Consider the following 54,527-nt stretch of genomic DNA (forward strand, 5'->3'; position numbering starts at 1 on the left):
TTTTCTGACTGGTCAGCAAGGTTGCAGCATAAGGATTCTGCTTGGTGTACTGACTCACCACCTGTTGGGCCTGGCCCACCGGTAGCTGAACGACTTCGGCTTCGCCGGTCGATAGCGTTTCTTTCACCTTGGTCAGGGCCTGCTTGCGCCACTCGGCAGCCGGAGCATCATAATCGACATCACAGTCGAGGCGCTCCAGCATAGGCTGACCACCGAGGCGACTGAGATAGCTGTCGAAATCCTTGGCGGTCTGACAGAAAAACTCGTAGCTGGAATCCCCGAGGCCAATCACGGCATACTTGAGGTTCGCCAGCTTCGGCGCTTTCTTCGATTGCAGGAATTCATGCAGCTCAATGGCATCGTCCGGCGCTTCCCCTTCACCATGCGTCGAGGCGACGATGATGACATGGGTTTCCTTGGCCAGGTTTTTGCCTTTGTAGTCACCGGCCGAAAACAGTGCGACGGCAACCCCTGCGGCTTCCGCTTCACTTTTCAGCGCTTCGGCAACCCCTTTGGCATTCCCGGTTTGCGAAGCATAAATAATGGTAAGTTTGCCTGCCGGTTGGACGGCCGCCACAGGCTGCGCAGCAGGCGCATGCTGGCCTGCAGGTTGAGTCTGGCTTAGCCCCCAGAAGTAACCGCTGATCCACGCCAGCTGTTGTGGCGAGAGTTCGGAAGCTGCCTGTTGCAGTTGACCTATTTGCTGATCATTGAGCGGGCTGGCTAAGGCCGAAAGTTCCTTAAGTAACATGACACGACGATCCCTTTACATTGCGTAGTGTTAGATTAGCTACTCAAGGAAATAACAAGAAAGAATAGATAAGAATGTTTTATAACTTTTTGTAAGGGAGGAGCGCGTGGTTATCCGGCGAGCCGGATCACCACATTTCCGCTTAAAACGTGTCGGCAATTCGCACCTGGTGGAAACCTACTTCAAACGCCCGCTCGGTGGCGGTATCAATATCGTGGTAACACTTTTCGCTGCCGGCACCGTCAGTCAGGGGGACAAAACCACCGCGGCGATGGCGAAACTCAACAATCCAGCCATTGGCCTGGATGGAGGGCTCGATCACCGCTTCCACAATATCCTTATTGGCATACAGTTGCTGTAATTCAGTAAGAGTCATTGCCTGATTCCTAGTCGCTGTATCCTTTTAAAAATGGTACAGAAACCTGAAAACAGGCAACAAAAAAGCCACGATACCTCGTGGCTTTTTGCTTCAAATGGTCAGAACAACAACTTAGAAGTCCAGTTCCAGCCCGGCAAACCAGCCGTCAATTTTCACATCGCCGGCAGAGTTCTTGATGAAATCCAGCTCGTAATCCATCACACGGTAGCCCGCACGCAGGTTCAGATCGGCTGCAACCAGAGGCAGTGCCCAGTTCACCCCAGCGGTGCCATCAACCGTATTGGTCCCGTCGAAGTTCCCCATGTTCAGGTCAACAAACACAGAGACCGGGGTCATCGGCAGGCCGACTTCGGCATTGCCGTACAGGCTCGGATGCCACTCGCTGAAGCTCTCGCCCGCGAATTTACCGTCATTGAACTTGGTCAGTGTGATACCGGCATCAAACGCAACCAGTTCATTGTCCAGGAACTCATAGTAGGCTGTGTAGTCGGTCTGGCCAAACGACACCGCACCGGCATCAACATCGCTATAGCGCAGGCGCGCATTCGGGACCAGCGGAATAAAATGCTCAAAAGCCAGGTGATAGGAGAAATGCGTGTCATCATCATCGCTCTTCACGTCGTTCACTTTTGCATTTGCAAACCAAGCGTCCGCCCCTGCCTTCACACCCAAAAGCACAGCGGCCTGCGCCGGTACAGCTGCAGCCAGCGCCACTGCTGCCGCGACAGCCGAAGTTGTCAGTTTATTCATTCTTCGAGTCTCCGCTCTTTATTAGAATATTCAAGTTCGGCCAGACTATACCAGATGCTGTACAAGAAAACCGCATTTCCTGCCATCATGAATAAGCATGGTTTTACTTGGCCCGATGGCTGGTGATACTGCTCCCAAAACCCACTTAGTAGCGACGACGGTACTGGGTCCGTCGGTCATGAGTCTGACGACACTGCGCCGGCTGATGACGACGATATAGCCATATCCCCACTGCAATCAGAATTAACCAGGGCAGCAACTTCAGCACGATGCCCAGCATGCCAACCAACGCCATCACCACAAAGCCAGCAAATACCGCCACCGCCATCCCCACCAGGCTGACCCCGGTAAACAGCAACACAAACGCAAATGCCACTAAAAACAGAAACTCAATCATGATCGGTCCTCTTTCCTGATCCACTGCCAACAACACAGCACAAACCAGGCCAACTTGGCAAGAAAAATACAAGCAACTGATTATAAAAAGAAAATAAAAAGCGCAGATCTTTTCAGATCCGCGCTTCAGGAAATGTTTAGCGACTTTCGCCACCTATTTAGTGAAACCCGCCAGCTCTTCAGACAACCGACTTTGAGGCTACCGGATATCAGGCAACCAGTTTACACATCCAGGTGCGCCGGGATTTTTGCCAGCGCCTGCTCCAGCACTTCAATGCCAGAACCCGGCTTATGGGCATTTTCACTGATGTGGCGACGCCACTGTCGCGCCCCCGGCATATTCTGGAACAGACCCAGCATATGACGAGAGATATGATTGAGGTAACTGCCTTTTGACAGCTCGCGCTCGATATACGGGAACATGGCTTGCACCACTTCACGACGTTTCTTCACCGGCTTGTCACGGCCGAACAGGCGCTGATCCACTTCGGCCAGCAGATACGGATTCTGGTACGCTTCACGCCCCACCATCACCCCATCAAGATGCATCAAGTGCTCAGCCATCTCCTCAAAGGTTTTCACGCCACCGTTCACGGCCATCGTCAGATGCGGAAAATCCTGCTTCAGCTGATACACCCGCGGGTAATCCAGCGGCGGAATTTCACGGTTCTCTTTCGGGCTCAAACCACTGAGCCAGGCTTTACGGGCATGAATGGTAAAATCGCGGCAACCGCCTTTGTCGCTCACCGTGCCGATAAAATCGGTCAAAAATGGATAGGAGTCCTGTTCATCAATCCCTATCCGCGTCTTCACCGAGATCGGAATATCCACCACCTCGCGCATGGCTGCGACGCACTGAGCCACCAGCTCCGCTTCGCCCATCAGGCAGGCTCCGAAACGCCCGTTCTGAACCCGATCGGACGGACAGCCGACATTGAGGTTCACTTCGTCGTAGCCACGCTCCTGAGCCAGCTTGGCACAATGAGCCAGCTCCGCCGGGTTCGAGCCCCCCAGCTGCAGCACCAGCGGGTGCTCTTCTTCGTTGTACGCCAGGTAATCCGCTTTACCATGAATGATCGCCCCGGTCGTCACCATCTCGGTATACAGCTGGACATGCTCACTCAACTGACGATGAAAATAGCGGCAATGCCGATCCGTCCAATCGAGCATCGGTGCCACGGAAAAGCGGCAGGAGGGGATATCACCCGCGACACCGCGGTTTTCCTGTGTTTTATCAGTGTTTAGCGTCATTCTGAATTTCCTGTAACTTCATTGAAATTGCTTGAATTCCGTTCTACAGTACCCCTCACAGTACCCCTTTAAAAGTAGGACGACTATGGCCTCATTCACTATCGAAAAGCGACAGCTCAAAAACGGCGAACTGCGGTACAAAGCAACTATCTTCGTTAAAAAGCAGGGGCGCATTATACATCGTGAATCCAAAACTTTCAGGAAAAAGGATCTGGCCCGAACCTATGGCCGTAACCGTGTGAGTGAACTGGAAAATGAAGGGGTACTGAAGGATAAACCGGTCCCCCTGGGGGTACTGCTGGATAAATACATGGCTGACCGGGACTTATGGGACAAGACCGGGCGCACCAAACGCTATGTTATCCAAATGCTCCGTGACTGCGATATTGCCACCATCAACAGCGACCAGCTCAGAACCAGTGATCTGATTGAGCACTGCCGCAACCGACGCGCTGCCGGCGCAAAGCCGGCAACGATTTACCATGACATTGCCTACCTTCGCTCTGTGATGAAGAAAGCTAAGCCCGTTTTCAATATCAACGCCAATTACACCATCTTTGATGAAGCGGTGCCCGTCCTCGTCGATATGGACTTAATTGGAAAGAGCCAGAAGCGCACCCGGCGCCCAACTGAGAATGAAATTGATCGCCTGAAAGAAGGGCTAAAGAAGCGGCAGGAATCCAGACCAAACGGGCACACGCGGATCCCTTATCTCGATATACTCGATTTCAGCATTCTGACCTGCATGCGTATCGGCGAAGTCTGCAAGCTGCGCTGGGAAGATCTCAACGAAGAACAAAAAACAATTGTCGTCCGGGATCGGAAAGACCCGAGAAAGAAAGAAGGCAATCACATGATTGTCCCCCTGCTGGGCGAATCATACGACATTGTGGCGCGACAACCGAAACGCAACGCGCTGATATTCCCCTACAATGCCAAAAGCGTCACAGCGGGCTTTCAGCGCGTCAGAAACAGCTTAGGGATTGAAGACTTGCGCTACCACGATTTACGACGGGAAGGCGCGAGCCGTCTGTTTGAGATGGGATACAGCATTGAAGAAGTAGCGCAGGTTACGGGGCACAGGAACCTGAATATTTTATGGCAGGTCTACACTCAGCTTTTCCCGCACAAGCTACATGCAAAGTTTAATGAAGAAACGGCCCACTCATAGCGTGGGCCACTATATTTAGCTCTTTGGAGCATGACCCCACATTAACGAGGTTTCATTCCCAAGCAACCCGGCAATATAGTCGGTGCCGTTATATTTCACAGTCAGAAACGCACCAGTGTATGCCCCATTGAATGATGATGACGCACACGCTGTTGCGGTAGCGTTGACATTAAAGTAATCGCCGTTCCGCTGCAGCGTTCCCGAAATAGTACAAATGCCATTTACGGTGAATGAGCCATCCGCATTAATCGTCCAGGTACTGCCATCGTCTGGATTTGTATGGGTGCCGACTATCTGGGCCAACGGTAAAGATGCTGCCGTTTTGTCCATTGAATAGATCAGGTTTGCATCGTCGATAACTGCTGTCAGCGTAACCTGAGAATCAGTAAATGTCGCTGTCATTTCCTGTTCACTGAGGCTTACCGTTACCGTCGAATCAGAAACAGTGATCCCCTTAGTCACCATTGTGTTACCTGTCGTGGTCGCACTATCGACGAAATACACGCTGTCATTGGCAAAGTCGCCTACGGCCAGCGGATTCTCAGTCCGCGTTGAGTCAACAATCATCACAGCAAAATCTGAGCTGTTAAGATAAATCCCGTCGCCGACAAAGGATCCGCTTTTTGAAGACCCACTGTCACTACTGCCACCACAGCCAACCAAAGACGCAGAAGCCAACAAACCTAATACAATATGTTTATTTTTCACTGTTCTATCCCTTGCGTTCATATGCACCGGGATGCTACCAAGCCAAAACAATAAAGCCCACCGGACGGGTGGGATTTATCGAGATAAGTCATTATTTTCGCTTACTTGTTTTCCAGACGTGTTACTCTTTCATCCATTTTTTCTAACATAACCCGTAACCAACGTACGTCAGTTTTTAATGTGATCCCAACGCCAACGCCACTTGATAGGGCACTCACCACAGCAACAATCAGAGTTTGATACTCAGCCATCACTTAAACTCATTCCGTAGGGTTTCCCATAGACCTAAAGCTACCGGCACAACCGTACCGATTAGGCCACCATATTGAACACCCGCATCAGTGACAGTCGCGGTTAATAGCTCAGGGTGCCCCGAAGCCAAAGCGATGCCAGCTCCTAGAAGTGCAATCCCCTTTTTCGTTGATGGTTGCTCAAGGTCGATCTTCAACTTTTCTTTCAGAAATTTTTTCATAGTAACTTCCTTTTTTTCAGTTGTTTCACCGTGTAGGCCGCAATCACCGCCCCTACAACACTAATTACGATTGAGGTAGCCGCACTTTTCATGGTCATGCGAGTTTGACCCCCTTCATCACGTCGCTGAGCGGATACCGATGACCGACTTCCATCCGGGCCATGGCCTGAATAATCACCGCAGCGGTGTCGTCGTTTTCGACGTCGACCACTTGGTGCTTGCCGTAACCCGTCCAGCGGCTGACCAGATTGGCGTAGTTGTCGCTGTCGTTTTCGTGGCTGGGCGCGAAGGTATGCACAATGTCGTGAATGGTTTTCACGCCCCGGCGTTTGTAGCTACGCAGGATGCGGGCGGCGGCCCGGAATCCCCATTTCGGCTCTTCAAAAATGGCGAACCGTCCATCGGTGCCGACTTGGCCGCGCCAGTTGTTACGCTCGCTGTATTCGATGTTCAGCGGATTGTGGTTGCGGATGCCCCGAGCTTGTCCCATCGTCTTATCGTCCTGTGGTTTGTTGCGTGAAATCCCGAAAATCAGCGCCATGGCGGCCATGAGGTACAGCGGCCAGGCTATTTTCATGCGTAAATGCCCCGCGTCATCGGTGTTTGGTTGTAGCGCAGGTAGACATACATGCCACCGCAATTACGCACCAAGTCCGCATTGACTTGAGATAACTCGATGGTCAAGGCATCACCGTTGATTCCTGTTATTGTGATACCGTCATCGAGCTGCCCTGAGCTGTAACTACCACCGGACAAGGCATTCACGCCGCCCCAGAAAGAAAGGTTTGCGCAAGTTACATGCTGATGGACGCCATGCGGGCAATACAGTGACAAGCCGGGGTTTTCTGCCTTGAATGTGAACTCATTGCCGGTCACTGAGGTTTCGCTACAGGCAAATTCAATCGAGTCGTGGAAACGCAAATGGCCGTAACCGTCTGAATCCATGCTGATGATGCCGTTTTCAACTGGCTGGCCGTCTTTATCCACCTCAATCACCTGCATACCGAGCAACATCAGATGCGCCATCTCGCCGGATGGGCTTTGGACTTCCAAACACACCATTTCAGGGTCGTTGCGAGCACGGGACAGCTTGAGCGCCTGCGATTCCATGACCACCACGTTGTAACTGGTGCTTGGGGGTGCTTCATACCGCTCCTCGCTCGTCACTAGCGAGGTTTCAGAGCGGATAGCCCCGACACTGCTTGAATCCACATAACGAAAGCCCAACGTAACCGTCATTCCGGGCTCAGCTGCAAAGAAACAACGCGCCTTGTAATAGGTCTCTTTGCGCGGCAGGTTCAGCCCTTGGTAAACCGTCCCTTTGCAGTTTTTCACCGACACCCAAATATCACTGGCTTTAAACGGCACGCCGGTAAAGAACAGCGGAAAATCAAGGTTTCGGTGGGCTGAGAAGCTGCTCTCGATATTCGGGTCAAGCCGGTTACCGTCCTGCTCGAAGTGCCAGCCGTCCGCAAAGGTGCCGGTGTTTTGGTGAGGACTCCCCAGCAGCGAACCCGGCACATACGGGCCGGTAAAATTGGTCTGCTGGGCTTTGTTGCTGGCACTGTCGAGGAAAGCCGGGTTTTTCACGTAGTTGGTAATTTGGGCTTTTTCGAGCTGGCCGAGCAGTTCAAGGCCGTATTGCAGCTCATCAGCCAGAAACTCAATTTTGTTGCGGGCGCTGCCTGCTGGCAGCAAGTCGCGCAGTGTTTGTCCTGTCATCGTGTGACCTCAATCATCTGGATGGTGTCGCCGTCGGTTCCGGTGAATGACAGCGCGGCACTGGTTTCAAGTTTCAATTGCTCCCCGGCGGCCAGCTCCCAGCCGGTGCCGAGGACAATTGCAGCGGTGTTAGCCGGGCTGGCCTTGAGCAAGATGTGGCAGCGTGACGCATTGGCGGCGATGTCGATTTTCCCTGTCGCCACGGTCAGCACACGACTGGCCGCCTGCTGGGCAATCACCGGCTTGGTCATCAGCGGGTTATTGGCGTACACCTTCACCGCCTGCCCGGTTTCGAGCTGTACTTTAGGCAGCGAAGCAACAGCGACTTGTTGGTTGGCATCGAGCGTCACCGGCGGCAGTGAAGACACCGCGACTTGCTGATTGGCTGCGATTTGAACCGGCGGCTGCGCTGATACCTTCACCGCCTGCCCGTCGACCAAGGCCACTTTCGGCATGGTGCCGATATTGATCTCCTGCTCGGGTGAAAGCGTCACCGATGGCAGCGCCGTGACCTCAACTTTCTGGCCGTCGCTGGGCGGGATATAGCGTCCGTAACCACAGATAATGGTCACGGTGCCCGCCTCGCCCATGTTCTCGACCGTGACCATGCCGGTCAGCTTGGGGTCGATAATCTGTGCGCCCTGCTTGAGCTGGTAGCCGCCGCGCTCGGTGGTGATGCTCACCATGTCCGGGCTGGCTTCAATGTAGAGAAACTCCCCCACGGCCTGAAACTGAAGCCGCTGCCGGGATTGCATGTATTGATGAAAACTCACGGTTTACCCCTTCAACGCTAATAGACCCAGAAACACCAACACCAACCCGACGGTGATAGTCATTTGCTTAGTGGTGGCAATCTGCCCGCCGTCGGCGTTCACCTCGGCCAGCTCTTTAATGGCTTGCAGGTTCTCGCTGTTCTGCTGAGCCTGATTGCCTGCCAGCCCGGCGAGCATTTGCAGGTTTTCACCGTGCGCCTGGCTCACTTCGTCAATGGCCTTGCTGGAAATATCATTGGTGAGCTGCAAGGCATCACTGCCGAACGCAAAGGCTGAATCGAGCGCCTTGTTGTTGCTGTCGAGCGCGTCCCGGCCAAAGTCGAGCGAGGCGTCAATCGCATGCTCGCCCATATCGAGCGCAGCTTTCGAGACTTCGGTGTTGCTGTCGAGCGCCGCCTTCGACACAGCGGTGTTGCTGGTCAGGGCTAGCTCGCCCAGCTCAGCTGCCGCTTCCATTGCGCCGTGGTCGGTCATGGTCACATTGACGTTAGAGTTGTTGACGCCGGATACCGCGACCCCGAGGTTGTCACCGTTAATCGCATTACTGCCCGACGTATTGGTGCTGTTTTGGGTTGATTTAGAGCGTGACTTACCCATGACCCACCTCCACGCGGTGCCAAGTGGTCACCGCACCGTTGTCGTGTACCGTTTCGCCTGTCATCGCCGCTCCGAACGCCTGCCGATGAAAGCGGGCAATGACCGGCGAGCCGGTGCCGCAGGAAATGGTTTTCAGCCCGATATCGCGTACCCGTTTCATCAGCTCGGCCACCCCGGCGCGCATTCCCTTGCCGCAAATGGCCCAGGCGAAATAGTCATCGCCGTTGATTTCCCCGACGAAGGACAAGTCAACCTGATGGCCGGTGATGTGATACAGACTCAGGGCACCGGTTTTGAGACCGTCGACCATTTCCTGATAATCGTTATCCCCTTCATACACCCCGTTGAACGCCCGTTTCAGGCGTTCAAGGTGAAAGGCAAGTGCCGGATTGTCGGCATGAATTACTGCAAACTTCACTGTCATTTCTTCAACGCGAATACCACCACGCCCCCAATGATTAACGCGACCACCCACCACGGCATTCCGGCCCCGAAGGTAATATTTCCGGTGCGGAATGTGCCGTCCTGCTGCCCCTTGGCGGAGCTGGGTCCGCCGTTGGCACTGATGGGCATTGAGCCGGAGTTGGTCACCCCCGGAATTCCGCCCGGCATCATGCGCCACCCCCTGTCAGTTTGTTGTAGAGCCACAGGGCAATCAGCACGGCAATCAGCAGTTTCACGGTGCGGCTGACCGCCTCACCGGTGAACAGGCCGCCGACATAACCGATGCTTCCCGCCAGCAGCGGCCAGAACAATAACGGCATGGCTATTTCCCCCGTAGCATCAAGAAGGTGAAGCCCATCAGTACAAACATGCCCCCGCCCAGCAGCATCAGCGTGGTGTTGCTGCTCAGCCCGCCGGGATAGATGGGCTGGCCGGTCGGCTGTTTGGCGGGCTCCTCATGTTGCGGCGTGCGGTTTTCTTCCGGCGCAGACGAGGCCACGTTTTCGGCCTCGTTATCCATCCATGCGTCAACCCACTGCTCGCCACCTTCCACGGCGGAATCCCAAATACCACCAAGGGATTCGCCCCAGTCGTCAAGTAAACTCATGGCTCCCCCTTAGGCGGCTTTGGACGGTAGCGCGTTCACCTGCTCCACTGCTTCCACAATCACCGGCACACTACCGACAGCGTTTTTATCCAGCTCAAAGGCCAGTTGATTCCGGGCGGCGGTGTTCAGCATGCCGTCAGCCCCGAAGCCGTAGCGGATAAAGTCGAGCGAAAACCAGCCGGTATTCTGCTCTTTCTTCGATTGGGCCAAATCGAACGCATTGTCGGCCTTGGTGACGTTCAGCTCCTCGTAGCTGTCACGCAGGACACGAACCCGGTCAATCGAGTCATCGAGAAAGTGAATCCGCTTGAGGTTCAGCGCCGGGCTGCGCTCGGAGAAGTCGAACGGCGTGCGGCCGGTCGCCGAAGCAAACCACGTCAGCTCATAGACACGCGGCATGTAGTAACGGGTGCTCTGTGACGGCAGCACATGCGCACGGGCACGAATTGACGGCGGCGGTGTTGGGGTGCCCTGTGCGTCCGTGGCAGGTTTGGATTTGAGCGTGACGTAGACGAACCAGATTTCACCGGCCAGCGTGACCAAATCGGTCTGACGCACGCCGACTTTGGTGCGCAGCGTCGGGTCGCCAAACGACAGCACATAGCGGCCTGGCTCGGCGTAGTTTTTACGGTGGGATTGCAGTTTGACCAGCGTTTCGCCGGTGATGTTGACCTTGGCCGAACCATTGAGCGAGACTTCGACGCGCTCAATGTCTTTCGGGTCGGTGATATTGGTGACCAGCTCGATGCTGTGATAAGTCGGCCCGGAAACCAGACGCAGCGAGGCGCGATTGCCCCAGCCCACACCCTCGACCGGATCCAGCTCTTTCGGGCGTGGTGCAAACGGGGTTGCTAATAGCTCCATCAGCGCCCCCTTACCCGATTGCGTCTTCGACGGCGTCAACGTTGTTCGACGCCCAGACAACACCGGCAGCAACAACAGCCGCCACAACGGCAATTACGGTTAATTTCTTTGGTGTAAAACCAGCCATTTGTTTACCTTTAAAAAAGACCACCCGACATTAGGTGGCCTTTACTTAAACAGATGATTTGGTTTCGATTCCTAAACCGGATTTGGTTTGAGTTTGGTTTAAGTGTGATGAGATTCACAAATCACCACCGAATAATCCCTTTTTCAAACGCTTTTCCGTCCTGCAACAGATACTCAAGGGGATTGAGTTCATCGATTTTCTCAGCGGGGATCCCGGTCATCGATTCCAAATAAGCGGCACTCTTCCGGGTCTTCTGCATCATCACACAAGCCCGCTGGCAGTTATCAATGATGGTTTTGGAGACCTCCTGCCCGCGCTGAAACAAGTTGATTGAGTGCAGATTGAATTTCCGCCCTAAGCGCAAAATCTTGCCGTGATACCCCACGGCCTTCCCCGCGCTCTCACTGTGCTCTGCAACTTCTTCACAGATGATTTTTAATGGCTTGGGATGTTTACCGTTCCCCATCGCCCAAACCACCTGACAGAACTTATCAAAATCTTTGGGTTTGGTTTCGTGGGTCGGTTGATAGGCAATCTTGAACCCTTGCTTTGTCTTGCGTCCTGCAATCAAGGCAGCGGCAAACTCTTTGATGCTGGAATAACCGCGTACCACCCGCCCCGCAAGCTTGCCGGTGTAATCCCCCATCGGATCAAAAATAGCCACCTGATCGGTTGATTGAATGAATAGCTTTTTCGCGGCAGAAGTTTTACCGCTGCCACTCATACCCACCGCAAACACGTGACCGTTTTTAAGGGCATTATTCGGGTTAATGGGTTGCATTTATTCCGTCTCCCCTGATGGCTCCGATTCCGTTTCAGATTCCGCGACCTCCTTCGCAGCATCCGATGCTTTCAGCATTCGGAGTTGCATGAACGAGGTGAAACCCAAAGCGCCCGCTGCCACCACAAAAGTGAACTCTTCTTTGTACTGCGCCAGCCACGGCGGCATTTCACCGCCATACTTCACAAACAGCGGTGCGGCAGTGTTCGCCACGTTCTCGGCCTGCGATGGGTCAAAAGCAAAATCCTTGTGACCGAACTGCTTCAGCATTTGCTCAGAAATACCAAGCACAGCCATCACAGACGCCGCACCAGCCGCTAGTGCTTGCGCGTCATCAGCAGCTTTCGCGCCAGCCGTGCTTGGGTCAAAGTCCTGCTCATCACCGAGCTGTTGAAGCAACGCGGCTTCGTCTTCCTGCGTATGCACTTCTTCATTCAGTTCGATTTCGTTCAATTCCATTTCGTTTTCCATTTAAGCCACCATTTTGAATGTTTTCACTAAGCCACCAAACACAAGACCCATCACCGCACCAATCCCCACACAGGCAACGGTTCCCATGGGCTTTGATTCCGTTTCTTGGTTCGGTTTCGGTTCGGGATCCGATACCACTTCTTGCACAACCGGTTTTACTTCCGGTTTCGGTGCTTTCAGCACTTCAATTTCGCTTTGGATTTCATCAAGCGATTTGAATGCTTTCATTTCCACCTGGGCCGCTTTGCCGGTACGGGTATCCGGGCCACATTCACAACGGCCATGCACGAAAGCGGCGCGTTTCCCTTTCCCTTGCTTAATTGCCTTTGGGTTCAGGCAGGTACGGCACACCACATACCCCAAGATTTCGTTTTCATTTTCCATTAGCGGCGCTCCTGTTCTAATGCGTGAATGCGTTGGTTGAATGCCTTAAAAAGCCATACGGTTTTCAATAGCCAAGGCTTGATAAAGCCAAATCCCATCGGCGGCTTATAGGCTTTGGATTCCGAATCCATTTCGTTTAACAAACGGTTTGTTTCTGATTGCAGTGTCTTGTCTACGTTTTGGTTTTCCATGGGTATCCCTTACGTCACGATGAATCGGTTATTTCTGAGTTGGAGGGTCATATTTTTATCGATGGGGACTTTTGCCCCCTTCAACAGCGGATTAAACAAGCATTGAACTCCCTTAAAGCTCCATCCGGTCACTCGTTGGAGATGCTCTCCGAGCTGGGAGTTACAGTTATTTTCAGTGCTCCAAGGGGAGCCGCTCCGCGACTCTAAAAGCGCCCCCAACTCCGACTTTTTCACTAGCCGGTAAGATTCGTTGCAGGTCGAAATGAGTGTCGTCACCCCTTCGGAAAACCAGTGAAAGCCGATCGCCTTTTTCACTTTCTCTCCGTATTGGTTTTTCTTTTCCTCGTAGGCCAGCTTGGCATCCGTTGCGAGCTGACAGAAAAGCGCCCATTTTGAGGTATCCGCAGCCTGCCTCAGTTCTTCTAACTTCGGGTCAATCCGGGTTTGTTCTTCGGTGGCCCGGCGCAGATGTCGCCATAGAGAAACGGGCTCGCCACCAAACTGCTGAAACTGGCGGATACGATGAACAGACGCCCAGGCACGAACCCGAAACGCGCTTTCTTCAGCTTCGGTTTCGGGCATGTGCTTGCCGTTGATATTTTTGGACACGTATTTAGCGATATAGGCGGTTGCGCCGCCCTTGGCAGGATCTGCTTCCTGTACGTCAAAGCGCGGGGAAATGTCTTTTCCTAACTCTTCTCGGTCTTCAGCGGTTGCCACACCTGAAATGATGCTGATTAGCTTGTCTTTGTCCTTCGGGTTGCAGAACAGAAAGTAATGCCCGTGGCTGGTGCCGTCTTTGTGCGGCTCAGCCACCCGAAAACCGAAATAGTGAATATCTTCTTTGGCTATCAGGGCTCGCGCCTGTGCCCACTGCTGCATCAAATTGTTATGGCCTTCTTTGACCGTGGCACCGTTCCATTTGGGAGAGTTGCGGTGGTACTTGCTGGGCAGCGTCCACGTGATGAAAAGCGCGATGTAGCCTAAGTCCTGTGCAAGCTCCTCAAAGCCACGGGATCGCACCATCATTTCAATCCGGCGATTTTCCGGATTGGCCGTGGTCCGTTTAATCACTTCCTCAAGGTCGAAATGCTCGCCCGTGGCCTCGTTATAAACCACGGTGCCCTGAATGAACCGCTCTGCTTCACGCTGTTTGTTTTTCCAGTTCTGAAATGATGGATAGGAAATATGTTTAGTCTGGTGAGGCTTTACTCCGACACGCTCAAGGGCAATTTGCGCGTATTCGACGTACTGCGCCCGAAGGTGCAACAAACGTCGCTCAATCCACTGCTCTGACTGCATTTTCAGCACTGATGCCGTGAGCACTTCTTCGGCTCGCTCATCATCCATTTTCTCGCCCGGCATCACAGGCGGATTGATAGCAATGGTGCGGATATTCCGCGCCAGTTCTGAATAAATGTGTTTCATTGCATCCAGAAAGCTGTCAAAAGCATCCGGGTCAATGTCTTGCATTGCCAGCATGTTCTCATCAGCAACTAATCGCGCCAGCTTCTGAACGGCTTCATCACGCATCAGAATGTCATGGCTTAAACGCTCGACTTTGGCCTTATTGCGACTGTCCACAAAAGAAAACTTGTCCTCGATGTACGGCGCTATTTTCAGACCAAACTTAACCGCCTCATCGCTGAAGCGGTTGAGGTTATCGCGGGTAGCCGCACCACGCTGTTGACGGGCGGCCACTTTGACGCGAATGTCATTTCGAACAATTTTCGGGAGTCGCTTTAAGAATCGGCGAGTGAAGATCGTGCCGTATTGCATTACTCGTATCCCTCGATACAACCGGTTGATGTGCAGGTGTAGTTCAGTGGCCGGGCAGTACGGGTTCGCCTTCGGATCCCGTGCTTTTCCCGCAGTTTCCCCAGCAGGTAAATCGCACGCTGGCGCTTTTTTGGGTCAGGGTTAACCATGCCTTCCATATCCGGGCAAGGGGCGTGAATCGGATTTGAAACTTGCATACTCACCCCCTTAAAACGGCAAATGTTCGCCCCAGCGCTCTCCGTGACGCTTGAAATAAGCAAGCCTGCCTTGCAAGTTTTGTTGAATATTTTCAGTGCGGGCCCGTCTTGCAGCAATCGCAATGTCAATGGCGAACATTTGACCAAAGTCTTCACTTGCTTCGATACAGGCACCCGCAATTAATGCTGGGTGGCGGTTTTTCCGAACGGCTCGATACATGGCTTTAAAATGCTCTTTCGCTGTCTTTTTCATGATTAATCCCTCACACATTCACTGATTGCCATTCGGATTTGGCCTGCTCATATCGCTGGTCGATATAGGCCGCCAGATCATCAATCTTGATTAAGGTTGGGCTGCGCTCAGAGTCACGCAGCTTGAAGGTGGGAACGGGGAAGTCACATGCCTTAGCTTTCTGCTCGGCAGTCTTTGGGGTGATCCCGAAAAACTCCTGACAGACTTGCTTCAGTTCAACGGTGGGACTTTCGAATCGAGCTAACAGTGCAAAGTTTGTATTCATGGCTCACCTGTGCAATTCTGAATTAGTTTCTATCAATTCAAAGCAATTCAAATACTGCTCAATTGCTTTGTGAGCACTATAAAAGTTCTCACAACATTTGCAAGCAACTTTTGAGCACATTGGAGCACTCAATGAGCAACATAGATGAGCAAATCAAGGAATTAAAAAACCTCACCAATACGTCAAAAAACGTTGATTTAGCTAAGGTTTTAGGTGTTTCCACGTCCACAATTCAGACTTGGCGATACAGGGAACGGATCCCTGAAGATATCTTTACGAAAGCGAGACAGATATCACAAAACGGCGTAATTGCGCCGCCAAAGGGGTTTGTGAGCCTCGACTTTTATGAAGTAGCGGTCAGTGCCGGGCACGGGGCTTTAGTCGTCAGTGAAGAGAAGTCCAGCGATATCGTGTTCAGCGAGGCTTTCATCCACAATGAAATCGGCGTGAACCCAAACAACATTTTTCTGATGCCTGTCAAAGGCGACAGTATGTACCCTACGCTCAAAAACGGCTGTCTGGTGATGGTAAATCGAGTGGATCAGTTCACCGGGGATGGTATCTATGTGTTCCGCTTTGATGGTCAACTGATGGTGAAACGCCTGCAATTCTCCAAGCATGGCCTGAATGTCACCAGTGACAACACCAGCTATAAGCCATGGGAACTGAGCAAAGAAGAGATCATGAGTAGTGATTTTGAGGTGATTGGTGAAGTGGTTTGGTCAGGGCAGAGGATGTGAAGATGGAGAAAAAATTAATCCCGTATTCAGCCAAAAACGATCTTATCAATGCTTCTCTCGTAGATAGAGTTGTAATACTTTCAAACGTTTGGATGACACTTGTAGCTCCAATCATTGTCGGTGTCTTTGTATCTTTTTGGTTTTCGTTAAAAGATAAGGAAGAAGTTGGTTTAATTGTCTGGTGTTTTTTAGGAGCTTTTCTAATTACTCACTTTTGTCTTGCTTTAATCCAACACCAGCATAGCAAAAAGCACTTAACTCATGCTGAAGCAACTGAGCTCCAAGACAAATACAACGAACTTGCATTAAAATTCAACAAGTTGAGAATGTCTCATCAAGACCTCACAGATCTTTCAATATCACAAATCACAACACTTTATCTAATATCAGCAGAACTTGATAAAGCTGTCGGTGAGCTCAACAATGAACTTGATAAGGAGTTAGAGAATGATCCTGACAATCCTCCTATTCCTCTTCAAAACAGCATAGAGGCACTATTAAACAGTCACTTAACAAACCTTCTTTGGCCATTAGTAGTGAACAGAGAAGATCTTTTCAATTACCAAGAAAAATCGCTATATAACATTGCGCTATATGTGTACAACGACTCTTCTGGTAAGCTCGAGGTGAAAAAGCGATTTAATGATGAAAGAATCGCCACCCAAAATCGAGAATGGCGTCCCGGAATTGGACATGTTGGAATGACTTTTCTACACAAAGAGATAAAGTGTTGTCCCAACATCCAGAGCAGTACAGAGTTAACAGTTAAGACAGAGCAAGATAGTAAATACTATTGTTCTTTTATCTCTGTGCCTATACTTGCTTGTGAAGACAATGAACATACAGAAAATGAGCCTCATGGCGTTCTTGTCTTGACTAGTGCGAGTGAAAATCAGTTTCATCCACGACGAGATCAGATTTTTTTACAAGCAATCAGCAAAATGCTGGCAGTTTACTTAGACAAACAGGAGCACGCTCTCAAAATGGCAACCCTTATCGCAAGCGATAAAGGCTCTGCAAATCAGGAGTAGACATGAGAAGAATGATTCATATAAAAGGTAATAGTGAGATTGGTTATACCGTTTCAGTTGAATTTGAAAAAGATGTAACGTCAAAACGCAACCAAAATGCTTCTGCTCAAAATATTGATCTTCTGGTAGCTCAGCAAAAGAAAGCGGCCAAAAGACTGCTTGATAAGGAATTTCCTGAAGCAGCTACGATCTAGAAGAAGTTGAGAAAAGAATAAAGGCACCTCAAAAGGGTGCCTTTATTTTTTGACACCAGCCCCCCTATAGTCCCCCTTAAATACGCTCAGGCCAATAATTACGGGAAAGTCGGTTCAATCGAGCATCGGTGCCACGGAAAAGCGGCATGCAGGATAATCCGCATGGGGGGTTAAATCAGTTTGTACCTTGTCGTGCTCGACCACAGCATTCTCTAACATCGAAAAGCCTCGTTGTTACCCGCTTCCCCGTGTTGCAATCCCGCTACCCGGCCCGGAGAGCTCACCCGGTAGCGACGTTCACCCGGCCTGGCTGCCAAGGTGAATAAAAGAAAGCGGATTCTACCGCATTCCAGCGGTCAGCCCAACTCTCACCCTGCCGGACTCGGCCCATGGAGAACATCCTTTCAGTTAATGAAACATTACAGGCCAAAAAGTAAATTCCATAACTAGCTGTTTTTTAAACCTGAAAAAGGACACCTTGAACTTTGGTACAGAAAATTAAGCTTTTGACTACCAATAACCCAAAAAGCTGAACAGGCGACAAACCACAAAGATATCAGCAACTTAAAACACACCTAAAGCAGCATTTGTTATCGACAGGCCTTTTACATTTTCGCACAACAAAAAGCTGTACAAAACCAATACTGCCGAAAGAGAGCCACCGAAGAAAGCGATGAATTCCAAATGGAACACTATGAGACAATTGACCACCTTACTAAAGCACTGATTTTATTGAATAAAAATAATAAGACTTGGGAACTGTACAGCCTTTTTACCTTTTGGGTTATTATGTTCCAAAAGCTGCACAAGCTGATCTTTACTTATGAATCAAAGGATTATAATCTGCCCTCTCTGCACAAAAACCAGAGGCACAGCTTTTCGCTGATTCTAGGCATTAAAGGTGAACAAAATTCGGCTTCATTCAGGCCAACCAGAGAAACGGGGATGTCGTGATCTATGACACGGTTTTTCCGGCTGACTTTGTTCGAACCCGAGGAACAGAGATACGTTTCCCGAATGCTATGATAAACTATTGGACTTATCGCTGTTTTTTTGAGGTTATATGGCAAATCACACGCAATTGCTGACCAAAGCACAACAGATTTGCGAACAACGAGGCGTAAGACTCACCCCTCAAAGACTGAAGGTCCTTGAGCTCATTATTGAACACCATAGTTCCATCAGTGCTTATGAACTGCTTGATCTACTACGAGAGAGTGAACCTCAGGCCAAGCCACCGACGGTGTATCGAGCATTAGACTTTCTCCTCGCCCAGGGGTTTGTTCATAAAGTCGAGTCGACCAATAGTTATATCGCCTGTTGTGTCCTTGGCCATGCCGATCACTGCTCCCAACTGCTGATTTGTGATGAGTGTGGTACCGTCGAAGAATGCCATGACGATGAGCTGGCCAAGTTGCTGCGCCAGAAGGCAGAAAAGCACGGCTTTCAGATCTCCAACCATGTGGTGGAAAGCCATGGCATTTGTCAGCAATGCCAAAGCAGCAAGCAGTAACCTTAAACACTTACTAATTACAGTCATTATGAGATTATGCGCGCAGAATTTGTAAATCCTTTTCTAGCTTCACTGCTCAATGTGCTCAAGACAATGGCATCGATGGAACTCGCTCCACAGAAGCCGCGTCTGAAAAAAGACGAAGTTGCGCGTGGTGATGTCTCCGGCCTGATCGGGATGGTCGGCCCACAAACTAAAGGCTCCATGTCAATTACTTTTGATGAAGGCCTCGCACTCGAGATCATGCAGCGGATGTTGGGCGAGCGCCCCAATGCCATTAACGAAGAAGTGACCGATATGGTCGGTGAAATCACCAATATGGTAACTGGTGGTGCAAAACGGATCCTGGCTGAAAAAGGCTATGAGTTTGAAATGGCCACCCCGGCGGTTGTTTCCGGCCGAGGCCACACCATCACCCACAAGTGCGAGGGGGCCATCATCATCATGCCGTTCGACTCGGAGTACGGCAAAGCCTTTATTGAAATTTGCTTTGACGGCTAGCGCCCGCGTATGCCTTATCGCCCCAGCCAGCACGCTCTGGCTGGCGATCTCTCCGCCTGCAACAGCATTGACTATCACTTTGAATTTTATGTGAAGTCATCGTAAATCCCGGACAAAAAACTACCCACCTGTCTGGATTCGGTCTAGACTGGAATATGCTGAATAAGCATCCACGCACCTATTGCTCCTGTTTTTCAGCGCGTAAGTTTGCTGGCCGCCTCGGTCACGCAAGGAAATACCCTCATTCAAAGGAAAGATCGTAACATGAACAAACTGACTGGAACCGTTAAATGGTTTAACGATGAAAAGGGCTTTGGCTTTATTTCTGGTGCCGATGGCAAGGATGTATTCGTCCACTTCAGCGCCATTCAGGCTCAGGGGCGTCGTACGCTGCACGAAGGCCAAAGTGTTGAATTTATCGTGACAGAGGGTCAGAAAGGTCCGCAGGCAAGCGAAGTTGTCACGCTGTCGTAATACCGCTGGAACAGACTCATAAGAAAAACGCCGCAATCGCGGCGTTTTTTGTGGTCCGCTGGGTTAACCGCGCCACTGTTTAAAGGTGTTAATCAGGCCGTTCGTTGAGCTGTCGTGGCTACTAATCTGCGCCTCGTTGGTCAGCTCCGGCAGGATATTATTGGCCAGCTGTTTACCCAGCTCAACGCCCCATTGGTCGAAACTGAAGATGTTCCAGATCACCCCTTGGGTAAAGATCTTGTGCTCGTACATGGCGATCAGCGAACCCAGTACCGATGGCGTCACTTGTTTCACCAGGATTGAGTTGGTCGGGCGGTTACCATCAAAGACCTTGAACGGCACCAGCTCTTTTACCTCTTCCAGCGACTTGCCGGCCGCCAGGAATTCCGCTTCCACTTGCGCTTGAGTTTTACCGAAAGCCAGGGCTTCGGTTTGGGCAAAGAAATTCGCCATCAGTTTCGGATGATGATCGCTCAGCGGGTTATGGCTGATCGCCGGGGCGATAAAGTCACATGGGATCAGCTTGGTGCCTTGGTGGATCAGCTGATAGAAAGCATGCTGGCCGTTGGTGCCCGGCTCCCCCCAGATGATTGGACCGGTCTGGTAATCAATCGGATTTCCGCCACGATCGACAGACTTACCGTTCGACTCCATATTGCCCTGCTGGAAGTAGGCTGCAAAGCGGTGCAGGTACTGATCATAAGGCAGGATCGCTTCAGATTCCGCACCGTGGAAGTTATTGTACCAAATACCGATCAAAGCCAGGATCACCGGCAGGTTTTCCGCCAGCGGTGCTTCAGCAAAGTGCTGATCCATCGCATGGGCACCATCAAGCAATGCAATGAAGTTATCAAAACCAACCGCCAGGCTGATCGACAGGCCAATCGCCGACCACAGCGAGTAACGGCCACCAACCCAGTCCCAGAACTCGAACATGTTCTCAGTATCAATCCCAAACGCCGCAACAGCATCGGCATTGGTCGACAAGGCCGCAAAATGCTTGGCCACATGGGCCTGATCCCCTGCCGTCGCCAGGAACCAGTCACGGGCCGAGTGGGCGTTGGTCATGGTTTCCTGAGTGGTGAAAGTTTTCGACGCAATCAGGAACAGGGTGGTTTCAGGGTTCAGACCCTTCAGGGTTTCGGCGATGTGGGTACCATCGACATTGGAGACAAAATGCATATTGAGGCGGGTTTTGTACGGCATCAGGGCTTCCGTGACCATGTAAGGCCCCAGATCCGATCCCCCGATCCCGATATTCACCACATCGGTAATTTCTTTACCGGTATACCCTTGCCACTCACCATCCACGATGCGGGCCGTGAAATGCTTCATCTTCTCCAGCACCGCATTCACTTTTGGCATCACGTCTTCACCATCAACCATGACCGGCGTATTGCTGCGGTTACGCAGCGCCGAGTGCAACACGGCACGTTCTTCGGTGCGGTTGATTTTCTCACCGCTGAATAACTCGCCAATCGCTGACTTCAGCTCGGTTTGCTCAGCCAGGGCCAGCAGCTTGGTCATTGTCTCTTCGGTGATCAGGTTTTTGGAGTAATCCAACAAAATGTCAGTGCCGAATTGCGCGGAAAACTTGGCAAAGCGCTCGCTGTCATTGGCAAACAGCTCGCTCAGCTGCAGATCCTGGGCCTCTTCAAAGTGTGCAGTCAGTGCTTGCCACGCCTGCGTATGCGTTGGGTTAATGTTTTTCAACATGATGAAGTTCCTGATAATTTCATTTTAATCCATGGGCCTAGTCAGTTGCATCCAAGCCGTGGATCCCCGATGTGTATAAATGTTGTCAAGTGTAGCGCACCCAGTGCGGCTGGCTATAATTTTGTAATTTTACGACTTATGATGAATTATGACGTGAACCGTCCCCCACCTTCATTGAGACAGGTCACGAAAACCAAGCATAAATAATAGACGGAAAAAGATCGGATGAGTACTGTAATCATCTAAGATTACAGTCAGATGGTGACAATAGGGCAAAGATGATGTGGTTTCAGAAAACAATTCAGCTCTCCGCAAAGCGCCGGGGCTTTCATCTCGTAACCGATGAAATTGAACAACAAATTCCGGAGCTCCGGCAATATCAGGTAGGCCTGGCCCACTGCTTTATCCAGCACACGTCCGCCAGCCTGACAATCAACGAAAACGCCGACCCGACCGTACGCAGCGACATGGAAGCCCATTTCAACCGAGCCGTCCCGGAGCGGGCGCCCTATTACCGGCACACTGATGAAGGAGACGATGATATGCCGGCCCATATCAAAGCCTCCACTCTGGGCTGCAGCGTCTCCATTCCGATCCGCCATGGGCGCCTGGCGCTGGGCACCTGGCAGGGGATCTACCTCGGCGAGCACCGCGACTACGGCGGCAGCCGCCGGATCGTCATCACCCTCCAGGGGGAATAACCGCCGCAGCTGTCGGGTGGAGGACCACGCAGGCCGTCTGTTTCTGCCGCCCGAAGCCCAGCACCTGGCTCAACCCGGCCTTGGTCAGCGGCACATGTGCTCGATGCCCGCTGTCGGCCCGATCTTCAGCATAGGGGTCGTGAAAAAAGAAAAACTGCTCACTGACCCCGCTGAGCACTATCCAGTGCGGCTCCTTACAGCCGTTAAAACGATAGGTGCTGATCAGCATCAACAGGCAACACCCCTGCCGCAGCCAGGCTTCAATCTGGGATGCCGGCGGCATTGCTTCCACCACCGCCACCCCGGCCTCATCAAGCTGCTGACAAAAATCCTGGTGCACCAGCTCAATGATCTCTTTTTTCTTCACATCCCTGACACTGTCAATAAACGGCGTGGACTGGGACTGCGCCCACAGTGTGACCTTGCAGCCCCGACGGTTTGCCGCCAATGCCAGACCATGCCCGCTGCACCCGCCGTGGCCGGAGGCCATAAATATCGTCGTCGCCTCCCGCCACAGCTGCATCTCCAGCTGACGGCAGGGCTGATAATCCGGCTGCAGGTAAGCCAGGCTCATCATCAGGCAAGCCGGGCCGCAGGTAAACGGCGTGGTCTGCACATACAAAGGCAAAGGTAACAAGAACTTCGCTTCGACCGGGGTCAGACGCTTTTGCATCCTGAGCCCATCAGCCAGATCATCGTAGTAGTGGATTAAGACTTTTAATGGTGAGTAACCGCATTTTTCATAGAGATTTCGCGCCGGAAGATTGTCATGACGCACTTCCAGCCTTAATGTATTGAAACCGTTTTCCAGTGCCGCCGTTTCACACGCAGCCAAGAGCTGCTGGGCAATACGCCTGCCTCGAAAATCGGGATCGACGGCAAGGGAATACAAACGCGCCAGCTGGGTCCCCCGGTGAAACAACACCAGGCCATAGCCGGCCGTCCTGCCTTCCGCTTCCGCGAGAAACAAGACACTCTGGGATGATTTGATAAACCGCCGCATCTGGCGGGGCGAAATCCGATCCCCGTCGAAAAGCTGAGCCTCCAGAGTGTTTAACGCATCGAGATCATAAAGCTGTGCAATACGGACTTTCATAGACGGATTTGCCTGCAGTGAATTGGCTCGATTTAATCCCAAATTGAGCCGTAAGGCTAGAGGTAAGCTTCACGATGACCAAAGTTCTCATCATTACCGACAACGACAGTGACTGGCGGCAGTATTTTCCCTCCGACAGGGTGGTCACGGTCGATGCCTATTTACAGCAGGGCGCGTTCTGCGATCAGAAGGCAACCCAGATCATCAACCTGTGCCGGGACTACGGCTACCTGAGCAGCGGCTACTATTGCTCGCTGATGGCCGAAGCCCGGGGGCACCGGGTGATCCCCCGGATGATGACCATCACCGATCTGTCCCAGCCTTTCCTGCTGTCGGTGCCCTCCGATCAGCTGGAGAAAGCCTTTGCGGATCAGCCGCTGGCTATCGGGGAGTTACTGGAAGAGAAAATTTATTTCGGTCACGCGGCGGTCCCGGGGTTTGCCAAAATTGCCCGCCGGTTGTTCGAGCACTTTATGATGCCGGTGATGCAGGTGAGCATTCGCCGCACAGAAACACACTGGCAGGTCGAGCAGATCACGCCGTTTCCGTTCCAGGACTTAACAGACCCGGAGCAGGATCGGTTTGCCGATGCCCTGGAGCGATTTTCAAACAAGGTGTGGCGCGCGCCCAAGCCGAGCAAGAATGCCCGCTATGATCTGGCGCTGCTGGTCGATCCGAACGAAAAAATGCCGCCCTCTGACAGCACGGCCCTGCACCAGTTCAAGAAAGCAGCCAAGCGGCTGGGCATGCGGCTGCAAACCATCACGCCGGACGATTTATCCCGGCTGGGTGAATTTGACGGCCTGTTTATCCGGGCGACGACCAACATCGATAACTTCACCTACCGGTTTGCCAAAACGGCGGAGAAGCTGGGCCTGGTGGTGATGGACGATCCCGAGTCCATCATGAAGTGCACCAACAAGGTCTTTCTGACCGAACTGTTGCACCTACACCATATCCCGGCCCCCAAAAGCGCGGTATTAAAGCGGTTTGACCCGAACTGGCTGGCCCTGGCCGAAACCGAAATCGGCTACCCCATGGTGCTGAAAGTCCCGGACGGGGCGTTTTCAGTCGGGGTGGTCAAGGTCAGCGATCGTGAGCAGCTGCTGGTCCAGATGGACAGCCTGTTTGCCCGCAGCACCCTGATCCTGGCCCAGGAATTCCTGCCGACCGATTTCGACTGGCGGATCGGGATCCTCAACCGCCAGCCACTGTTTGCCTGCAAATATTACATGAGCCGCGGCCACTGGCAGATCTACCAGCATCACCAAAGCGGACGGATCAGCTCCGGCGGGTTTGAAACCCTGGATCTCAAGCAGGTGCCCAAAGCGGTGATCGACACCGCACTGAAGGCCGCAAACCAGATCGGCAGCGGCCTGTACGGGGTAGACTTGAAGGAAGTGGATGGCCAGGTGAGGGTGATTGAAGTCAATGACAACCCGAGTATCGATCACAAGGTGGAAGATGCGTTTCTCGGCGATCTGCTCTATGACCGGGTCATGACCGAGTTTTTGCGCCGGATCCAGCTGCGCGGGTTCTGAAGCGACGCGTTTCTGAAGCCGCGTATTTCTGAAGCAATGCTTTGATGAAACAGGCGGTGATTCGGCCTGCCCGGCCTGACACGAAGCCAGACCTAACAAGGCGAGCCTGAGCCCGCCTTGTCATATCGAAGGGCTCCTGGCCACTTAGCTGTAAGCCATAGCAACTCGGGAAGTCAGCTTGGTCACCAGCTCATAGGCAATGGTCCCGACATGTTCAGCCACCACTTCGGCCGGCAGACCACGCCCCCACAAAATCGCTTCGTCACCGACCTTATCGGTGGCATCCGGCCCCAAATCGACCGTCAGCATATCCATCGACACCCGACCGGCAATCGGCACCCAGCGGCCGTTGATGAGTACCGGTGTACCATTCGGCGCCGAACGTGGATAACCATCACCATAGCCAATCGCAACCACCCCGATCTTGGTATCCCGCTCGCTGGTCCAGGTCCCGCCGTAGCCGACCTGCTCACCTTGTTTCACCTGGCGCACCGCAATCACACTTGATGCCAGAGTCATCACCGGCTTCATCCCGAAGGCAGCTGCCGAATGGCTTTCGTCTGCAAACGGTGATATCCCGAACATGATAATACCAGGACGGATCCAGTCCAGATGGCTGTGGCGCCAGGCCAGGATCCCTGCCGAATTTGCCAGGGAGCGTTCGCCGCGACAGCCTTCGGTGAGGGTCATAAAGGTCTGGATCTGCGCTTGCGTCACCGGATTGTCCAGCTCATCCGCGCAACCGAAATGGCTCATGTAGCGCAGCGGTTTTTCGACGTTCGAACAGGCATGCAGCCGCTCGACAAATGTCTGAAACTCTTCCGGGCGTACCCCGAGCCGGTGCATGCCGCTGTCGATTTTCAGCCACACCTTGACCGGTGCTTCCAGGTTCGCCTGCTCCAGCGCTTCAAGTTGCTCCGGGGTATGGACCACGGTCTGGATATTGTTCGTCACCAGCACCGGCAGATCACCCGGGGCATAGAAGCCCTCCATCAGCAAAATCGGCTGCACCACCCCGCAGGTGCGCAGAGACAGCGCTTCCTCAATCCGCGCCACACCGAAGCCATCGACATCCGGCAAACTGGTCGCGACCTGCTGCAGCCCATGGCCATAGCCATTGGCTTTCACCATCGCCAGCAGTTTGCTGTCCGGTGCCTGCTTGCGCAGCTGGCTGACGTTATGACGCAGCGCTTGGGTGTCGATATAGGCGGTCGCGGCTTTCATTCACTGTCCTTCACTTACACATTATTCATCATCAAAGGCCGGGCCGGCGTAATTATCAAACCGGGAGAACTGGCCCTGGAACGTCAGGCGCACAGAGCCGATCGGACCGTTCCGCTGTTTACCGATAATAATCTCAGCAATCCCTTTGAGCGCACTGTCTTCGTGATAGACCTCATCGCGGTAGATAAACATGATCAAGTCAGCATCCTGCTCGATCGCACCGGATTCACGCAAGTCCGAGTTCACCGGGCGTTTATCGGCCCGCTGCTCCAACGAGCGGTTGAGCTGCGACAGCGCGACCACGGGAACATTCAACTCTTTGGCCAGCGCTTTCAAGGAGCGTGAAATCTCGGCGATCTCCAGGGTCCGGTTATCCTGCAGGCCGGGAACACGCATCAGCTGCAGGTAGTCGACCATGATCAGGCTCAGGCCGCCGTGATCCCGCGCTACGCGGCGAGCTCGGGAGCGGACTTCGGTCGGGGTCAGGCCGGAGCTATCATCGATATACATATTCTTCTTCTCCATCAGAATACCCATGGTCGATGAAATCCGGGCCCAATCCTCGTCATCGAGCTGACCGGTCCGGATCTTGGTCTGATCGACCCGTGACAACGAGGCCAGCATCCGCATCATGATCTGTTCAGATGGCATCTCCAACGAAAAGATCAGGACCGGCTTTTCCTGCTCCATCGCGGCGTTTTCACACAAGTTCATCGCAAAGGTGGTTTTACCCATCGACGGACGGGCCGCCACGATGATCAAGTCCGAACCCTGCAGGCCGGCGGTTTTCTTATTGAGATCGGTAAACCCGGTTGAGACTCCGGTCACCCCGTCCTGCGGCGACTGATATAGCAGCTCGATCCGCTCCAGGGTTTTCTCCAGCACACTATCAACATTCTGGGGACCTTCGTTCTCCGACGTGCGCTGCTCAGCAATGGCAAAAACTTTACTCTCGGCCATATCGAGCAGATCTTCACTGGTTCGCCCCTGCGGATCATAACCGGCATCGGCAATTTCATTAGCCACCCCGATCATGTCGCGGATCAGCGCCCGTTCACGCACAATCTCCGCGTACGCCGAGATATTGGCTGCCGAAGGGGTATTTTTGGCCAGCTCAGCCAGGTAGGCAAATCCACCCACCTCTTCCAGCTGATCACCCCGCTCCAGATGCTCCGACAGGGTGATCAAGTCCAGTGGCTGGCCGCTTTCGAGCAACATCGCGGCACTTTCAAAAATAAGCCGGTGCGGCCGACTATAGAAATCTTTGGCGACGACCTTTTCTGCGACCGTATCCCACTTTTCATTATCCAACATCAGGCCGCCAAGGACCGACTGCTCCGCCTCTAAAGAGTGCGGCGGCATCTTGATGGCGTCCATCTTCGAATCTTTTGGTTTATACGATTTACTATTTTCTGCCATAGGAGTTGCGTGCTTACCGGGAACCAGGCCGGGCATTATACCTTTTCATGGAGGAGCAATGTATCAATATCATGGGGAAAACATCGATCAAAAGCGCCCACCCGCTCTCCTTCATTATGACCTGCATCCTTTGCCAACCGCGAGATTCCTCCCATTTCTTGACGAAACGCTGACATTGCCCGGTTACACTCTGCGGAACGCTTTCCACCCTTGATAATCGATGACTGCTGGAGGATCCTTGGCAAGATATTTACTGCCCTTATTGCTGCTTGCCAATACAGCCGCCTTTGCCAATGATGAGGATCTGCCCAAGCGGCCCCGCTCGCCCTGGGCGAGCGAGCTGGAGCTGGGCTACCAGTCCCTGGGAGGCAATTCAGATTCAGAGTCCCTCAACGCCCGCGTCGGGCTGACCTATGTCAAAAACCAGTATCGCCATACCAGCGAGGCGAAATACCTGCTGGCCGAAAAAGATGGTGAGGAAGACAAGCGCAAGGGTCAGCTGGAACTGCAAAGTGATATGAAGATCAATGCCAGCACCTATGTATTAGGGAATATCAATTATATCGATGATCGCTATGGGCCATACTTTAGCGATTTTACCTTTTCGACCGGTCTCGGTTATCAGCTGTTGCGGCTGGAAAATTTTCAGATGGAAGTGGAAGCCGGTCCGGGCTACCGCCATCAGGAGCCGAATATCGATGAGATTGACGACGATGATATTATCGTCCCGGAGACGGTCGACGAGCTGATCCTGCGGGGCAATACCAAGTTTATCTGGAAGCCGTCCAAAACTGTGGAAGTCGAAGGACGACTCACCGCAATTGCCGGCAATAGTAACAGCACCTTAGAAGCGGAGCTGAATCTGACCAGTGCGATTTCAGAACATATCGCCATTAAGCTGAGCAATACCCAGAAGCTCAACAGCTGGGTACCGGACGGACTGGATAAACGCGACTCCATCATGACCATCAACTTACTATTCAAGCTGAATCCGAACTGATAAGCGCCGCTCTGCGCGCTCCCTCCCCGGCTCCATCCAGTCAATGCAGCAGACACAAAGAGTTGGCCCCAGATAGCAAAAAACCAGCCCGAAGGCTGGTTTTCCGTTTCAACACCAAACGTGATTAGTCTTCAGCGACAACGTTCAGGTTGATTGTAGCGAATACGTCAGAGTGCAGCTGGATGCTGATCTCGAACTCGCCAGTTGTGCGCAGTGCACCTTCTGGTAGGCGAACTTCGCTCTTCGCTACTTCAACACCTGCCGCAGTGATTGCGTCAGCGATGTCACGAGTACCGATAGAACCAAACAGTTTACCTTCATCACCAGCTTTAGAAGCAAGAACAACTGCTTCCAGAGCGTTCAGTTTCTCAGCGCGCGCTTGGGCAGCAGCCAGTTGCTCAGCAACTTTTGCTTCCAGCTCAGCACGACGAGCTTCGAACATCTCAACGTTAGCTTTAGTTGCCATCACAGCCTTACCTTGTGGGATAAGGAAGTTACGTGCAAAGCCCGCTTTCACGTTAACCTGATCGCCTAGGCCACCCAGGTTACCGATTTTATCAAGTAGAATAACTTGCATTATCTTGTCCTCTTAAACGTAATAGAAACCGCTACCGATTACTGATGCTTGTCAGTGTATGGCAGAAGTGCTAGGTAACGAGAACGCTTGATAGCGCGAGCTAGCTGGCGCTGGTATTTAGCGCGAGTACCAGTGATGCGGCTTGGTACGATTTTACCAGCTTCAGTGATGTAGTTTTTCAGAGTTGCTACGTCTTTGTAGTCAATCTCTTGTACGCCTTCTGCAGTGAAACGGCAGAATTTACGACGACGGAAGAAACGTGCCATGGGCTTATCTCCTGAACTAAATTTTTTCAATGTGATCGGCATGCAACACTAATTTCCCGATACCGTTCCGGCCGGTTTGGTAGGAGATATATCCCGCTACCTTAATGTGGCTGCCGACAGCTAAATCTTGCGTGAGTGCTTGTTGACCTTGACCACTGACCACCACGTTAATGTAGCAATACACCTGACGGGGTAAATCAGCTTCCCGCTGAACCGAGCGATGCTCAAGCACAAAATGGCAATGAGGGATGCCCGCCGGGGACTGGCTTCGTTTGGGGTTTTTAGCGATAACGCCGGCCAACTCCAGACGATTGGTCATTTAACAATTACTCAGCTGCAGCTTCGCCTTCAGATTGTGCTTCTGCACGCTCTTCACGACGTGGGGCACGCTCTTCTTTAGCCTTCATCATTGGAGATGGCTCAGTGATAGCGCCTTTGGTGCGCATGATCATGTTACGGATCACAGCATCGTTGAAGCGGAAGTTAGACTCCAGCTCGTCAATTACAGACTGCTCAGCTTCAACGTTCATCAGAACGTAGTGTGCTTTGTGCAGTTTGTTGATTGGGTAAGCCAGTTGACGACGGCCCCAATCTTCAAGACGGTGAATCTGACCACCAGAATCTTTGATTGCACCAGTGTAGCGCTCGATCATGCCAGCAACTTGCTCGCTTTGATCTGGGTGCACCATGAATACGATTTCGTAATGACGCATGGGTTGCTCCTTACGGATTAATCAGCTTCTCTATTTGGCTCGGTCATCCAGGAGAAGCAAGGAACTAAAATAAAGAACCGAGAATTTGGAGGCAGAATAGTACAGAGAATGGGCGATCTTAGCAAGCGAATTTTGTTCTGTCCGGCGAACTTCCGGCGCTGTGGCTATAGCGTCCCAAAACAAACCGGCGCGACCTGAAAGGCCGCGCCGGTTTTCAATATCTTACGCAATATTAAGCGGACTGACGCTGGCGCACCGCCTCAAACAGGCAAATCCCGGTCGCCACGGAAACATTGAGGCTCGAGACCGTCCCGGCCATCGGGATCTTGATCAGATCATCGCAGGTTTCGCGGGTCAGGCGACGCATCCCTTCCCCTTCAGCGCCCATCACAATCGCCAGCGGACCGGTCAGCTTGCTCTGATACACATCATGGGTTGCTTCCCCGGCAGTGCCGACCACCCAGATCCCCTGCTCCTGCAGGCTGCGCAGGGTCCGGGCCAGGTTGGTCACCCGGATCAGCGGCACCACTTCCGCCGCGCCGCAGGCCACCTTGCTGGCCGTGGCATTGAGCTGGGCCGAACGGTCCTTGGGCACAATCACAGCCACCGCGCCGGCGGCATCAGCATTGCGCAGACACGCACCCAGGTTATGCGGATCGGTCACACCGTCCAGCACCAGCAGCAGCGGGTTATCTTTCCCGGCCAGCACATCCTCAAGATCATTCTCGTTGTACTGCTTACCCGGACGCACCCGGGCCACGATGCCCTGGTGGGACGCACCTTTGACTTTATCATCCAGCGCTTTACGACCTGCCTGCTGAATGGTGATCCCCAGCTGTTGCAGCTCATTAAGGATCGGCAGCAGACGCTCGTCCTGACGCCCCTTCAGCACAAAAACTTCGATAAAGCGTGCTGGGTCAGACGCTAACACGGCTTTGACGGCATGAATGCCGAAAATCATCTCATTACTCATGGGTTATTTCTTCTTCGCTGCCCGTTCTTTTTTACCGGCACGTTGTTTCTTTTTGCGAGCCTTGGTGGATTTTTTCTTTTTCCCCTTGGCTTTGTGATCATCAGCCTTATCGCCCGGCGCCTTATCTCCCTCAAGTTTGGGGATCGCTCCGGCTTTGAGCTTCTGACGAACCGAGCGACGCTCGGTCTTGGCTTTGCCGTTCGACTCCGGCTGGGCTTCGCCCTCTTCGACCCGGTACGCTTTCAGGCTCTGACGCTTGAGTCCTTCCGCCTTGCGCATCCGCTGTTGCTTGTCACGAGTCTTGGCGGTCTTGCCGGCGCCGCGCGGCTTGCGGGTACTGCCGACAATATCAAAGTCAATCTGGCGATCGTTGAGGTTGATCGAGGCCACCTTCACTTTCACCGTATCGCCGAGGCGATACACCTGCCCCGAGCTGTCGCCAATCAGACGCTGACCAACCGGGTCAAACTGATAGTAATCATTGGCCAGATTGGAGATATGCACCAGACCGTCAATGTTGAGCTCATTGAGACGGACAAAGAAACCAAAGCCGGTGACATTGGCAATCACGCCATCAAACTCATCCCCGACATGGTCTTGCATATACTCACACTTGAGCCAGTCCGACACATCACGGGTGGCATCATCGGCACGGCGCTCGGTCATCGAGCACTGCTCACCCATAGTGTCGATTTCATCGAACGAATAGTGATAACCACCGGTCGGAGTCCAGCGATCCTGAACATTGCCGGCTTCCTTGGCAATCAGGTACTTGATAGCACGGTGCAGCAGCAGGTCCGGATAACGCCGGATCGGCGAAGTGAAGTGAGCATACTGCTTCAGCGCCAGACCAAAGTGACCGATATTATCCGCCTGATACACTGCCTGCTTCATCGAGCGTAGCAGCATGGTCTGGATCAGCTCCTGATCCGCCCGGCCATGGATCAGGTGCGCCAGGGCCGCATAATCTCTCGGCGACGGCTCCAGGCCACCCGACAGTTGCAGACCCAGCTCGCCGAGGAAGTCACGAAAACCCGTCAGGCGCTCTTCACCCGGCGCGTCATGCACCCGGTACAAGGCCGGCTCTTTGGCTTTTTCCACCAGCCGGGCCGAGGCAATGTTGGCTAAGATCATACATTCTTCGATGATCTTGTGAGCGTCATTGCGCTCTGCCGGTACAATGCGGTCAATCTTGCGATCGGCATTGAAGATAAACTGGGTTTCCACCGTCTCAAATTCAATCGCGCCCCGCTCCTCACGGGACTGCTTGAGCGCCTTATACATGCTGTACAGATCTTCCAAATGCGGAACCAGCGGCGCATAACGCTCACGCAGCTCTTCATCTCCCTCCAGCATTTTGCTGACCTTGGTATAGGTCAGACGGGCGTGGGAATTCATCACCGCTTCATAGTGCTTAAAGCCCGACAGGCGGCCGCTTTCCGAGACCGTCATCTCACACACCATACACAGGCGATCAACCTGCGGGTTGAGCGAGCACAGACCGTTCGACAGCACTTCCGGCAGCATCGGGATCACCTGAGACGGGAAATAGACCGAGTTGCCGCGCTTGATCGCTTCGTGATCCAGCGCCGAGCCGGGGCGGACATAATAGCTGACATCGGCAATCGCCACCCACAGGCGCCAGCCGCCGGATTTTTTGCGCTCACAATACACCGCATCATCAAAGTCGCGAGCATCTTCGCCGTCGATGGTGACCAGTGGCAGGTCGCGCAAATCGACCCGGCCCTGCTTGGCCGCTTCCGGTACTTCTTCGCTCAGGCCTTTAATTTGCTTTTCAACTTCTGACGGCCACTGGTGCGGAATATCATAGGTGCGCAGGGCAATATCAATTTCCATCCCCGGTGCCATGCTCTCACCCAGCACTTCCACGATTTTACCGATCGCGTTGTACTGGCGGGTTGCCCGCTGGGAAATCTCCACCACCACCACGTTGCCCATTCGGGCGCCCATGCGCTGGTCGTTCGGGATCACGATATCCTGGGCAATCCGGGAATCATCCGGCACCACATAGCCCATGCCGTCTTCGACAAAGAAGCGGCCGACAATCTGGCCTTCATAGTGCTGCAGAACCCGGACCACCCGCCCTTCACGACGGCCTTTCTTATCCGTCCCGGCCACCTGGGCCAGAATGTAGTCACCGTGGATCACGCCACGCATCTGGTGGTGCGGCAACAGTAAATCATCTTCTTTGGCACGGCTGCCTTCCGGACGGAGGAAGCCGAAGCCGTCGCGGTGGCCAATCACATGGCCTTTAATCAAATCCAGCCGCTCCGGCAGGGCATAGCACTGACGGCGGGTAAAAATCAGCTGGCCGTCGCGCTCCATAGCGCGCAGCCGGCGGCGTAAGCCTTCGTATTGGTCATCCCCTTCCAGCTTCAGCTCGGTAAACAACTGATCCCGGCTGACCGGTGCGGTAAATCCGCGGATCACTTCCAGGAGCATCTCGCGGCTAGGGATAGGGTTTTCATAATTTTGTGCTTCGCGATCGCGAAAAGGATCGACCGGTAAATCGGTAGTACCTTTGGACATATGCAGATCCGTTTGGGCGAAAATAGTGAGTATCTCCGCCTTTGGGTGAACAGACGGGAGACAGGCTGGGCCTGTCGCCACGGAATAAAGCTAAGAAGTTATTGATTCGTTGTTACGATTATACGACAGGACGGTCCAGAAGGACACGAAGCGGTGGATTATCGGTCACCATGCTGGCCAGGGTATGTTTGTCCAGCTCAGCCAAAAATGCACTTCGCGCGGTATCCAGTATCCCTTTGAGGCGGCACGCCGGGGTAATATGGCAAAAATCATCACTACAGTTGACGATCTGCAACGGTTCAATTGCCCGGACCACATCACCGAGAATAATGTGCTCTGCTGGCATCCCCAGGCGGATCCCGCCATTTTTCCCCCGCACGGTTTCCACATAACCCAGCTGACCGAGCTTATTGATGATCTTCACCATGTGGTTGCGAGAGACACTGTAAATGTCTGTGACTTTCGAAATACTGGCCAACTCACCTTCCGGGAGGGTCGCCAGGTAAATCAGGGCCCGCAGGCCATAATCAGTAAAACTCGTTAGCTGCACAATAACTCCTCCTGTTGCCATTTTAATCTGGTTATTGACTAAAAGATACAGATCAGATACAACTTATAAGATGCATTAAATATACAACATTAAAAAGAGAAAGTCATTCAGCCATGATTAGCCAACAAACCATTGAAACCGTTAAAGCCACCGCACCAATTCTGGCCCAGACCGGCCCGGCCCTGACGGCTCATTTTTACGAGCGTATGTTCAGCCATAACCCTGAACTTAAAGATATTTTCAACATGAGCAACCAGCGCAACGGGGATCAACGCGAAGCCCTGTTCAACGCGATTTGTGCTTATGCCAACAACATCGACAACCTGGCGGCACTGTTACCGGCCGTGGAGAAAATTGCTCACAAGCACACCAGTTTTATGATCACCGCCGAGCAATATGCGATTGTCGGCGGCCACCTGCTAGCCACCATCGATGAACTGCTTTCACCGGGTCAGGCGGTGCTGGATGCCTGGGGTGAAGCCTATGGCGTACTGGCCGATGTCTTTATCCAGCGCGAAGAAGCGATTTATCAGGAAAGCGAAAACAAGACCGGAGGATGGCGCGGCACCCGCAGCTTCACTCTGGTTGAGAAACTGCGTGAGAGCGACACGATCACCAGTTTCATATTCAAGCCGGTGGACGGTGAAGCCGTCGCTGCCTACAAGCCGGGCCAGTACCTGGGTATTGTGCTGCAGCCAGCCGGATTTGAGCATCAGGAAATCCGCCAGTACAGTCTTTCCGGTGCACCGCGCCCGGATCAATACCGCATATCAGTCAAACGCGAACAAGACGGCAAAGTCTCCAGCTACCTGCATGATGTGATGCAAGTCGGCGATACGGTTGAGCTGGCCCCGCCGGCCGGCGACTTTTTCCTTGAAGCCACGCCGCAAACCCCGGTTGCGCTGATTTCAGGGGGCGTCGGCTTAACTCCGACCCTGTCGATGCTGGAGAGCCTGGCCGAGCATCAAGCCGAGGTGCACTGGATCCACGCCACGGAAAATGGTGCCCAGCACGCGTTTCGCCAGCATGTAATGCAACTGGCTGCGCAATCTGACCATATCACGGCACATACCTGGTATCGCGAACCGCTGGCAGAGGATCGCCCGGCGGAAGATTTCCAGTACCAGGGCCTAGTTGACTTGTCGAAACTCAAGGCATCACTTGACAACCCAGCGATGCATTACTATTTCTGCGGCCCGGTTGGCTTTATGCAGCATATCGCTCAACAATTGCAAGCCATGGGAGTCAGTGAAGACCGCCTGCATTACGAGTGCTTCGGTCCGCATAAAGTCCTGTAATACTAATCAAAGTAAGTCAGTGATCAGAAATAGCGCCGGAAAAATGTTTGAGAACAAGGCAGAATTTTTTGATAAGTAGTTATTCTACAATCAAAATTTCTAACGCAGTTATCGAGCATTTTAACAAGCTAGGATGACCCCTTATTTACTGCGATTGGTATAAGTTCGGCCCGCAAAAGTTGCAAGCCCCAGAAACGCAAAAAGAGAGGTCACTGACCTCTCTTTTATATTCGTGTTTGTCTTGTCGTTCCTGCGATGCTACCGGCTTACCAGAAAGTATCACGGCGCTTGGCCCGGGCAATCACATTCCCCGGCATCCGGCTTTCCAGGCTACTGCGCAGGCGGGTTATCTGACGGTGCTTTTGGTTACTGGCGGTCACAGTGTTATACAGCCAGCGGTAGGCATCTTCAAAGTCCAGCGGGCTGCCGTAATCTCTGAGCAGCAACTCTGCCAGCTGGATCCGGGCATCGACATGCCCCATAGCTGCAGCTTCGCGTAAGTACGGGATCGCCCGCTCCTGATCCTGCTGCACCAGCGTCCCGGTGGCATAATAGCGCCCGAGTTGCTCCAGTGCGGCTGGCGAGCCCTGATGCGCAGCCGACTGCATGTAATACACGCCCAGCTCGACATCCCGCGCAACACACACGCCCCAGGCTAACATGTCCCCATAGAGAAACTGATACGCCGGAGATTCGACCCGGATGGCCCTTGCTTCAATATCCTGGACCAGCTGGCAATCATCCGCCTCGACCCGTTGCAAATGGCTATTTTGTTCGAACAGACGGTTCAGCTCATTGTCGGTATACACAGGCACTGCTTCACCGACATCTTCCAATGCATGTGCAGGTGTTGCAGCCAGCCATGTAAAAAGAAGCAGGGTACGCAGTTTCATGTAAACTTCTCTGTTGAACCGTAGTTATCTTATCGGCGGCCCGGGATCAGACTTTAATCACTTTAGCAGAAAATCGGCATTTTTTTGCCGCTACTTTTTGAGGCCATCGCGAAAGATTTGACGCAACAATGTCCGGTCAACTCTGGGAGCAATATCTAGTCATTGTCTGGGCGGCAGGTATAAAAAAACCAACCCCGCAGGGTTGGTTTTCTCTTTACCGTCACCGAAGGTGAGAGCACATCAGGGACGACCACCCGTGGCAATTAGTTGCCGTATGGGTGAACCTTGATAATCGTCTCGTTGCGATCCGGCCCGGTCGAGATGATGTCGATTGGCACACCGGTTAGTTGCTCGATACGCGCGATGTAATCCAGCGCAGCCTGTGGCAGCGCATCCAGTGACTTCGCACCGAATGTGTTTTCAGACCAACCCGGCATTGTTTCATAGATAAGCTCTAGATCTTCGTAAGCATCAGCCGCCATTGGAGACACTTCCAGAACCTTGCCATCTTTGGTCTTATAACCCGTACAGATCTTGATTTCTTCCAGGCCATCCAAGACGTCGAGCTTGGTCAGGCAGAAACCTGAGATCGAGTTGATCTGAATGGCACGGCGCATCGCCACGGCATCAAACCAACCGGTACGGCGGAGACGACCCGTCGTAGCGCCAAATTCGTTACCGACTGTGCCAAGGTGCTTACCAACTGGGTCTTGCTTCTCTTGACCGTCGTAGAGCTCAGTCGGGAATGGACCGGCACCAACACGGGTACAGTAGGCTTTCGCAATCCCCAGGATGTAACCCAGATGACGCGGGCCAAAGCCAGAACCGGCCGCAACACCACCAGCGGTCGTGTTTGAAGAAGTGACATACGGGTAAGTGCCATGGTCAATATCCAGCAGCGTCCCTTGCGCACCTTCAAACATGATCTTGTCGCCACGCTGACGAGCATCATCCAGCTCTTGTGTCACATCAATGATCATTGAAGTCAGGACATCCGCTTGCGCCATGACATTTTCCAGCACTTCTTCGTAGCTCACAGGCTCAGCATTGTAGTAATGCTCCAGCTGGAAGTTGTGGAAGGCCATGACTTCTTTTAGCTTCTCAGCAAATGCTTCTTTATCCAGTAGATCGCCGACACGCAGACCGCGACGCGCAACTTTATCTTCGTACGCAGGGCCGATACCACGGCCAGTGGTGCCGATGGCTTTCTTACCACGGGCAGCTTCGCGAGCCTGATCCAGAGCGATGTGATATGGAAGGATTAGCGGACAAGCTTCTGACAGGAACAGACGTTCACGAACTGGGATACCACGCGCTTCCAGCGGGCCCATTTCTTTCATCAGTGCATCCGGAGAAAGCACCACACCGTTACCGATGATACATTTAACGTTGTCACGCAGGATACCGGATGGGATCAGGTGAAGAACAGTTTTCTCACCATCAATGACAAGGGTGTGACCCGCGTTATGGCCACCCTGGTAGCGCACAACATACTTAGCATCTTCGGTCAACAGATCAACGATCTTACCCTTGCCTTCGTCACCCCACTGGGTGCCAAGAACGACTACATTATTTGCCATCTTTCTTCGTCTATCAGTAGTTAAAAACCGATTCTAGCACCTTCACCGTCGCCTTGCAGTCATTTTTTAACCATGGGTAATATTTTTGTCCGAAGGGCGTCACGATTGCAGGTTAGGCTATTTTACATACGACTGTACATCATGTAAGCAATCACGCTGCCCGCCGCCACCAGACACCCGCCAATCCGCCGTAAAGTGTTGTCATTCTGCTGACTTAGCTGGCTGACCATCTCGCGCCAGCCTCGCGGGGCCAACAGCGGTCCCAACCCTTCAAACACCATGACCAGCCCAAAAGCCAGCCAAATCGTATCACTCATGGTTTCACCCATCTTCTCTATTGACTCTCATTGTCCTGCGCAAGCTTAACTTCTTACCGCAGCAACGTCATACGCCAGACAAAAAAAAGACAAGGCCGCGGCCTTGTCTTTTGATGTTTCGACAAGCAATTACTGCACGCCGTTGGCTTCTTTCATGTACTTGAAAAAGTCGCTGTTCGGATCCACCACCAGCACATCATTCTTCGACTTGAAGCTGTTCTCATAAGCTTTCAGGGAACGCAGGAAGTTATAGAACTCCGGATCCTTATTGAAAGCGGCCGAGTAGATCTCAGCGGTTCTCGCATCTGCCGTACCGCGAACCATCCGCGCTTCACGATCCGCCTCAGACAGGATCTTCGCCACTTCTAGCTCGGACTGGGCACGAATAACCTCAGCTTTCTCGCGGCCCTGAGAGCGGTGCTTCCGGGCCACCGACTCACGCTCAGCGCGCATCCGACGATAGATCGACTCACTGATCTCATCCGGCAGGTTGATTTTCTTCATCCGGAAATCAACCACTTCAACACCCAAGTCTTTCATGGCACTGACTTTGGTATCGGCCAGAACATTGGCCATAATCTGATCACGCTGACCTTCAATCTCTTTGCGCGGCGCAACTTCAGCAACAATTTCTGTTGCCGGGGCATCCGCCAGTTCAGGACTGACCGAGCCCAGCGCATCGCTGTCTGGACCGGAGACGATCTGCTTGATTTCACGCGAACCGATTTCCGAGCGCAGACTGTCAACCACTTTACGCTTCAGCAGTGCTTCGGCCGTCGAGACATTGCCGCCACCTGTGGTCAGGTAGTACTGGCCGAAATCTTTAATTCGCCACTTCAGGTAAGTATCAATAATGACGTCTTTTTTCTCAGACGTGACGAAGCGGTCGGCCTGATCGTCCATCGTCTGGATACGAGCATCCAGCATCCGGACCCGGTCAAACACAGGCACTTTGAAATGCAGGCCGGGCTCATAAATCCGCGCGATTTCATTGTTGTCTTTTAGGATCCGACCAAAACGGACGACGATACCGCGCTCGCCTTCCTTCACCACGAACATTGACATCAGCAATGCTGCGATAAAGATGACAATCACTGGGATCATTAACTTACGCATAATTAATATCTCCCCTGACGGCCAGTATCACCACGTGGGGTCGGCGATACAGGATCGGAATTTTCTACTTTCTCCAGCTCAATACCATAGGTACCGGATGGCGTCGTGCTTTTCGGCTGGCTGCTCTGGCCTGACTGATTCATCAGCTTGTCCAGGGGCAGGTACAGCAGGTTACCGCTCGAATTCGAGTCGATCATCACCTTGCTGGTGCTGCCGTAAACACGCTCCATGGTTTCCAGGTACAGACGATTGCGCGTCACTTCCTGGGCCGCCAGGTATTCCGGCAACAGTTTTTCAAACTGCGCCACTTCACCCAACGCACCATTGATCACCCGCTCCGAGTAACCTTGCGCTTCTTTCTTCAGACGCTCAGCACGACCGGTTGCTTTGGGCAAAATGTCGTTGCTGTAAGCTTCTGCCTCACGCACAAATCGCTCTTCATCCTCACGGGCCGCGATAGCGTCATCAAACGCATCTTTGACCGCTTCCGGCGGACGCGCCGACTGGAAGTTCACATCCACCACCAAAATACCCATGTCGTACTTGCTGATGATTTGCTCGATCTCTTGTTGCGTCTTCGAACGGATCACCTGACGACCTGTGGTCAGTGTCTCATCCATGCTCGAATCCCCGATCACCGCACGCAATGCAGAATCCGTCGCCTGACGCAGGCTGTCATCGGCATTGGTGACACTGAACAGGTACTTGTTGGCATCCGACACGCGGTACTGAACATCCATTTCGACTTTCAGCACGTTTTCATCTTTGGTCAGCATCAAGCCCGAGCTACGCAGCGAACGGATCGCCTGCACGTTAACCGGCTCAACTTCATCAATGAAGGTTGGTTTCCAGTTCAGGCCCGGATCCACCATCTCGTAAAACTTACCGAAGCGCAGAACCACGCCCCGCTCAGCTTCGCCGATGGTGTAAAAACCGGAAAATCCCCAGACAGCGGCTGCCAGCACGGCAATCGCCCCCAGACCCGCAGCCCCGCCACCCGACGAAGGACCTCTCTTATTCCCCAAAATACCACCAAACTTACGACTCAGTTTTGAGAAAACCTCATCGAGATCAGGCGGCCCTTGATCACGACCGCCGCGATTATTATTCCCCCAAGGGTCTTTATCACGGCCACCGTTGTTACCAGGCTCATTCCACGCCATTATAGAACTCCATCAATATGATATGACGACAGTTTTTCTTATTACTCTAGCAGCCCATCAGGCTACGATAAAGTCATCTAACGCTGTACTTTCTCTTTTTTGCAGCCGGGACCACTCCGCCAGCGGGATGCGAATCTCCACCGTCAGGCTGCCATCCGGCTCATATTCTTCCCGCACAATGCACCCCAGTTGGTAAAATTTACTGCGATAACGCCCAATCAGATGCGGCGGTAAACACAGGGTATGTTTTACCATGGCGCCGGACAGGCGCTCCGTCAGGGCTTCGAACAGCAGATCAATCCCCTGCCCGGCCATCGCGGAGACCCAGACCCGGCGCGGCATGCCGTCATCGTCGCGCTCAATCCGCGGCGCCGCCCCTTCCAGGCAGTCAATCTTATTCATGACTACCAGGGTCGGCACCTCAGCCGCGTCAATCTCTTCCAGCACATTGTCGACCGCCTCAATGTTCTCGCGAAAACGATCATCACTGGCATCAACGACATGCAACAGCAAGCTGGCATCCTGGGTTTCTTTCAGGGTCGCTTTAAACGCAGCCACCAGATCGTGCGGCAGATGCCGGATAAATCCGACCGTATCGGCCAGGATCGTGGTCCCGACATCCGCAACGTCAATCTTGCGCAGCGTTGGATCCAGGGTTGCAAACAACTGATCGGCCGCATACACCCCGGCGTCCGTCACCCGGTTGAACAGGGTCGACTTCCCGGCGTTGGTATACCCCACCAGCGAGATCGTCGGGATTTCGGCCCGGTTTCTCGCCCGGCGGCCCTGATCGCGCTGCTTGGCCACTTTATCCAGCCGTCGCAGGATGGTTTTGATCCGCTCACGCAACAGACGGCGGTCTGTTTCCAGCTGGGTTTCACCCGGCCCACGCAGACCAATCCCGCCTTTTTGACGCTCAAGGTGGGTCCAGCCCCGGATCAATCGGGTTGAGATGTGGCGTAGCTGCGCCAGTTCAACTTGCAGTTTACCTTCGTGAGTGCGCGCCCGCTGCGCAAAGATATCGAGGATCAGACCCGTACGATCCAACACCCGGCATTTACAGATCCGCTCCAGATTCCGCTCTTGCGCTGGAGAGAGGGAGTGGTTGAATATGACGATCTCGGCCTCTTCGGCCCGAACCGCATCGGCAATTTCCTGTGCTTTACCTTCTCCCACGTAATACTTAGGGTGGGGAGCATTACGACTGCCTGTGATCACACGCAACGCATTGACTCCCGCGGAGGAGACCAGCATTTCGAACTCGCTTAGGTCTTCCCATTCCCCTTCTTGCGTGAAGTTGATATGAACAAGAATAGCCTGCTCGCCGGCTTCATAACGGTCAAACAAGCAATCAACTCCTTATTGAAGAATGCAAATTATTCTTCAGGTTTTTCCTGAGTACGCTCGGCTGGCGCTTGACGCTCGCCGGCATGATGGTGGTTCACCGGACGAGCCGGGACCACAGTCGAGATCGCGTGCTTGTACACCATCTGGTTAACCGTATTCTTGAGCAGGATAACGAACTGATCAAATGACTCGATTTGGCCTTGCAGCTTGATACCATTGACCAGGTAAATAGAGACCGGAATTCTTTCTCGACGCAGCGCATTCAAAAACGGGTCTTGCAAAGATTGCCCCTTAGCCATTATTTCTTTTCCTTATTTGTTTGTAGTTGTATTTAGCAACGAACAACATTAAAAATACGCAAAACAGTGTGAGTATACACGCGAATCAAACGCCACATCTAACTGAGTTTGTGACGGTTTGTAACGCAGTCTCCACATCACTGCTATCCAACCACGTCAAATCTTTCCAGCTTCTGAGCCAGGTAATTTGACGTTTCGCCAATTGACGGGTCGCGCAGATTCCACGGAACACCGCTTCGTCTAAATCACCGTTCCCGTCCAAGTATTCCCACATCTGTCGGTATCCTACACAGCGTATCGACGGCAAATCCGGATGGAGATCACCTCGCTCATACAAAGCACGAACTTCCTGTTCAAAACCGGCTTCGATCATGTTGGCGAAACGCTGTTCAATCCTCTGATGCAGGACAGCCCTGTCCTTGGGGGTTATTGCAAACTGATGAACCTTATACGGCAAAGACTCACCCTGGGTTTTCGTCAGCTCAGTTAAAGTTTTACCCGAAATACGGAAAACTTCCAATGCCCGAGACAAACGCTGCGGATCATTCGGGTGGATCCGAGCGCCTGAGACCGGATCAATCCGCACCAATTCCTCATGCAGTGCCTGCCACCCTTTTTCTTCTGCTTCACGTTCAATCGCCGCCCGAATCTCAGGATCGGCCGCCGGCAAAGGGGACAAGCCTTCCAGCAAGGCTTTGTAATACAACATGGTACCACCAACCAGCAGAGGAATCCGTCCATCTGCCACTATATCAGCCATTTCTTTCAGTGCATCAGCACGAAAGTCTGCAGCTGAATAACTTTGCGCTGGATCACGAATATCTATCAGGCGGTGCGGTGCCAGAGAGAGTTCCCGGGCATCCGGCTTGGCTGTGCCGATATCCATCCCCTTATAAATAAGGGCGGAATCAACACTTATCAACTCCACCGGTAGCTGTTGACGCAAACGAATGGCCAGATCGGTTTTTCCCGATGCGGTCGGCCCCATTAAAAAAATGGCCTGTGGTTGTGGCTTAGTCATAGTTAAATGCTTCTACTGCTGCGCGGACATCGACCGGACGCAACAGGTGTGAATAATAATGTTCAAGGGTCTCGCCCCACAATTGCTCCAGCTCAGCCACCAGCTGAATCGCCTGGGACAAACTGAATGTAGCGGCGGGGATCACAAGTTGGCCGGCAAGCCACTCCAGCAGAGGTTCCCAGCCCTGAGCGTCCGGGTCCTCCGCCACGCTGGCCAGATAATCGAGCAGCGCCGGCAGCAGTTGCTGCAGGTTCTGCTGGCGTAGCGGCAGGCAGACCGACATCACGATCAAGCCGCTTTTTCCTTTGGCTTTTAGCTGGATGCCTAACTGTTTAAGCAGCAGGGCATGCTGTTCTGCACAGGCGATCATCGCCGGCTCTGCCGGCAGCGCATGCGGGATCAGCAAAGGTTGTGCTTTCAGCCCTTCGCCCTGCGCCTGGCGCAGCTGGCCTTTATACCGCAGTCGCTGGGCATAATCGAGCGATAACAACGCCAATCCGCCGTCTCGGTTGAGCAGTAAATAGCGCTGCTCGACCAGGCACAGCGCTTTGCCCAGCCCGGCGCAGGGATAATCAGTAACCGGCGCACAAGCGCCACTGGCCGAAGCAGCCGCTACACGAGGTGTCGCAGCAAGCGGTGTCTCAGCCGGTGTACCCGGTGCCGATGCTGGACGCTCGTATGGAATTGATTCCAGGTTCCGCTCCGGAGACTCCGGCTGCGCCGGGGTCTGCATGAGCTGCTGGTAGGCATGGACTTCTTGCTTGGAGGGAGTCTCGCTGCCGTAGTGACGAGCGCGACCCGAAGCCGTGCCCCCCGAGTCCTGGCGATGGGCGGGATACGACGCGGCCGCACGTGATTCGCTACGACGATCCGACGCGCTGCGATTTCGCGGCGTCTCGGCCGCTGGCATCCATTCACTGGCCTGAGCTTTATTCGGATAATCCGGCGTCCGGGCGATCGCCGCCATCATAGACGTCGGAGCACACTCCGCCGGTTCGGACGGTTCAGAAACCTGTGGCACCGGAGTGTCATAGTTCGCCCGGGCACTGGCCCGGGTCGGCGCCTGGTATTGCGCGCTCGGCTCGGCCAGAGATTGCTGCAACGCACTCTGCAGCCCCTGGCAAATAAAGTCATGTACCAGACGTGCCTGGTGAAAACGCACCTCATGCTTAGCCGGATGGACATTGACATCCACCTGATGCGGATCAACCTCGATATAGAGCACATAAGCGGCATACTGTTCGCCAGACAGAGTGCCCTCATACGCCTGACGAATGGCGTGGTTGATCAGTTTGTCCTTCATCATCCGGCCATTGACGTAGCAATACTGGATATCGTTCTGGGCCCGGGCACCTTGCGGACTACAGATCCACCCCGACAGCTTCAGATCACCGTGTTCGAGTTCCACCGCCAGGGCATGGTTCAGAAATGCACTGCCGCATACCGCGGCCAGCCGGCGCTCCTGTTGGAGCTGGGTTTGCGCGGCACGATACTGGCGGATAGTTTTGCCGTTATGGCGCACATTAATCGTGACATCAAACCGACTCAGCGCGATCCGCTTGAGCAGCTCGTCAATGTGGCCGAATTCAGTTTTTTCAGTGCGGAGAAACTTACGCCGTGCCGGGGTATTGAAAAACAGATCCAGCACTTCCAGCGTGGTGCCGACCGGGTGGGCCGCCGGCTTGAGCGTGACTTCCATCTCCCGCCCTTCAGCATACGCAGCCCAGGCTTCTTCCTGCGCCGCCGTGCGAGAGGTCAGGGTCAGCCGGGAGACTGAGCTGATACTGGCCAGCGCCTCGCCACGAAAGCCGAGACTGGCTATCGCCTCCAGATCATCCAGCGTCGCAATCTTGGAGGTTGCATGGCGGCTCAGCGCCAGCTGGAGCTCATCTTTGGGGATCCCTTTGCCGTTATCCCGGATCCGGATCGTCCGGCTGCCACCCTTATCGATATCAATCTCAATGCGGGTTGCACCGGCATCCAGGCTGTTTTCCACCAGCTCTTTCACCACCGATGCCGGACGTTCAACCACTTCCCCCGCCGCGATTTGGTTTGCCAGGCGGGCCGGCAAGATCTGAATAGGCATAATTAACTTCTAGGTATCGTGAGCGTTTGGCCAACGGCCAGTGTATCTGAGCTTAGCTGATTCGCCTCACGAATACGACTGATACTCACCCCATAGCGGGTCGCTATTTTACCCAGAAACTCCCCGCGTTTCACGGTATGGGTCAACGCCTTCGGGGCCTCGACTATAATTTTCAGCGTCTGCCCGATCGCTAGCTCGTCCGAGCGTAACCGGTTGGCTTGGCGAATACTGGCCACCGTCACCCCGTAGTTGTCGGCGATCTTGCCCAGGTATTCCCCCCGCTTGACTTGATGTGTCACGGTGCGGATGCGCGCCGGAGGCGTCGCTGGGCGAGCCGGGGGGGACACAGCGATCCGGGCATTGGGGATTTGCAGAACCTGGCCGATGCGCAGGGTGTTGCTCTTAAGGTTATTAGCCTGCTTGAGTGCTGCTGTGGAAGTGCCGTAGCGGGCAGCAATCACACTCAGCGACTGGCCTCGGCTCACCGTATGTTTGACGCCATTTTTCCGGGCTGCGAACAGCGTACCTTCCGGCGGCTTTTCATTGAAATACGCCAGAACCCCTTTGTACACGGCATTGGCCAGTTTATTCTGGTGCGAACGGGTGTTGAGGAGGCGCTCTTCCTTTGGATTGGTAATAAATCCGGTTTCGACCAGCAAGGACGGGATATCGGGTGACTTTAACACCGCCAGGCTGGCATGTGCCGGCTTGCTCTTGTGCAAGGTGGTCACTCTGCTGAGCTCTTTCAGCACCCGCGAGGCAACATCGTAGCCCTCTTTCTGGGAGTGACTGAACTGGAGATCCAACACCGCCATACTCAGGTACTGATCATCATTGCCCCCCGTCAGCACATCACCACCACCGAGCAATTCCGACTGCTTCTCGTGTTGCTCCAGCCAGCGCCCGATCTCAGTATTGGCACGGCGGGTATTGAGCACCCAGACCGAGGCTCCGCGCGGTTGCGGCTTATGAAACCCATCCGCATGGATGGACACCAGCAGGTGGGCCTTGTTTTTACGAGCGATTTCCGAGCGCTTATTGAGATTCACAAAATAATCGCCCCGCCGGGTCAGGACCGCTTTCATCCCCGGGGTCGCATTGATCTTGGCCGCAACCTTTTTTGAGATATCCAGGGTGACATTTTTCTCGTATTTCCGGCTCGGGCCGATCGAGCCAGGATCCTCACCGCCGTGTCCGGCATCAATCGCGACGATAATGTCCTCGGTGCCGTACGGCAGCAGTGCTTCGCGATTCTGGCTGACCGGCTTCTTTGGCGCCGGCTTTGCTTTGCTCGCGGTTTTCTGGTGGGGCAGATCCAGCACCAAGCGGTGACCATAATGCCCATCCGGCGTGGGTGCCAGCTTGAAGATCGTCGGATCGGTGCCGGCCTTGGTCTCAAACACCAAACGGTAAGTCCCGGACGCCGGCGCGCTGCTGCTGCGAATTTTCGTCAGCACCGCGCTGTCTTTCACGTTGACCGGCAACTTGGTTTTCAGCTCGGTATCTTTGAGATCGACAACCAGACGATTGGGCTTGGTCAGGGTGAAGTAAGTAAACGCAACTTCATCCTGCACATCGAGCACCACTCGTGTCTCATCCGGGGCAGGCCAGACACGAATACTTTTTAGCTCGTTGGCCCAGGCCCACGAGCTGCACATTCCTGCTCCTACAATCAATATCGGCAATAGAGATCGAAATGACATCCTGATCAACACAACTCCAAACGCTTGATCAATTCCCGGCCATAGTCATTGTTGGCCGTAATCGAGACCTGCCGCTGCTCGTCGTGATAGCGCATCTCAATCTCCAAATCCGGCTCTGGTAACAGGCCTGCCCCTTTTTCCGGCCACTCCACCAGGCAGATGGCATCGGCCGTGAAATAATCACGGATCCCCATGAACTCCAGCTCTTCCGGATCAGCCAGGCGGTAAAGGTCAAAATGATAAACCTGCCACGGCGGCAACTCATACGGCTCCACCAGTGTATAGGTCGGACTCTTGACGTTCCCCTGGTGGCCCAGAGCGCGAATAAAGCCACGGCTAAAGGTGGTCTTCCCCGCCCCGAGATCACCGTGCAGGTAAATTGTGGTCTGGCGGTGGCAAGCAGTGGCCAGTTGAAGTCCTAACGCGACGGTTGCTTGCTCATCGGCAAGCAGTGTTTCAAATGTTTGCATTGTTTTCTTTATCTTGGGTTAACCAGTTGGCGAAGATACGGAAACAGATCACTGGCCAGCATGCCGCGCTCACCGTCGCAGGCACATAAATCAGCCGCGGTACTGTGGAGCCACACGCCAGTGCAAGCTGCTTCGAGCAAGGACAGTCCCTGCGCTGCCAGCGCCCCAATGATCCCAGACAGTACATCTCCCATACCGCCCGTTGCCATTCCCGGATTACCGGCAGTACAAATCCAGCACTGCCTGCCATCATCAATCAGCGTACCGGCCCCTTTGAGGACCACTACACCACCAAATTTTTGCTGCAACTGCCGGACGGCCGTGAACCGGTCAGCTTCAACCGCTGCCACAGTCCAGCCCAGCAACCGGGCGGCTTCACCCGGGTGCGGCGTTATTATACGATTATTTTTATAGTCTGGTGAGAGGGCTAATAAGTTCAACCCGTCGGCATCCATCACCATTTTTTTATCGGTGTCTTCAAAATGAAACACCAGAGCCTTGCTCCAATCACTCTGGCCCAGGCCCGGCCCGAGAACAATAACATCGGCCCAGTCCAGCCGCTGACGGATTTCGTGGGCTTTATCCTGCCATCCCTGGACCATTATTTCAGGCCTTGCAGTCACAATTGACAAGACATTGTCAGACTGGGTGATCACCGCTGTCAGCCCGGCACCACTGCGAGCACTCGCTTCGGATGCCAGCCGAATTGCTCCCGCCATCCCCAGATCGCCCCCGACACACAACACCCGACCATGGTCTCCTTTATGCGCCGTTCGCCCTCGCGGGGGCAGGCATCGCTGAACAACGTCGTGATCCACCCGGTAGGCAGAAGGCGCGGTACAATTGGTGAAGGTGTGCTCGACCCCTAACCCGGCAAAATAAAGCTGGCCACAATACTGGCTGGCCTGGCCGGTACACAGCCCCTGTTTAAGGCCAATAAACGTCACGGTGGCCTCGGCCCGAATCGCTGTGCCTAGCACAGCGCCGGTATCCGCGCAGAGACCGGAAGGAACATCAACCGCAAAGACTGGCTTGTCAGTCCGATTGAGCTGCGCAATCAATAACGCGCAATCCTCGCGTACCCGGCCACTCAGACCCGTTCCCAGCAAGGCATCGACCACCATGTCGACATCATCGGGAACCTGCGACTGCGGCGAGGTGATCTGGCCGCCGGCAGCCAGCCAGGCATCCCGCGCCCGGACCGCATCACCGGTGAGCCGGTTCGCATCACCGAGCTGCCATAACCGGACCTGCATACCACACTCCAGCGCCAGCCGGGCAACAACATATCCGTCCCCGCCATTATTTCCGCCGCCGCAACAAATCAGAATAGACCGGCATTGCGGATAACGTTGGCTTAACAACGAAAAGACCGCCTCGCCCGCACGAACCATCAGCTGATACATTTCCAGCGAAGCTGCCCGGGCTGCCCGTTGCTCCCCTTGCCGAACCTGCTCGGCCCGGTACAGCAACGTGGGTAGTTGTGTTGTCACCATCTCCGCTCCCTCTGGTTCCCCTCAGACGCCCCACTAGACATCCGTTCGCAGTGTACAAATAGTGCCCAAAACCGCCATCAGGTACAATCATAAATCCCCCACAGCTTGAAGCGGGTGCTGAGACTTCTATGATTAATTCAATTACTGGTGACTATGGTACACTTCGGCCCCCTGACACTCAGCCACACAGCATAAACCCACAATGACGATAGACTACAGCGAATTGGCCCTGAACATTAAACAATGGGGCAAAGAACTCGGTTTTCAACAGGTTGGGATCTGCGATGTGGATCTGAAGCAACATGAAGCTCAGTTACAACGCTGGCTTGATGCCGGTTATCATGGTGAAATGGACTGGATGGCTCGCCATGGCATGATGCGTGCCCGTCCCGATGAACTCCTGCCCGGCACTATACGGGTGATCAGCGTGCGGATGAATTATCTGCCTCCTGAAGCCGGATTTGCCCAAACCTTAAAGCAACCAGAACTGGCTTATATCAGCCGCTATTCACTCGGTCGGGATTACCACAAGCTCATCCGTAACCGCTTAAAACAACTGGGTCAGCGCATTGAACAAGCAGCCGGTGCCTTTGGCTACCGTCCTTTTGTTGATTCGGCTCCAATCTTAGAACGCCCCCTGGCAGAAAAAGCCGGCTTAGGGTGGACCGGTAAGCACTCGCTGATCTTAAGTGAGCAAGCAGGCTCCTGGTTTTTTCTGGGGGAGCTGCTGGTTGATTTGCCCCTGCCGGTGGATCAGCCGGTCGACAATCAATGCGGTAAGTGTATGGCCTGTATGACCAGTTGCCCGACCGGTGCCATTGTTGAAGAAGGCGTCGTGGATGCCAGACGCTGCATCTCCTATCTCACCATCGAGTTCGACGGGGTGATCCCGGAAGAATTTCGCGAGCCGATGGGGAATCGTATTTACGGTTGCGACGACTGCCAGCTGGTCTGCCCGTTTAACCGCTATGCAGATATCACCGATGAACGTGACTACCACTGCCGGGACACGCTTTACCAGCAGCCCCTGCATGTGTTGTATCAGTGGACAGAGCCGCAGTTTCTCAAAAACACCGAAGGCTCAGCCATTCGACGGATCGGCCACCGGCAATGGCTCCGCAACCTGACAATCGCCATGGGTAACGCACCGTATCAACCAGAGATTATCGCAGCCCTGGAGCTGCGCCAGGGGGAAAGTGAACTGCTGGATGAACACATTCACTGGGCACTCGACAAACAGCGGGACAAGCGTCAGGCGCATGTCATTGAAGTCCTGCCAAACAAAACCAAGCGATTGGTCCGGATCATCGAAAAAGGCCTGCCCCGCGACGCCTAGCAACCTGGCGTGCTCCCGCAGCGCCGACAACACGGCATAAAGTGGGAGCAATATCGGCCTTCCCCGGAAATGTGGAAAACCATTTCATCTCTCTCAATATTTTCCATTCTCAAAAAGATTAAACACAGCCGAATATACTCACAATCAAAACAGTTATCCCACTGGCATACATATTGATCAGGCTGTATATAATCTCTGGATAAATACAACAAAACCCAGACATAACAATCATTTAGACTGTTGATATCGTCGATAAAAAAATGAGGAAAAAGAAAAAAAAGAGGCGAGTTAAAGAGTTATTCACACGAGGTCGGCACACGTAATCAACTGACTTACCCACAACTGAACAGATGTGGATAACTCTGTGCACGAAGGATTGAATTGATCAACCCAGACCACCGCAAGCCCAGAGAAAGCCTACATTCTGGCGGGGTGAGATTCTGGATAAGAGAAGTGATTTCTTGGCCTACGTCCCTGAATCTATCAGGGGTATCCACAAAATCAAAGAGCATGTACCGTTACCAAGAACCAGCCTTTTATGAGCTGACTGACAGAGCATCCTGATAATCAGAGACAGACAAACAGCCATTCAGGCTGTTTCTATCTCAATCTGATGATGTCTTTGAAGCTGACTGCTTCCTGAGGTTCCGAACTGTACTGTTCCGGAACTTTGGCGCGACACACAAGACCAACGAGCTTATCGATTAGTCGAGGAATGTAGCAAATAGGACTATTACTTCACAGTAGTAGTTTGCCGTATCACCACGAATATGGCGACAGCAAGATTTGGAGCGACATACGAGGTTCGAACTCGTGACCTCAACCTTGGCAAGGTTGCGCTCTACCAGCTGAGCTAATGTCGCATATTCTCATCAGAGAATTGGTTGCGGGGCTCGGGTTTGATCCGGGCGGCGCTTCCGTCGACGGCCTGAGGGTTATGATAAAAATAACGCCAGACTGTCTGAAATTGTTGGTTGCGGGGGCCGGATTTGAACCGACGACCTTCGGGTTATGAGCCCGACGAGCTACCAAGCTGCTCCACCCCGCGTCCGTATTGTCTCACCATTAAAGCACGATGAAGGCTGTAAACTGGAGCGACATACGAGGTTCCTGATCTTCAAGGAGCCAGGCGTGACCTCAACCTTGGCAAGATAACGCTCTTACCCGCTGAGCTCATGTCGCATCTGTCATTGTTCAGTACAATGAGAACTATCAATTTGGAGCGACATACGAGGTTCGAACTCGTGACCTCAACCTTGGCAAGGTTGCGCTCTACCAGCTGAGCTAATGTCGCATTCGTCACCGTTAAGCACGATGAAAGCTATAATCTGGAGCGACATACGAGGTTCCTGATCTTCAAGGAGCCCGGCGTGACCTCAACCTTGGCAAGATAACGCTCTTACCCGCTGAGCTCATGTCGCATCTGTCATTGTTCAGTACAATGAGAACTATCAATTTGGAGCGACATACGAGGTTCGAACTCGTGACCTCAACCTTGGCAAGGTTGCGCTCTACCAGCTGAGCTAATGTCGCATTCGTCACCGTTAAGCACGATGAAAGCTATAATCTGGAGCGACATACGAGGTTCGAACTCGTGACCTCAACCTTGGCAAGGTTGCGCTCTACCAGCTGAGCTAATGTCGCATTCGTCACCGTTAAGCACGATGAAAGCTATAATTTGGAGCGACATACGAGGTTCCTGATCTTCAAGGAGCCCGGCGTGACCTCAACTTGGCAAGATAACACTCTTACCCGCTGAGCTCATGTCGCATCTGTCATTGTTCAGTACAATGAGAACTATCAATTTGGAGCGACATACGAGGTTCGAACTCGTGACCTCAACCTTGGCAAGGTTGCGCTCTACCAGCTGAGCTAATGTCGCATATTCTCATCAGAGAATTGGTTGCGGGGGCCGGATTTGAACCGACGACCTTCGGGTTATGAGCCCGACGAGCTACCAAGCTGCTCCACCCCGCGTCCGTATTGTCTCACCGTTAAGCACGATGAAGGCTATAAACTGGAGCGACATACGAGGTTCGAACTCGTGACCTCAACCTTGGCAAGGTTGCGCTCTACCAGCTGAGCTAATGTCGCATATTCTCATCAGAGAATTGGTTGCGGGGGCCGGATTTGAACCGACGACCTTCGGGTTATGAGCCCGACGAGCTACCAAGCTGCTCCACCCCGCGTCCGTATTGTCTCACCGTTAAGCACGATGAAAGCTATAAACTGGAGCGACATACGAGGTTCGAACTCGTGACCTCAACCTTGGCAAGGTTGCGCTCTACCAGCTGAGCTAATGTCGCATATTCTCATCAGAGAATTGGTTGCGGGGGCCGGATTTGAACCGACGACCTTCGGGTTATGAGCCCGACGAGCTACCAAGCTGCTCCACCCCGCGTCCGTATTGTCTCACCGTTAAGCACGATGAAGGCTATAATCTGGAGCGACATACGAGGTTCGAACTCGTGACCTCAACCTTGGCAAGGTTGCGCTCTACCAGCTGAGCTAATGTCGCATATTCTCATCAGAGAATTGGTTGCGGGGGCCGGATTTGAACCGACGACCTTCGGGTTATGAGCCCGACGAGCTACCAGGCTGCTCCACCCCGCGTCCGTCTTCAAAAACAACTGTTTGACAATTGCCTTTCGAGGCTGCGCATTATACGAGGAAAATTACCGGATGCAATACTTCTGCAAAAAAATCTGTATATCTTTCCCCGTCTGACCATTTTATCATCAAATATTAAAAATATGCTCACGATAATAGCGCAGTTCGGCAATTGAGTCGCGAATGTCGTCCAGCGCCAAGTGGCTGCCCTTTTTCGTAAATCCATTCAACAACTCAGGCTGCCAGCGTCGGGTCAGCTCTTTCAGCGTACTGACATCTAGGTAACGGTAATGAAAGTACTGCTCAAGTTCAGGCATGTGTTTGTACAGGAAGCGGCGATCCTGGCCAATGCTGTTGCCACAAATTGGCGATGCACCTTGCGGCACCCATTGCTCCAGAAAGGCAATGGTCTGGCGCACGGCTTCAGCCTCATCAATCTTGCTCTGGCGGACTCGTTCAACCAAGCCGCTACTGGTATGCGTTTTGGTACACCAGTCATCCATTTTAGCCAGCTCATCATCTGACTGATGGATTGCCAGTACCGGCCCTTCAGCCAGAATATTTAACTGCGCATCAGTCACAATAGTTGCGATTTCAATGATTTGATGCTGTTCCGGATCTAGCCCGGTCATTTCCAAATCAATCCAAATTAAATTCTGCTCGCTGATCGCCATTGGATTTTGCCTATTTTGAGAGTAAACCATGTATGATAATACCAAACCGTGCAGTGATCCGTACTTTTCGCAAATCCCGATCGCTGCCAACCGGTATATTACCGTAAGCCAACTCAACTGAACGATATTCTTGTGGCAAAAAAGAAAAAGCTTACCAAAGGTCAGAGCCGCCGCGTGCGCTCTAACCAGAACAAACGACTACGTCGTGAAAAAGATGACGTCCAGTGGGATGAAGCCCTGCTGGCATCTGCCCGTGAAGGGCTGGTGATCACCCGCTTCGGCCAGCATGCCGATGTTGAAGATCCGGAAACCGGGATCATTCACCGCTGTAACCTGCGACGCAGCATTCAAAGCCTGGTCTCCGGTGATCGGGTCGTCTGGCGCCCGGGCGTCGAGGCGCTACAAGGGATCGCCGGCGTTGTCGAGGCCGTACATGAACGCGAATCCATGCTGACCCGCCCGGATTATTACGACGGGGTCAAAGCCGTGGCGGCCAACGTCAACCGAATCATTATTGTCTCTTCCGTACTCCCGGAGCTTTCGCTAAACATTATCGACCGCTACCTGATTGCAGCGGAAACGGTCGGGGTCGAGCCGCTGATTGTCCTCAACAAAGTGGATCTGCTCAGTCCGGAAGCACGTACTGATGTAGAAAAGCAGCTATCGCTGTATGAAGAGATTGGCTATCAGATCCGTTATGTCAGCACCACAACCGGTGAGGGCATGGCTACGCTGAGAGATGATCTGAAAGATCATATCAGTATCTTTGCTGGCCAGTCCGGAGTCGGAAAATCCAGTATGGTCAATGCCCTGATGCCAGAAGTGGATGCTGATATCGGAGATGTCTCCGAAACATCCGGCCTGGGCCAACACACCACAACCGCAGCACGCCTGTACCACTTCCCAGATGGCGGTGATCTGATCGACTCCCCCGGCGTGCGGGAATTCGGTTTATGGCACCTCGAGCCGGAGCAGGTCACCGAGGCATTTATCGAATTTCGCGACT

The 54,527-nt window shown here is 53.3% G+C and carries 63 protein-coding genes and 16 tRNA genes (2 of these 79 running past the window's edge); 14 read left to right on the plus strand and 65 right to left on the minus strand.

Annotated features, from left to right (window positions below):
* The 5 genes from NNL38_RS14445 to dusA form a co-directional block, all read right to left on the minus strand.
* Positions 1-751 carry the start of an assimilatory sulfite reductase (NADPH) flavoprotein subunit gene (locus tag NNL38_RS14445; protein ID WP_255388706.1) on the minus strand. The gene continues 1,061 nt to the left of window position 1, outside the view, so only the first 751 of its 1,812 coding nucleotides appear in the window; it begins with the start codon at positions 749-751; its stop codon lies off the left edge, out of view.
* Between the two features lie 142 nt (positions 752-893).
* Complete coding sequence (locus NNL38_RS14450) at positions 894-1,127, minus strand: thymidylate kinase (RefSeq protein ID WP_255388707.1); 234 nt, start codon at positions 1,125-1,127, stop codon at positions 894-896.
* Positions 1,128-1,241: 114 nt separating this feature from the next.
* Complete coding sequence (locus tag NNL38_RS14455) at positions 1,242-1,880, minus strand: TIGR04219 family outer membrane beta-barrel protein (RefSeq protein WP_255388708.1); 639 nt, start codon at positions 1,878-1,880, stop codon at positions 1,242-1,244.
* 145 nt (positions 1,881-2,025) lie between these two features.
* On the minus strand, positions 2,026-2,277 hold the full coding sequence (gene pspG, locus NNL38_RS14460) for an envelope stress response protein PspG (RefSeq protein ID WP_255388709.1): 252 nt from the start codon (positions 2,275-2,277) through the stop codon (positions 2,026-2,028).
* Between the two features lie 221 nt (positions 2,278-2,498).
* A complete protein-coding gene (gene dusA / locus NNL38_RS14465; RefSeq protein ID WP_255388710.1) occupies positions 2,499-3,527 on the minus strand; it encodes a tRNA dihydrouridine(20/20a) synthase DusA in 1,029 nt (342 codons plus the stop codon).
* Between the two features lie 85 nt (positions 3,528-3,612).
* On the opposite strand from dusA, the gene NNL38_RS14470 reads away from it, so the two are divergent.
* Positions 3,613-4,698 carry a site-specific integrase gene (locus NNL38_RS14470; RefSeq protein ID WP_255388711.1) on the plus strand — a complete coding sequence of 362 codons (1,086 nt, stop codon included), beginning with the start codon at positions 3,613-3,615 and terminating at the stop codon, positions 4,696-4,698.
* A gap of 15 nt (positions 4,699-4,713) precedes the next feature.
* Here NNL38_RS14470 and NNL38_RS14475 read toward each other — a convergent pair whose 3' ends face one another.
* From NNL38_RS14475 to NNL38_RS14570, 20 genes are all read right to left on the minus strand, one after another.
* Positions 4,714-5,406, minus strand: coding sequence for a hypothetical protein (locus tag NNL38_RS14475; RefSeq protein WP_255388712.1), 693 nt, complete (start codon positions 5,404-5,406; stop codon positions 4,714-4,716).
* Between the two features lie 101 nt (positions 5,407-5,507).
* Entirely contained in the window at positions 5,508-5,657 is a 150-nt protein-coding gene (locus NNL38_RS14480) for a hypothetical protein (RefSeq protein ID WP_255388713.1), read from the minus strand.
* Positions 5,657-5,878, minus strand: coding sequence for a hypothetical protein (locus NNL38_RS14485; protein WP_255388714.1), 222 nt, complete (start codon positions 5,876-5,878; stop codon positions 5,657-5,659). The genes NNL38_RS14480 and NNL38_RS14485 overlap by 1 nt, the downstream gene beginning before the upstream one ends.
* Positions 5,879-5,972: 94 nt before the next feature.
* Complete coding sequence (locus tag NNL38_RS14490) at positions 5,973-6,368, minus strand: virion protein (protein WP_255388715.1); 396 nt, start codon at positions 6,366-6,368, stop codon at positions 5,973-5,975.
* 83 nt (positions 6,369-6,451) lie between these two features.
* Positions 6,452-7,600 carry a hypothetical protein gene (locus NNL38_RS14495; RefSeq protein ID WP_255388716.1) on the minus strand — a complete coding sequence of 383 codons (1,149 nt, stop codon included), beginning with the start codon at positions 7,598-7,600 and terminating at the stop codon, positions 6,452-6,454.
* Positions 7,597-8,373 (minus strand): hypothetical protein, encoded by a 777-nt coding sequence (locus NNL38_RS14500; protein WP_255388717.1) that lies wholly within the window; start codon positions 8,371-8,373, stop codon positions 7,597-7,599. The genes NNL38_RS14495 and NNL38_RS14500 overlap by 4 nt, the downstream gene beginning before the upstream one ends.
* A gap of 3 nt (positions 8,374-8,376) precedes the next feature.
* Positions 8,377-8,970, minus strand: coding sequence for a chemotaxis protein (locus tag NNL38_RS14505; RefSeq protein ID WP_255388718.1), 594 nt, complete (start codon positions 8,968-8,970; stop codon positions 8,377-8,379).
* A complete protein-coding gene (locus tag NNL38_RS14510; RefSeq protein ID WP_255388719.1) occupies positions 8,963-9,388 on the minus strand; it encodes a hypothetical protein in 426 nt (141 codons plus the stop codon). Before NNL38_RS14510 ends, NNL38_RS14505 begins: the two co-directional genes overlap by 8 nt.
* A 2-nt stretch (positions 9,389-9,390) precedes the next feature.
* Positions 9,391-9,585, minus strand: a complete 195-nt coding sequence (locus tag NNL38_RS14515) for a hypothetical protein (RefSeq protein ID WP_255388720.1) — start codon at positions 9,583-9,585, stop codon at positions 9,391-9,393.
* Positions 9,582-9,734, minus strand: a complete 153-nt coding sequence (locus tag NNL38_RS14520) for a hypothetical protein (protein WP_255388721.1) — start codon at positions 9,732-9,734, stop codon at positions 9,582-9,584. The genes NNL38_RS14515 and NNL38_RS14520 overlap by 4 nt, the downstream gene beginning before the upstream one ends.
* A gap of 2 nt (positions 9,735-9,736) precedes the next feature.
* Positions 9,737-10,021, minus strand: a complete 285-nt coding sequence (locus NNL38_RS14525) for a hypothetical protein (RefSeq protein WP_255388722.1) — start codon at positions 10,019-10,021, stop codon at positions 9,737-9,739.
* Between the two features lie 9 nt (positions 10,022-10,030).
* The gene (locus NNL38_RS14530) at positions 10,031-10,885 is read right to left on the minus strand and encodes a major capsid protein P2 (protein ID WP_255388723.1); all 855 of its coding nucleotides are present in this window, start codon (positions 10,883-10,885) and stop codon (positions 10,031-10,033) included.
* Between the two features lie 248 nt (positions 10,886-11,133).
* The gene (locus NNL38_RS14535) at positions 11,134-11,793 is read right to left on the minus strand and encodes a type IV secretory system conjugative DNA transfer family protein (RefSeq protein WP_255388724.1); all 660 of its coding nucleotides are present in this window, start codon (positions 11,791-11,793) and stop codon (positions 11,134-11,136) included.
* Positions 11,794-12,264 (minus strand): hypothetical protein, encoded by a 471-nt coding sequence (locus NNL38_RS14540; RefSeq protein ID WP_255388725.1) that lies wholly within the window; start codon positions 12,262-12,264, stop codon positions 11,794-11,796.
* On the minus strand, positions 12,265-12,648 hold the full coding sequence (locus NNL38_RS14545; protein ID WP_255388726.1) for a hypothetical protein: 384 nt from the start codon (positions 12,646-12,648) through the stop codon (positions 12,265-12,267).
* Positions 12,648-12,839, minus strand: a complete 192-nt coding sequence (locus NNL38_RS14550; protein ID WP_255388727.1) for a hypothetical protein — start codon at positions 12,837-12,839, stop codon at positions 12,648-12,650. The genes NNL38_RS14545 and NNL38_RS14550 overlap by 1 nt, the downstream gene beginning before the upstream one ends.
* A gap of 9 nt (positions 12,840-12,848) precedes the next feature.
* The gene (locus NNL38_RS14555; RefSeq protein WP_255388728.1) at positions 12,849-14,618 is read right to left on the minus strand and encodes a replication endonuclease; all 1,770 of its coding nucleotides are present in this window, start codon (positions 14,616-14,618) and stop codon (positions 12,849-12,851) included.
* On the minus strand, positions 14,618-14,815 hold the full coding sequence (locus tag NNL38_RS14560) for a hypothetical protein (protein WP_255388729.1): 198 nt from the start codon (positions 14,813-14,815) through the stop codon (positions 14,618-14,620). Before NNL38_RS14560 ends, NNL38_RS14555 begins: the two co-directional genes overlap by 1 nt.
* Before the next feature lie 10 nt (positions 14,816-14,825).
* Positions 14,826-15,068: a hypothetical protein gene (locus NNL38_RS14565; protein ID WP_255388730.1), complete on the minus strand. Its 243-nt coding sequence runs from the start codon at positions 15,066-15,068 to the stop codon at positions 14,826-14,828.
* Positions 15,069-15,078: 10 nt separating this feature from the next.
* Positions 15,079-15,333 carry a pyocin activator PrtN family protein gene (locus tag NNL38_RS14570; protein ID WP_255388732.1) on the minus strand — a complete coding sequence of 85 codons (255 nt, stop codon included), beginning with the start codon at positions 15,331-15,333 and terminating at the stop codon, positions 15,079-15,081.
* A gap of 131 nt (positions 15,334-15,464) precedes the next feature.
* Between NNL38_RS14570 and NNL38_RS14575 the strand changes: the two genes are divergently transcribed.
* From NNL38_RS14575 to NNL38_RS14605, 7 genes are all read left to right on the plus strand, one after another.
* The gene (locus NNL38_RS14575) at positions 15,465-16,073 is read left to right on the plus strand and encodes a LexA family transcriptional regulator (protein WP_255388734.1); all 609 of its coding nucleotides are present in this window, start codon (positions 15,465-15,467) and stop codon (positions 16,071-16,073) included.
* A gap of 2 nt (positions 16,074-16,075) precedes the next feature.
* Positions 16,076-17,104: a GAF domain-containing protein gene (locus tag NNL38_RS14580; RefSeq protein WP_255388735.1), complete on the plus strand. Its 1,029-nt coding sequence runs from the start codon at positions 16,076-16,078 to the stop codon at positions 17,102-17,104.
* Between the two features lie 2 nt (positions 17,105-17,106).
* Positions 17,107-17,298 (plus strand): hypothetical protein, encoded by a 192-nt coding sequence (locus tag NNL38_RS14585; RefSeq protein WP_255388736.1) that lies wholly within the window; start codon positions 17,107-17,109, stop codon positions 17,296-17,298.
* A gap of 684 nt (positions 17,299-17,982) precedes the next feature.
* Entirely contained in the window at positions 17,983-18,252 is a 270-nt protein-coding gene (locus NNL38_RS14590) for a hypothetical protein (RefSeq protein WP_255388737.1), read from the plus strand.
* Between the two features lie 109 nt (positions 18,253-18,361).
* Positions 18,362-18,811, plus strand: coding sequence for a zinc uptake transcriptional repressor Zur (zur, locus tag NNL38_RS14595; RefSeq protein WP_255388738.1), 450 nt, complete (start codon positions 18,362-18,364; stop codon positions 18,809-18,811).
* A gap of 36 nt (positions 18,812-18,847) precedes the next feature.
* Positions 18,848-19,312: a chemotaxis protein CheX gene (locus NNL38_RS14600; RefSeq protein ID WP_255388739.1), complete on the plus strand. Its 465-nt coding sequence runs from the start codon at positions 18,848-18,850 to the stop codon at positions 19,310-19,312.
* Between the two features lie 264 nt (positions 19,313-19,576).
* Positions 19,577-19,786, plus strand: a complete 210-nt coding sequence (locus tag NNL38_RS14605; protein WP_255388740.1) for a cold-shock protein — start codon at positions 19,577-19,579, stop codon at positions 19,784-19,786.
* A 63-nt stretch (positions 19,787-19,849) separates the two neighbouring features.
* Here the strand turns inward: NNL38_RS14605 and pgi are convergent, their stop codons facing one another.
* Positions 19,850-21,502: a glucose-6-phosphate isomerase gene (gene pgi / locus NNL38_RS14610; RefSeq protein WP_255388741.1), complete on the minus strand. Its 1,653-nt coding sequence runs from the start codon at positions 21,500-21,502 to the stop codon at positions 19,850-19,852.
* Between the two features lie 281 nt (positions 21,503-21,783).
* On the opposite strand from pgi, the gene NNL38_RS14615 reads away from it, so the two are divergent.
* Positions 21,784-22,203, plus strand: coding sequence for a secondary thiamine-phosphate synthase enzyme YjbQ (locus NNL38_RS14615; protein WP_255390663.1), 420 nt, complete (start codon positions 21,784-21,786; stop codon positions 22,201-22,203).
* Here the strand turns inward: NNL38_RS14615 and NNL38_RS14620 are convergent.
* Complete coding sequence (locus NNL38_RS14620) at positions 22,184-23,299, minus strand: GNAT family N-acetyltransferase/peptidase C39 family protein (RefSeq protein WP_255388742.1); 1,116 nt, start codon at positions 23,297-23,299, stop codon at positions 22,184-22,186. The genes NNL38_RS14615 and NNL38_RS14620 overlap by 20 nt on opposite strands.
* 74 nt (positions 23,300-23,373) lie before the next feature.
* Between NNL38_RS14620 and NNL38_RS14625 the strand changes: the two genes are divergently transcribed.
* The gene (locus NNL38_RS14625) at positions 23,374-24,840 is read left to right on the plus strand and encodes a RimK family ATP-grasp domain-containing protein (RefSeq protein ID WP_255388743.1); all 1,467 of its coding nucleotides are present in this window, start codon (positions 23,374-23,376) and stop codon (positions 24,838-24,840) included.
* A gap of 144 nt (positions 24,841-24,984) precedes the next feature.
* On the opposite strand, the gene alr is transcribed toward NNL38_RS14625, so the two are convergent.
* Both alr and NNL38_RS14635 read right to left on the minus strand, forming a co-directional pair.
* Entirely contained in the window at positions 24,985-26,064 is a 1,080-nt protein-coding gene (gene alr / locus NNL38_RS14630) for an alanine racemase (protein ID WP_255388744.1), read from the minus strand.
* 21 nt (positions 26,065-26,085) lie between these two features.
* A complete protein-coding gene (locus tag NNL38_RS14635) occupies positions 26,086-27,483 on the minus strand; it encodes a replicative DNA helicase (RefSeq protein ID WP_255388745.1) in 1,398 nt (465 codons plus the stop codon).
* A 238-nt stretch (positions 27,484-27,721) separates the two neighbouring features.
* Between NNL38_RS14635 and NNL38_RS14640 the strand changes: the two genes are divergently transcribed.
* The gene (locus tag NNL38_RS14640) at positions 27,722-28,483 is read left to right on the plus strand and encodes a DUF481 domain-containing protein (protein WP_255388746.1); all 762 of its coding nucleotides are present in this window, start codon (positions 27,722-27,724) and stop codon (positions 28,481-28,483) included.
* 124 nt (positions 28,484-28,607) lie between these two features.
* Here the strand turns inward: NNL38_RS14640 and rplI are convergent, their stop codons facing one another.
* From rplI to nsrR, 7 genes are all read right to left on the minus strand, one after another.
* Entirely contained in the window at positions 28,608-29,060 is a 453-nt protein-coding gene (gene rplI, locus NNL38_RS14645; RefSeq protein WP_255388747.1) for a 50S ribosomal protein L9, read from the minus strand.
* Between the two features lie 38 nt (positions 29,061-29,098).
* Positions 29,099-29,326, minus strand: coding sequence for a 30S ribosomal protein S18 (rpsR, locus tag NNL38_RS14650; protein ID WP_002539422.1), 228 nt, complete (start codon positions 29,324-29,326; stop codon positions 29,099-29,101).
* A gap of 16 nt (positions 29,327-29,342) precedes the next feature.
* Positions 29,343-29,645, minus strand: coding sequence for a primosomal replication protein N (gene priB, locus NNL38_RS14655; protein WP_255388748.1), 303 nt, complete (start codon positions 29,643-29,645; stop codon positions 29,343-29,345).
* 7 nt (positions 29,646-29,652) lie between these two features.
* Complete coding sequence (rpsF, locus tag NNL38_RS14660; protein ID WP_047887599.1) at positions 29,653-30,039, minus strand: 30S ribosomal protein S6; 387 nt, start codon at positions 30,037-30,039, stop codon at positions 29,653-29,655.
* 232 nt (positions 30,040-30,271) lie between these two features.
* Positions 30,272-31,012: a 23S rRNA (guanosine(2251)-2'-O)-methyltransferase RlmB gene (gene rlmB / locus NNL38_RS14665; RefSeq protein ID WP_255388749.1), complete on the minus strand. Its 741-nt coding sequence runs from the start codon at positions 31,010-31,012 to the stop codon at positions 30,272-30,274.
* Between the two features lie 3 nt (positions 31,013-31,015).
* The gene (gene rnr / locus NNL38_RS14670) at positions 31,016-33,562 is read right to left on the minus strand and encodes a ribonuclease R (protein ID WP_255388750.1); all 2,547 of its coding nucleotides are present in this window, start codon (positions 33,560-33,562) and stop codon (positions 31,016-31,018) included.
* A 118-nt stretch (positions 33,563-33,680) separates the two neighbouring features.
* Positions 33,681-34,112 (minus strand): nitric oxide-sensing transcriptional repressor NsrR, encoded by a 432-nt coding sequence (gene nsrR, locus NNL38_RS14675; RefSeq protein ID WP_255388751.1) that lies wholly within the window; start codon positions 34,110-34,112, stop codon positions 33,681-33,683.
* 113 nt (positions 34,113-34,225) lie between these two features.
* Here nsrR and hmpA point away from each other — a divergent pair, with 113 nt between their 5' ends.
* Positions 34,226-35,410 carry an NO-inducible flavohemoprotein gene (hmpA, locus tag NNL38_RS14680; protein WP_255388752.1) on the plus strand — a complete coding sequence of 395 codons (1,185 nt, stop codon included), beginning with the start codon at positions 34,226-34,228 and terminating at the stop codon, positions 35,408-35,410.
* A 266-nt stretch (positions 35,411-35,676) separates the two neighbouring features.
* Here the strand turns inward: hmpA and motX are convergent, their stop codons facing one another.
* The 12 genes from motX to NNL38_RS14740 form a co-directional block, all read right to left on the minus strand.
* Positions 35,677-36,303, minus strand: coding sequence for a flagellar protein MotX (gene motX, locus NNL38_RS14685; RefSeq protein ID WP_255388753.1), 627 nt, complete (start codon positions 36,301-36,303; stop codon positions 35,677-35,679).
* A gap of 263 nt (positions 36,304-36,566) precedes the next feature.
* Positions 36,567-37,883, minus strand: coding sequence for an adenylosuccinate synthase (locus tag NNL38_RS14690; protein ID WP_255388754.1), 1,317 nt, complete (start codon positions 37,881-37,883; stop codon positions 36,567-36,569).
* Positions 37,884-38,005: 122 nt separating this feature from the next.
* A complete protein-coding gene (locus tag NNL38_RS14695) occupies positions 38,006-38,200 on the minus strand; it encodes a DUF2065 domain-containing protein (protein WP_255388755.1) in 195 nt (64 codons plus the stop codon).
* 129 nt (positions 38,201-38,329) lie between these two features.
* Entirely contained in the window at positions 38,330-39,316 is a 987-nt protein-coding gene (gene hflC / locus NNL38_RS14700) for a protease modulator HflC (RefSeq protein ID WP_255388756.1), read from the minus strand.
* 2 nt (positions 39,317-39,318) lie between these two features.
* Positions 39,319-40,479 carry an FtsH protease activity modulator HflK gene (hflK, locus tag NNL38_RS14705; protein WP_255388757.1) on the minus strand — a complete coding sequence of 387 codons (1,161 nt, stop codon included), beginning with the start codon at positions 40,477-40,479 and terminating at the stop codon, positions 39,319-39,321.
* A 57-nt stretch (positions 40,480-40,536) separates the two neighbouring features.
* Entirely contained in the window at positions 40,537-41,826 is a 1,290-nt protein-coding gene (gene hflX, locus NNL38_RS14710) for a ribosome rescue GTPase HflX (protein ID WP_255388758.1), read from the minus strand.
* A 29-nt stretch (positions 41,827-41,855) separates the two neighbouring features.
* On the minus strand, positions 41,856-42,125 hold the full coding sequence (gene hfq, locus NNL38_RS14715; protein WP_255388759.1) for an RNA chaperone Hfq: 270 nt from the start codon (positions 42,123-42,125) through the stop codon (positions 41,856-41,858).
* An 85-nt stretch (positions 42,126-42,210) separates the two neighbouring features.
* Positions 42,211-43,146, minus strand: coding sequence for a tRNA (adenosine(37)-N6)-dimethylallyltransferase MiaA (miaA, locus tag NNL38_RS14720; protein ID WP_255388760.1), 936 nt, complete (start codon positions 43,144-43,146; stop codon positions 42,211-42,213).
* Positions 43,139-45,232 carry a DNA mismatch repair endonuclease MutL gene (gene mutL, locus NNL38_RS14725; protein WP_255388761.1) on the minus strand — a complete coding sequence of 698 codons (2,094 nt, stop codon included), beginning with the start codon at positions 45,230-45,232 and terminating at the stop codon, positions 43,139-43,141. Before mutL ends, miaA begins: the two co-directional genes overlap by 8 nt.
* A gap of 2 nt (positions 45,233-45,234) precedes the next feature.
* Positions 45,235-46,890 carry an N-acetylmuramoyl-L-alanine amidase gene (locus tag NNL38_RS14730; protein ID WP_255388762.1) on the minus strand — a complete coding sequence of 552 codons (1,656 nt, stop codon included), beginning with the start codon at positions 46,888-46,890 and terminating at the stop codon, positions 45,235-45,237.
* Between the two features lie 50 nt (positions 46,891-46,940).
* Positions 46,941-47,405: a tRNA (adenosine(37)-N6)-threonylcarbamoyltransferase complex ATPase subunit type 1 TsaE gene (gene tsaE / locus NNL38_RS14735; RefSeq protein WP_255388763.1), complete on the minus strand. Its 465-nt coding sequence runs from the start codon at positions 47,403-47,405 to the stop codon at positions 46,941-46,943.
* An 8-nt stretch (positions 47,406-47,413) separates the two neighbouring features.
* Positions 47,414-48,901 carry an NAD(P)H-hydrate dehydratase gene (locus NNL38_RS14740; RefSeq protein ID WP_255388764.1) on the minus strand — a complete coding sequence of 496 codons (1,488 nt, stop codon included), beginning with the start codon at positions 48,899-48,901 and terminating at the stop codon, positions 47,414-47,416.
* A 202-nt stretch (positions 48,902-49,103) separates the two neighbouring features.
* Between NNL38_RS14740 and queG the strand changes: the two genes are divergently transcribed.
* Positions 49,104-50,237, plus strand: a complete 1,134-nt coding sequence (queG, locus tag NNL38_RS14745) for a tRNA epoxyqueuosine(34) reductase QueG (RefSeq protein ID WP_255388765.1) — start codon at positions 49,104-49,106, stop codon at positions 50,235-50,237.
* 787 nt (positions 50,238-51,024) lie between these two features.
* Here the strand turns inward: queG and NNL38_RS14750 are convergent.
* The 17 genes from NNL38_RS14750 to orn form a co-directional block, all read right to left on the minus strand.
* Positions 51,025-51,100: transfer RNA gene (locus NNL38_RS14750), tRNA-Gly, on the minus strand.
* A 108-nt stretch (positions 51,101-51,208) separates the two neighbouring features.
* Positions 51,209-51,285: transfer RNA gene (locus tag NNL38_RS14755), tRNA-Met, on the minus strand.
* Positions 51,286-51,327: 42 nt separating this feature from the next.
* Positions 51,328-51,419, minus strand: a tRNA-Gly gene (locus NNL38_RS14760).
* Between the two features lie 36 nt (positions 51,420-51,455).
* Positions 51,456-51,531, minus strand: a tRNA-Gly gene (locus NNL38_RS14765).
* A 35-nt stretch (positions 51,532-51,566) separates the two neighbouring features.
* Positions 51,567-51,658, minus strand: a tRNA-Gly gene (locus tag NNL38_RS14770).
* Between the two features lie 36 nt (positions 51,659-51,694).
* Positions 51,695-51,770 (minus strand) — tRNA-Gly (locus NNL38_RS14775).
* A gap of 35 nt (positions 51,771-51,805) precedes the next feature.
* A tRNA-Gly gene (locus tag NNL38_RS14780) sits at positions 51,806-51,881 on the minus strand.
* 35 nt (positions 51,882-51,916) lie between these two features.
* Positions 51,917-52,007 (minus strand) — tRNA-Gly (locus NNL38_RS14785).
* 36 nt (positions 52,008-52,043) lie between these two features.
* Positions 52,044-52,119: transfer RNA gene (locus NNL38_RS14790), tRNA-Gly, on the minus strand.
* 18 nt (positions 52,120-52,137) lie between these two features.
* A tRNA-Met gene (locus NNL38_RS14795) sits at positions 52,138-52,214 on the minus strand.
* Between the two features lie 41 nt (positions 52,215-52,255).
* A tRNA-Gly gene (locus NNL38_RS14800) sits at positions 52,256-52,331 on the minus strand.
* 18 nt (positions 52,332-52,349) lie between these two features.
* A tRNA-Met gene (locus NNL38_RS14805) sits at positions 52,350-52,426 on the minus strand.
* Between the two features lie 41 nt (positions 52,427-52,467).
* Positions 52,468-52,543: transfer RNA gene (locus NNL38_RS14810), tRNA-Gly, on the minus strand.
* Positions 52,544-52,561: 18 nt separating this feature from the next.
* Positions 52,562-52,638, minus strand: a tRNA-Met gene (locus NNL38_RS14815).
* 41 nt (positions 52,639-52,679) lie between these two features.
* A tRNA-Gly gene (locus NNL38_RS14820) sits at positions 52,680-52,755 on the minus strand.
* Positions 52,756-52,773: 18 nt separating this feature from the next.
* Positions 52,774-52,850 (minus strand) — tRNA-Met (locus NNL38_RS14825).
* 125 nt (positions 52,851-52,975) lie between these two features.
* On the minus strand, positions 52,976-53,521 hold the full coding sequence (gene orn / locus NNL38_RS14830) for an oligoribonuclease (protein WP_255388766.1): 546 nt from the start codon (positions 53,519-53,521) through the stop codon (positions 52,976-52,978).
* Between the two features lie 132 nt (positions 53,522-53,653).
* Here orn and rsgA point away from each other — a divergent pair, with 132 nt between their 5' ends.
* Positions 53,654-54,527, plus strand: partial view of a small ribosomal subunit biogenesis GTPase RsgA gene (gene rsgA / locus NNL38_RS14835; RefSeq protein ID WP_255388767.1) — the 5' portion only. 179 nt of this gene lie beyond the right edge of the window; the window shows 874 of its 1,053 coding nt (coding positions 1-874); it begins with the start codon at positions 53,654-53,656; its stop codon lies beyond the right edge, outside the window.

The organism is Photobacterium atrarenae, assembly GCF_024380015.1.
Lineage (GTDB): Bacteria > Pseudomonadota > Gammaproteobacteria > Enterobacterales > Vibrionaceae > Photobacterium > Photobacterium atrarenae.

Excerpts from the sequence above, each read along its gene's own strand:
- NNL38_RS14615 (WP_255390663.1), top strand. The coding sequence starts at position 21,784 with ATGTGGTTTCAGAAAACAATTCAGCTCTCCGCAAAGCGCCGGGGCTTT.
- NNL38_RS14740 (WP_255388764.1), bottom strand. The coding sequence starts at position 48,901 with ATGGTGACAACACAACTACCCACGTTGCTGTACCGGGCCGAGCAGGTT.
- orn (WP_255388766.1), bottom strand. The coding sequence starts at position 53,521 with ATGGCGATCAGCGAGCAGAATTTAATTTGGATTGATTTGGAAATGACC.
- NNL38_RS14555 (WP_255388728.1), bottom strand. The coding sequence starts at position 14,618 with ATGCAATACGGCACGATCTTCACTCGCCGATTCTTAAAGCGACTCCCG.
- hflK (WP_255388757.1), bottom strand. The coding sequence starts at position 40,479 with ATGGCGTGGAATGAGCCTGGTAACAACGGTGGCCGTGATAAAGACCCT.
- NNL38_RS14490 (WP_255388715.1), bottom strand. The coding sequence starts at position 6,368 with ATGGGACAAGCTCGGGGCATCCGCAACCACAATCCGCTGAACATCGAA.
- NNL38_RS14525 (WP_255388722.1), bottom strand. The coding sequence starts at position 10,021 with ATGAGTTTACTTGACGACTGGGGCGAATCCCTTGGTGGTATTTGGGAT.
- NNL38_RS14515 (WP_255388720.1), bottom strand. The coding sequence starts at position 9,585 with ATGATGCCGGGCGGAATTCCGGGGGTGACCAACTCCGGCTCAATGCCC.
- NNL38_RS14480 (WP_255388713.1), bottom strand. The coding sequence starts at position 5,657 with ATGGCTGAGTATCAAACTCTGATTGTTGCTGTGGTGAGTGCCCTATCA.
- NNL38_RS14590 (WP_255388737.1), top strand. The coding sequence starts at position 17,983 with ATGGAACACTATGAGACAATTGACCACCTTACTAAAGCACTGATTTTA.
- NNL38_RS14505 (WP_255388718.1), bottom strand. The coding sequence starts at position 8,970 with ATGGGTAAGTCACGCTCTAAATCAACCCAAAACAGCACCAATACGTCG.
- NNL38_RS14535 (WP_255388724.1), bottom strand. The coding sequence starts at position 11,793 with ATGCAACCCATTAACCCGAATAATGCCCTTAAAAACGGTCACGTGTTT.
- NNL38_RS14580 (WP_255388735.1), top strand. The coding sequence starts at position 16,076 with ATGGAGAAAAAATTAATCCCGTATTCAGCCAAAAACGATCTTATCAAT.
- NNL38_RS14455 (WP_255388708.1), bottom strand. The coding sequence starts at position 1,880 with ATGAATAAACTGACAACTTCGGCTGTCGCGGCAGCAGTGGCGCTGGCT.
- hfq (WP_255388759.1), bottom strand. The coding sequence starts at position 42,125 with ATGGCTAAGGGGCAATCTTTGCAAGACCCGTTTTTGAATGCGCTGCGT.
- NNL38_RS14690 (WP_255388754.1), bottom strand. The coding sequence starts at position 37,883 with ATGGCAAATAATGTAGTCGTTCTTGGCACCCAGTGGGGTGACGAAGGC.
- NNL38_RS14585 (WP_255388736.1), top strand. The coding sequence starts at position 17,107 with ATGAGAAGAATGATTCATATAAAAGGTAATAGTGAGATTGGTTATACC.
- rpsR (WP_002539422.1), bottom strand. The coding sequence starts at position 29,326 with ATGGCACGTTTCTTCCGTCGTCGTAAATTCTGCCGTTTCACTGCAGAA.
- hflC (WP_255388756.1), bottom strand. The coding sequence starts at position 39,316 with ATGCGTAAGTTAATGATCCCAGTGATTGTCATCTTTATCGCAGCATTG.
- tsaE (WP_255388763.1), bottom strand. The coding sequence starts at position 47,405 with ATGCAAACATTTGAAACACTGCTTGCCGATGAGCAAGCAACCGTCGCG.
- NNL38_RS14625 (WP_255388743.1), top strand. The coding sequence starts at position 23,374 with ATGACCAAAGTTCTCATCATTACCGACAACGACAGTGACTGGCGGCAG.
- pgi (WP_255388741.1), bottom strand. The coding sequence starts at position 21,502 with ATGTTGAAAAACATTAACCCAACGCATACGCAGGCGTGGCAAGCACTG.
- NNL38_RS14545 (WP_255388726.1), bottom strand. The coding sequence starts at position 12,648 with ATGGAAAATGAAAACGAAATCTTGGGGTATGTGGTGTGCCGTACCTGC.
- NNL38_RS14600 (WP_255388739.1), top strand. The coding sequence starts at position 18,848 with ATGCGCGCAGAATTTGTAAATCCTTTTCTAGCTTCACTGCTCAATGTG.
- miaA (WP_255388760.1), bottom strand. The coding sequence starts at position 43,146 with ATGACTAAGCCACAACCACAGGCCATTTTTTTAATGGGGCCGACCGCA.
- motX (WP_255388753.1), bottom strand. The coding sequence starts at position 36,303 with ATGAAACTGCGTACCCTGCTTCTTTTTACATGGCTGGCTGCAACACCT.
- dusA (WP_255388710.1), bottom strand. The coding sequence starts at position 3,527 with ATGACGCTAAACACTGATAAAACACAGGAAAACCGCGGTGTCGCGGGT.
- NNL38_RS14730 (WP_255388762.1), bottom strand. The coding sequence starts at position 46,890 with ATGTGCAGCTCGTGGGCCTGGGCCAACGAGCTAAAAAGTATTCGTGTC.
- NNL38_RS14575 (WP_255388734.1), top strand. The coding sequence starts at position 15,465 with ATGAGCAACATAGATGAGCAAATCAAGGAATTAAAAAACCTCACCAAT.
- NNL38_RS14470 (WP_255388711.1), top strand. The coding sequence starts at position 3,613 with ATGGCCTCATTCACTATCGAAAAGCGACAGCTCAAAAACGGCGAACTG.
- NNL38_RS14450 (WP_255388707.1), bottom strand. The coding sequence starts at position 1,127 with ATGACTCTTACTGAATTACAGCAACTGTATGCCAATAAGGATATTGTG.
- pspG (WP_255388709.1), bottom strand. The coding sequence starts at position 2,277 with ATGATTGAGTTTCTGTTTTTAGTGGCATTTGCGTTTGTGTTGCTGTTT.
- hmpA (WP_255388752.1), top strand. The coding sequence starts at position 34,226 with ATGATTAGCCAACAAACCATTGAAACCGTTAAAGCCACCGCACCAATT.
- rnr (WP_255388750.1), bottom strand. The coding sequence starts at position 33,562 with ATGTCCAAAGGTACTACCGATTTACCGGTCGATCCTTTTCGCGATCGC.
- priB (WP_255388748.1), bottom strand. The coding sequence starts at position 29,645 with ATGACCAATCGTCTGGAGTTGGCCGGCGTTATCGCTAAAAACCCCAAA.
- mutL (WP_255388761.1), bottom strand. The coding sequence starts at position 45,232 with ATGCCTATTCAGATCTTGCCGGCCCGCCTGGCAAACCAAATCGCGGCG.
- alr (WP_255388744.1), bottom strand. The coding sequence starts at position 26,064 with ATGAAAGCCGCGACCGCCTATATCGACACCCAAGCGCTGCGTCATAAC.
- NNL38_RS14520 (WP_255388721.1), bottom strand. The coding sequence starts at position 9,734 with ATGCCGTTATTGTTCTGGCCGCTGCTGGCGGGAAGCATCGGTTATGTC.
- NNL38_RS14485 (WP_255388714.1), bottom strand. The coding sequence starts at position 5,878 with ATGAAAAAATTTCTGAAAGAAAAGTTGAAGATCGACCTTGAGCAACCA.
- zur (WP_255388738.1), top strand. The coding sequence starts at position 18,362 with ATGGCAAATCACACGCAATTGCTGACCAAAGCACAACAGATTTGCGAA.
- NNL38_RS14540 (WP_255388725.1), bottom strand. The coding sequence starts at position 12,264 with ATGGAAAACGAAATGGAATTGAACGAAATCGAACTGAATGAAGAAGTG.
- rpsF (WP_047887599.1), bottom strand. The coding sequence starts at position 30,039 with ATGCGTCATTACGAAATCGTATTCATGGTGCACCCAGATCAAAGCGAG.
- NNL38_RS14570 (WP_255388732.1), bottom strand. The coding sequence starts at position 15,333 with ATGAATACAAACTTTGCACTGTTAGCTCGATTCGAAAGTCCCACCGTT.
- NNL38_RS14550 (WP_255388727.1), bottom strand. The coding sequence starts at position 12,839 with ATGGAAAACCAAAACGTAGACAAGACACTGCAATCAGAAACAAACCGT.
- rplI (WP_255388747.1), bottom strand. The coding sequence starts at position 29,060 with ATGCAAGTTATTCTACTTGATAAAATCGGTAACCTGGGTGGCCTAGGC.
- NNL38_RS14495 (WP_255388716.1), bottom strand. The coding sequence starts at position 7,600 with ATGACAGGACAAACACTGCGCGACTTGCTGCCAGCAGGCAGCGCCCGC.
- rlmB (WP_255388749.1), bottom strand. The coding sequence starts at position 31,012 with ATGAGTAATGAGATGATTTTCGGCATTCATGCCGTCAAAGCCGTGTTA.
- NNL38_RS14635 (WP_255388745.1), bottom strand. The coding sequence starts at position 27,483 with ATGGCAGAAAATAGTAAATCGTATAAACCAAAAGATTCGAAGATGGAC.
- queG (WP_255388765.1), top strand. The coding sequence starts at position 49,104 with ATGACGATAGACTACAGCGAATTGGCCCTGAACATTAAACAATGGGGC.
- NNL38_RS14565 (WP_255388730.1), bottom strand. The coding sequence starts at position 15,068 with ATGAAAAAGACAGCGAAAGAGCATTTTAAAGCCATGTATCGAGCCGTT.
- NNL38_RS14695 (WP_255388755.1), bottom strand. The coding sequence starts at position 38,200 with ATGAGTGATACGATTTGGCTGGCTTTTGGGCTGGTCATGGTGTTTGAA.
- NNL38_RS14530 (WP_255388723.1), bottom strand. The coding sequence starts at position 10,885 with ATGGAGCTATTAGCAACCCCGTTTGCACCACGCCCGAAAGAGCTGGAT.
- NNL38_RS14560 (WP_255388729.1), bottom strand. The coding sequence starts at position 14,815 with ATGCAAGTTTCAAATCCGATTCACGCCCCTTGCCCGGATATGGAAGGC.
- NNL38_RS14605 (WP_255388740.1), top strand. The coding sequence starts at position 19,577 with ATGAACAAACTGACTGGAACCGTTAAATGGTTTAACGATGAAAAGGGC.
- NNL38_RS14620 (WP_255388742.1), bottom strand. The coding sequence starts at position 23,299 with ATGAAAGTCCGTATTGCACAGCTTTATGATCTCGATGCGTTAAACACT.